Below are 57,671 nucleotides of genomic sequence, written 5' to 3'. Positions count from 1 at the left end.
AGGAAACCCTGGTCAACTGCGTGGCCCGTAAACCTGTGGAGAATGCGGCCCCATGATGCGCCTGCTGTTGATAAGTTGCCTGTTGCTGCTCAGCGCCTGTGCCAGCCAGGCGCCGCTGCCGGAAAAAATGCCGGCCCTGGCCTTGCCGATGCAATTGCATGTGCAGCGCCTGGCGGACAGCCAGAGCCAGGACTGGCTGCTGGTGATCCAGCGCGAAGGCCGCGCGATTCGCTGGTCGATGATGGACCCGCTGGGCATTCCGCTGGCCCGGCAAAAACTGCTTGATGGGCAGTGGCAGGCAGACGGCTTGCTGCCGCCCAACCCCCAGGCGCGCACGCTATTTGCCGCGCTGCTGTTTGCCCTGACCGCGCCTGGTGACGTACCAGCGTTGTATCCCACTGCCCAGGCCATGGACCTGACGCGCACGCTGCCGGGCCACTGGCAGATCGTCTACCAGTCTTCGGAGGTGTTCAGCGTGAACATGGCCGACCCGCCGCTGAGTTACCGCATCAGCCCGCTGGGTGTGAGCCGATGACCGCCTACCTCAACGCCCTTGGCGTGATCTGCGCCCTTGGCCGTGGCCAGGCGCAAGTCAGCCGCAAGCTGTTTGCCGGCGACTGTTCGGGCATGCGTGCCGAAAGCGGCTGGGTGCCGGAACGCGTAGTGCCGGTGGCCGCCGTATACGGCGAACTGGCGAGCCTGCCCCCGGAACTGGCCCAGCAAAGCAGTCGCAATAACCAGTTGCTGTTGGAAGCGGCGCTGCAGATCGAAGATCAGATTCGTCAGGCCATCCAAACCTACGGCGCTGACCGGGTCGGGGTTGTGCTGGGCACCAGCACCTCGGGCATTGACGAAGCCAGCCGTGGCATTGCCCATTACCTGCAGAACACGCAGTTCCCCGCTGACTACGATTACCAGCAACAGGAACTCAGCGCCCCGGCCAACTTCCTCGCCGACTGGTTGAACGTGAGCGGCCCGGCCTATGTGATTTCCACCGCCTGCACCTCCAGCGCCCGAGCATTGATGAGCGCCCAGCGTCTGTTGGACCTGGGGGTGTGCGATGCGGTGATCTGCGGCGGCGTGGACAGCCTGTGCAAGCTGACGCTGAACGGGTTTACCGCGCTGGAAGCAGTGTCTGCCGAGCGCTGTAATCCGTTCTCGGTGAACCGCAACGGCATCAATATCGGTGAAGCGGCGGTGCTGTTCCTGATGAGCCGTGAGCCGGCCCCCATCGCCTTGCTGGGCAGCGGCGCCAGTTGCGACGCGCACCATATCTCTGCGCCCGAGCCCAGTGGCAAGGGCGCGTTGCTGGCCATGCGCAAGGCCTTAGCCTGCGCGAAGCTTTCGCCCGAGCAGATCGGCTACCTGAACCTGCACGGCACCGCGACCCAACACAACGACGCCATGGAAAGCCTGGCGGTCGCCAGCCTGTTTCCCGGCGGCGTCGCCTGCTCATCGACCAAGCCCATGACCGGCCACACCCTCGGCGCTGCCGGGGCCCTGGAAGCCGCGTTCTGCTGGCTGAGCCTGACCCATCGCCTGCTGCCACCCCACGTATGGGACGGCCATCCCGACCCGGCGCTGCCCGCCTTGCAATGGGTGCGCAGCGGCGACAGCTTGAAAAAAACCTGCCTGATGAGCAACTCGTTTGCCTTCGGCGGTAACAATGTCAGCCTGATAATCGCAGAGGCCCCATGATCGATTGGCCACTTGCCGAACTGCTGCCCCATGCGGGCGACATGATCCTGATCGACCAGGTGCTGTCGTTCGATGAAGAGCAGATCCACACCCGCGTCACCGTCAAGCCCGGCGGCCTGTTCAACCGTGCTGACGGTAGCCTGCCCGCCTGGGTCGGTATCGAGCTGATGGCGCAAAGCGTCGCCGCCTATGCCGGTTGCCATGCACGCCAGCAAGGCAAGGCCGTGGAACTCGGTTTCCTGTTGGGCACACGTAAGTTCGAGTGCAACGTGGAGCACTTCCCGGCCGGTGCCGAGCTGCATATCCACGGCCTGCGCTCCCTGGAAGACGACAACGGCATGGGCGTGTTCGAATGCCACCTCACCGGCGACGGTATCCAGGCCAGCGCGCGCCTGAACGTATTTCGACCGCCCCAGGCGGCCAACTATTTAGATGAATCGAAGGACGATACGCCATGACTGAATCCGTACTGGTCACCGGCTCCAGCCGTGGTATCGGCCGCGCCATTGCCCTGCGCCTGGCCCAGGCCGGCCATGACATCGTGCTGCATTGCCGCAGCGGTCGTGCCGAAGCCGACGCGGTACAGCTCGAGGTCCAAGCCCTGGGGCGCGAGGCACGCGTGCTGCAGTTCGACGTGGCGGATCGCGCTGCGTGCAAAGAGATCCTTGAGGCCGATGTGGAGCGGCATGGCGCCTATTACGGCGTGGTGCTCAATGCCGGCCTGACCCGCGACGGCGCCTTTCCTGCGCTGTCGGAAGACGATTGGGATGTGGTGATGCGCACCAACCTGGATGGTTTCTACAACGTGCTGCACCCGGTGATGATGCCGATGATTCGGCGCCGCGCCGCCGGGCGTATCGTGTGCATCACCTCGGTGTCCGGGCTGATCGGCAACCGCGGCCAGGTCAACTACAGCGCCTCCAAAGCCGGCTTGATCGGCGCGGCCAAGGCGCTGGCCATCGAATTGGGCAAGCGCAAGATCACCGTCAACTGCGTGGCGCCGGGCCTGATCGACACCGCGATGCTGGATGAAAACGTGCCGGTAGAAGAACTGATGAAAATGATCCCGGCCCAACGCATGGGCACGCCGGAAGAAGTCGCCGGCGCCGTGAACTTCCTGATGTCGGCCGAAGCCGGCTACATCACGCGTCAGGTGCTGGCCGTAAACGGGGGCCTGTGCTGATGAAGCGCGTTGTCGTCACCGGCATGGCCGGCGTGACCTCCCTGGGCAGCGACTGGGACACCATCGCCGCGAACTTTCGCGCCAACCGCAGCGGCATCCGGCGCATGGATGAGTGGGACCGTTTCACCGAATTGAACACGCGCCTGGCCGGCCCTATCGACGATTTCGTCGTGCCTGCTCACTGGACGCGCAAGCAACTGCGCAGCATGGGCCGCGTCTCGCGCCTGGCCGTGTGGGCGGCGGAGCAGGCGTTGCAAGACGCCGGCCTGCTCGGCGACGAGTCGATCAAGGACGGGCGCATGGGCGTGGCCTGTGGCTCGTCCACCGGCAGCACCGATGAGATCAAGGCGTTTGGCAATATGCTGCTCAATTCGGTGGCCGAGGGGCTCAATGCCAATTCCTATGTACGCATGATGCCCCACACCACGGCGGCAAATATCAGTATCTTCTTTGGCCTCACGGGCCGGCTGATTCCTACCTCCAGCGCCTGCACCAGCGGCAGCCAGGGCATCGGCTACGCCTATGAGGCAATCAAGTTCGGGCGCCTGCCGTTGATGCTCGCGGGCGGCGCAGAAGAACTGTGCCCCACCGAAGCCATGGTGTTCGATGCGTTGTACGCCACCAGCCTGAAAAACGATGCGCCGCAAACCAGCCCGCGCCCCTACGACAGCGGCCGCGATGGCCTGGTGATCGGTGAAGGTGGCGGCATGTTGGTGCTCGAAGAGTTGGAACACGCACTCGCGCGAGGCGCGCATATTCATGCGGAGCTGGTCGGCTTCGGCAGCAACGCCGACGGCCAGCACACCACCCGCCCGGAACAGAAAACCATGCGCCGCGCCATGGAGCTGGCCCTGGAAGACGCAGGTCTTGAACCGTCCGCCATTGGCTACGTGAACGGCCACGGCACGGCTACCGATCAGGGCGACATCGCTGAAACCCTGGCCACCAGCAGCCTGTTTGGCAGCCGCATGCCGATCAGTTCACAGAAGAGTTTCCTCGGCCACACCCTGGGTGCCTGCGGCGCGCTGGAATCGTGGTTCAGCATCGAGATGATGAACCGCGACCAGTACGTGCACACCTTCAACCTGGACGCGGTCGACCCGCAATGCGGCGAGCTGGACTACCTGCAAGGTGGCTTTCGCCAGATGCACAACGACTACGTGATGAACAACAACTTTGCCTTCGGCGGCGTCAACACCTCGTTGATCTTCCGCCGCTGGAGCTGACTTTTTAATCGACTGGAGAAAACGGAATGTCTTCCCTGCTACGCGCTACCCTGATCACCCTGGCCCTGCTGACCACGGCTGGCTGCACCAGCAAACCGGTGCTCAACACCCAGCACGAGTTGCCGGCCACGAGCCAGGTCAGCGAGGAAAAAATGAAACAGGTGATCGTCGCCGCCCTGCAAAAACGCGAGTGGACGGTACAACGCCTGAGCCCGCAACTGGTGCAGGCCGAGATCACCGTGCGCGGCCAGTTCTACGCCGCCATAGACATCCGCTACACCCGCAACAGCTACGCCATCACCTACCGCGACAGCCGCGACCTGGGCTACAAGGACGGGAAGATCCATCGCAACTACAACCGTTGGGTGAGCATGCTGGATCGGGATATTCTGGCGGGGTTGCGGACTTACAGCGTGAATGAAGCAAATACTTCGCCCCAAAACTGACCCCCTTGTGGCGAGGGAGCTTGCTCCCGCTGGACTGCGCAGCAGGCCCATTTTTTAGGGCCGCTACGCGACCCAGCGGGAGCAAGCTCCCTCGCCACAGGTTATTGAGCGGCCTTACGCGTCAACAACTCCACAAACCCTTTCGCCATTGGCGTTTGCGCGCCCTTGCGCTGCACCAGCCACACCGCCGTCACTGCCTGCGGGTCGAGCAAGGTGCGATAGACCACGCCATCAATGCGGATGCGCTGGTAAGACGCCGGCAGCACCGACACCCCCAACCCCGCCGCCACAAGGCCGATGATGGTCATTGCTTCCCCTGCTTCCTGAGCAAAGTGCGGGCTGAACCCGGCGTCGCGAGCGAGGTTGAGCAACTGCGCGTACAAGCCGCTGCCGTAACTGCGCGGGAAGAACACGAAAGGCTCCTCGGCCAATTGCTCCAGATGCAAGCCGCGCTCGCTGCCTTGCGCCAACGGGTGGCCGGCGCTCAATACCGCGACCAAGGGTTCGCGCATCAACTCGATCACGTTCAGTGAGTCGGGCAAGGGCAAAGGCCGCATCAACCCAACCTGAATCGACTCGTCCACCAGCGACTCGGCCACTTGGGTGCTGCTCATTTCTTGCAGGTTCAGATGCACCGCCGGGAATGCCTGGCGGAAGGCAAAGATCGCCTGGGGAATGCTGGCGTTGAACGGCGCAGACGAGGTGAAGCCGATCTTCAATTCACCCAGTTCCCCCAACTGCGCACGCCGCGCCACATCTGCCGCCTTGTCGACCTGGGCCAGCACCAGCCGTGCCTCTTGCAAGAACAAGCGCCCGGCCTCGCTCAGCTCGACCCGACGATTGGTACGCTCGAACAAGCGTGCGCCCAGCTCGTGTTCCAGCGCCTGTATCTGCTGGCTCAGGGGCGGCTGCGAGATGCCCAGCACCTGCGCGGCGCGGCCGAAGTGCAGCTCTTCGGCAACGGCGATGAAGTAGCGCAAATGGCGAAATTCCATGCAAGCCTCATTAGGTCGTAAAAGCTATCAAACAGGTCGAACAATATATTGGAAAGAATCATTAGCCAGCTATATTCTTTTTCGTATTGTCAGTCCTGGCAGACTTTCCTCCCCGAGGTCCCCCGTGAATCCTGCTGTTGCCCCACTTGCCCAACACACCTCGCCCTCAGCCCTTGATGACGTAGTGGCGCAGCTCAACGACGCGTACATCGAAAAAGGCACGCCGATGTTCATGCGCACCGTGCTGGCCCTGTTCTCCGGCGGCTTCGCCACGTTCGCCCTGTTGTATTGCGTACAGCCGATGATGCCGGCGCTGTCCCATGAGTTTTCCATCAATGCGGCGCAAAGCAGCCTGATTCTATCCGTCGCCACGGCGATGCTCGCTTGCGGCCTGCTGATCACCGGGCCGATATCCGACAGGCTGGGGCGCAAGCCGGTGATGGTCGCTGCGTTGTTCTGTGCGGCGCTGGCCACCATCGCCAGCGGCTTGATGCCGAGCTGGGAGGGCATCCTGTTGATGCGTGCACTGGTGGGCCTGTCCTTGAGCGGCCTGGCCGCCGTGGCCATGACCTACCTCAGCGAAGAGATCCACCCGCAGCACATCGGCCTGGCCATGGGCCTGTACATCGGCGGCAACGCGATTGGGGGCATGAGCGGGCGCCTGATCATCGGCGTGTTGATCGACTTCGTCAGTTGGCACACTGCAATGCTGATCATCGGCGCCCTGGCGTTGATCGCTGCCACGGTGTTCTGGAAGATCCTCCCCGAATCGCGCAACTTCCGCGCCACCAGCCTCAAGCCACGCAGCCTGGTGGACGGCTTTGTCATGCACTTCAAGGACGCCGGCCTGCCGTGGCTGTTTCTCGAAGCCTTCCTGCTGATGGGCGCCTTCGTGACGATGTTCAACTACATCGGCTATCGCCTGCTGGCCTCCCCCTACGAGCTGAGCCAGGCGGTGGTCGGTTTGCTGTCAGTGGTGTACCTCTCGGGCATCTACAGCTCGGCCAAGATCGGCTCACTGGCCGACCGCCTCGGCCGCCGCCGCGTGCTATGGGGCACCATCGTGCTGATGCTCGCCGGCATGGCCCTGACGCTGTTCACCCCGCTGTGGTTGGTGGTGCCAGGCATGCTGGTGTTCACCTTCGGCTTCTTCGGCGCCCACTCGGTCGCCAGCAGCTGGATCGGCCGCCGCGCAGTGAAAGCCAAGGGGCAGGCGTCGTCGCTGTACCTGTTCTGCTATTACGTGGGGTCGAGCATTGCCGGGACTGCGGGTGGGTTTTTCTGGCACTTTGCCGGGTGGAACGGGATTGGCGGGTTTATCGTCGCGCTGCTGATTGGCGCGTTGCTGGTGGCGTTGAAGCTGGCGAAGTTGCCGCCACTGGGCCATGTGAAAGCCTGAGGCGACTGGCTTTATGTGGGAGCTGGCTTGCCTGCGATAGCGGTGTTGAATTCGCCGCCGCCATCGCAGCGATGCGGCGACCCGACAAGCCAGCTCCCACATTTTGTTTTGCGTTTTACTCGTGGTATTGCGCCGATAGTTCGTGCACTGCGCGCAAGAACGCACCCGCGTGCTCCGGGTTCACTTCCGGTGTGATGCCGTGGCCAAGGTTGAACACGTGGCCACTGCCCTTGCCATAGCTGGCCAGGATGCGTCCGACTTCGGCGCGGATCGCTTCTGGCTTGGCGTACAGCACGGTCGGGTCCATGTTGCCTTGCAGGGCAACCTGGTTGCCGACGCGACGGCGCGCTTCGCCGAGGTCGCAGGTCCAGTCCAGGCCCAATGCATCGGCGCCCGCGTCAGCGATGCTTTCCAGCCACAGGCCGCCGCCTTTGGTGAACATGATCACCGGAACCTTGCGGCCTTCGTGTTCACGGATCAGGCCGCTGACGATCTTGCGCATGTAGGCCAGGGAGAACTCCTGGTACGCCGCCGACGACAGGTTGCCACCCCAGGTGTCGAAAATCTGTACCGCTTGGGCGCCTGCCATGATCTGGCCGTTGAGGTAGGACGTGACCGACTGCGCCAGCTTGTCCAGCAACAGGTGCATGGCTTGCGGGTTGTCGTAGAGCATGGCTTTGGTCTTGCGGAAGTCTTTCGACGAGCCGCCTTCAACCATGTAGGTGGCCAGGGTCCAGGGGCTGCCGGAGAAACCGATCAGCGGCACGCGGCCGTTGAGCTCGCGGCGGATGGTGCTCACAGCATCCATCACGTAGCCCAGGTCTTTGTGTGGGTCAGGGATCGGCAGGGCTTCGATATCGGCCAGGGTGCTGACGACTTTCTTGAAGCGCGGGCCTTCGCCGGTTTCGAAGTACAGGCCTTGGCCCATGGCATCCGGGATGGTGAGGATATCGGAGAAGAGGATGGCCGCATCCAGTTGTGGGTAGCGGTCCAGCGGCTGCATCGTGACTTCGCAGGCGAACTCCGGGTTCATGCACAGGCTCATGAAATCACCGGCGTTGGCGCGACTGGCGCGGTATTCCGGCAGATAGCGACCGGCTTGACGCATCATCCACACCGGGGTGACGTCTACGGGTTGCTTGAGCAGGGCACGAAGGAAACGGTCGTTCTTGAGGGCAGTCATGTCGGCATCCGCAAAAAAAGTGCGGGCATTTTCTCAGAGCGCGACGCAAAAGGCACGGAATGCACCGTGCCTTTTGTCTATCGGGTCAATTTGTCGCGGCAATGCCGCCGCAGGATCGCTCCCACGCTCCGCGTCATGCTGTTCGGGACGCGGAGCGTCCTGGCGGCATTCCCACGCAGAGCGTGGGAACGATCATCAGACTTGCAGGTAGTCCAGGATGCCTTCGGCGGCGTTACGGCCTTCGAAGATCGCGGTGACCACAAGGTCCGACCCACGCACCATGTCGCCACCGGCGAAGATCTTCGGGTTGCTGGTCTGGTGCTTGTACTGGCCTTGTTCCGGGGCCACGACGCGGCCCTGGCTGTCGGTCTGGATTTCGAACTGCTCGAACCACGACGCCGGGCTTGGGCGGAAACCGAAGGCGATGACCACGGCGTCGGCCGGGATGATTTCTTCGGAACCCGGGATCGGCTCGGGGCTGCGACGGCCACGGGCGTCCGGTTCGCCGAGACGGGTCTCGACCACCTTCACACCTTCCACACGGTCTTCACCGACGATGGCGATCGGCTGGCGGTTGTAGAGGAATTTCACGCCTTCTTCCTTGGCGTTCTTCACCTCTTTGCGCGAGCCGGGCATGTTGGCTTCGTCACGGCGATAAGCGCAGGTCACCGACTTGGCGCCCTGGCGGATCGAGGTGCGGTTGCAATCCATCGCGGTGTCGCCACCGCCCAGCACCACGACCTTCTTGCCCTTCATGTCGACGAAATCTTCCGGCGACTTTTCAAAGCCCAGGTTGCGGTTGACGTTGGCGATCAGGAAGTCGAGCGCGTCATACACGCCGGGCAAGTCCTCACCGGCAAAGCCGCCCTTCATGTAGGTGTAGGTGCCCATGCCCATGAACACCGCATCGTATTCGGCGAGCAGTTGCTCCATGGTGATGTCTTTGCCGATTTCGGTATTGAGGCGGAACTCGATACCCATGCCAGTGAACACTTCGCGACGGTGGCTGAGTACGGTTTTTTCCAGCTTGAATTCAGGGATACCGAAGGTCAGCAGGCCACCGATTTCCGGGTTCTTGTCGAACACCACCGGAGTCACGCCGCCACGCACCAGCACGTCGGCACACCCCAGGCCAGCAGGGCCCGCGCCGATGATCGCGACGCGCTTGCCGGTTGGCTTGACCTTGGACATGTCCGGGCGCCAGCCCATGGCGAACGCCGTATCGGTGATGTACTTCTCCACCGAACCGATGGTCACCGCGCCGAAGCCGTCGTTGAGGGTGCAGGCACCTTCACACAGACGGTCTTGCGGGCACACCCGGCCGCAGACTTCCGGCAGGGTGTTGGTCTGGTGCGACAGCTCGGCGGCGGCGAGGATGTTGCCCTCGGCCACCAGTTTGAGCCAGTTGGGAATGAAGTTGTGCACCGGGCACTTCCATTCGCAATACGGGTTACCGCACCCCAGGCAACGGTGGGCCTGGTCGGCCGAGTGCTGGGGTTTGAAGGGTTCGTAGATTTCCACGAACTCTTTCTTGCGTTGACGCAACAGTTTCTTCTTCGGATCTTTGCGCCCGACATCGATGAACTGGAAGTCGTTATTCAGACGTTCAGCCATGTTAAAACCTCATCAAACTGTTCAGGCGCATATCACTGCGGGTTGGCACGGATGCTGGAAAGCAACGATTTCAGGTTGGCAGCCTTGGGCTTGACCAGCCAGAAACGACGCAGGTAATCATCGAGGTTTTCGGCGAGGTTACGACCCCATTCGCTGCCGGTTTCCTCGACGTACTCGTCCAGCACGTGCTGCAAGTGGTTCCGGTAGGACTCCATGGCTTCGCCGCTGATGCGCTGGATCTCGACCAGCTCGTGGTTGACCTTGTCGACGAAGGTGTTGTCCTGGTCGAGCACGTAGGCGAAACCGCCGGTCATGCCCGAACCGAAGTTGTAACCGGTCTTGCCCAGTACCGCGACAAAGCCTCCGGTCATGTACTCGCAGCAGTGATCGCCAGTGCCTTCCACCACGGTGTGAGCACCGGAGTTACGCACGGCGAAACGCTCACCGGCAGTACCTGCGGCAAACAGCTTGCCACCGGTGGCGCCGTACAGGCAGGTGTTGCCGATGATGGCACTGTCCTGGGTCTTGTACACGCTGCCAGCCGGCGGAACGATGACCAGTTTGCCGCCAGTCATGCCCTTGCCCACGTAGTCGTTGGCGTCGCCTTCCAGGTACATGTGCAGGCCGCCGGCGTTCCACACGCCGAAGCTCTGGCCCGCAGTGCCCTTGAAGCGGAAGGTGATCGGCGCTTTCGCCATGCCCTGGTTGCCGTGCTTGCGTGCGATTTCGCCGGAGATGCGTGCGCCGATGGAACGGTCGCAGTTGCAGATATCCAGGGCGAACTCGCCACCACTGGCGTCGTTGATCGAGGAGCCGGCCATTTCGACCATTTTCTCGGCCAGCAGGCCTTTGTCGAACGGTGGGTTGCGGTCCACCTGGCAGAATTGTGGCTTGTCTGCCGGGATGTGATCGCTGCCCAACAGCGGGGTGAGGTCCAGATGTTGTTGCTTGGCGGTCTGGCCTTCGAGGATGTCCAACAGGTCGGTGCGACCGATCAGCTCTTCCAGCGAACGCACGCCCAATTTGGCCAGCCACTCACGGGTTTCTTCGGCGACGTAGGTGAAGAAATTCACCACCATGTCGACGGTGCCGATGTAGTGATCCTTGCGCAGTTTTTCGTTCTGAGTCGCTACGCCGGTGGCGCAGTTGTTCAGGTGGCAGATGCGCAGGTATTTGCAGCCCAGGGCGATCATGGGCGCAGTACCGAAGCCAAAACTTTCGGCGCCGAGGATCGCGGCCTTGATCACATCGAGGCCGGTTTTCAGGCCGCCGTCGGTCTGTACTCGCACCTTGCCGCGCAGGTCGTTGCCGCGCAGGGTCTGGTGGGTTTCGGCCAGGCCGAGTTCCCACGGTGCACCGGCGTACTTGATCGAGGTCAGCGGCGAAGCGCCGGTGCCGCCGTCGTAGCCGGAGATGGTGATCAGGTCGGCATAGGCCTTGGCCACACCGGCGGCGATGGTGCCGACGCCGGCTTCTGCCACCAGTTTCACCGAGACCAGGGCCTGGGGGTTGACTTGTTTCAAGTCGAAAATCAGCTGCGACAAGTCTTCAATCGAGTAAATGTCGTGGTGCGGCGGTGGCGAGATCAACGTCACGCCCGGCACCGCATAGCGCAGCTTGGCGATCAAACCGTTTACCTTACCGCCTGGCAATTGACCACCCTCACCCGGCTTGGCGCCTTGGGCCACCTTGATCTGCAGCACCTCGGCATTCACCAGGTACTCCGGGGTCACCCCGAAACGGCCGGTGGCCACCTGCTTGATCTTCGAGCTTTTGAGCGTGCCGTAGCGCGCCGGGTCTTCACCGCCTTCGCCGGAGTTGGAACGCGCACCCAGGCGGTTCATGGCTTCGGCCAGGGCTTCGTGAGCCTCGGGCGACAGGGCGCCCAGGGAAATACCGGCGGAGTCGAAGCGCTTGAGGATCGAATCCAGCGGCTCGACCTGGCTGATGTCCATCGGCGTGTCCAGGGTCTTCACCTTGAACAGGTCGCGGATCATCGACACCGGGCGGTTGTCCACCAGGCTCGTGTATTCCTTGAACTTGGCGTAGTCGCCCTGCTGCACAGCGGCTTGCAGGGTGTTGACCACGTCCGGGTTGTAAGCATGGTATTCGCCACCGTGCACGAACTTGAGCAGGCCACCTTGCTGGATCGGCTTGCGCGCGCTCCAGGCCTCCAAGGCCAGGGCTTTTTGCTCGGCTTCGATGTCGACGAAACGCGCACCCTTGATGCGGCTCGGTACGCCACGGAAACTCAGCTCGCAGACTTCTTCGGACAGACCGATGGCTTCGAACAACTGAGCACCACGGTACGAGGTGACCGTGGAGATACCCATCTTCGACAGAATCTTCAGCAAGCCCTTGGTGATGCCCTTGCGGTAGTTCTTGAACACCTCATAGAGGTCTCCCAGCACTTCACCGGTACGGATCAGGTCACCCAGCACTTCGTACGCGAGGAACGGGTACACCGCCGAAGCGCCGAAACCGATCAGCACCGCAAAGTGATGCGGGTCGCGGGCAGTGGCGGTTTCCACGAGGATGTTGGAGTCGCAGCGCAGGCCTTTTTCGGTCAGGCGGTGGTGCACCGCACCGGTCGCCAGGGACGCGTGGATCGGCAACTTGCCAGGCGCAATGTGGCGATCGGTCAGTACGATCTGGGTACGACCGGCACGCACGGCTTCTTCAGCCTGGTCAGCAACGTTACGCACTGCGGCTTCCAGGCCCAGGCTCTCGTCGTAGTTCAGGTCGATGATCTGACGATCGAAGCCCGGACGCTCCAGGGTCATCAGCGAGCGCCATTTGGCCGGGGAAATGACCGGCGAGCTGAGGATCACGCGGGAGGCATGCTCAGGCGATTCCTGGAAGATGTTGCGCTCGGCGCCGAGGCACACTTCCAAGGACATCACGATGGCTTCACGCAGCGGGTCGATCGGCGGGTTGGTCACCTGGGCGAACTGCTGGCGGAAGTAGTCGTACGGCGTGCGTACGCGCTGGGACAGCACGGCCATTGGCGTGTCATCGCCCATGGAGCCGACGGCCTCGTAGCCTTGCTCACCGAGCGGACGCAGCACCTGGTCGCGCTCTTCGAACGTAACCTGGTACATCTTCATGTACTGCTTGAGCTGGTCCACGTCATAGAAAGCCGAACCGTGGTCGTTGTCTTCCATGGTCGCCTGGATGCGCAGGGCGTTCTTGCGCAGCCATTGCTTGTACGGGTGACGGGACTTCAAGCGGTTGTCGATGGCGTCGGTGTCGAGGATCTGCCCGGTCTCGGTGTCCACGGCCAGGATCTGGCCAGGGCCCACACGGCCTTTGGCGATCACGTCTTCAGGCTTGTAGTCCCACACGCCGATTTCCGAGGCGAGGGTGATGAAACCGTTGGTGGTGGTCACCCAACGCGCCGGGCGCAGGCCGTTACGGTCGAGCAGGCACACCGCATAGCGGCCGTCGGTCATGACCACGCCGGCCGGGCCGTCCCACGGTTCCATGTGCATCGAGTTGTACTCGTAGAACGCACGCAGGTCCGGGTCCATCGTCTCGACGTTCTGCCACGCTGGCGGAATGATCATGCGCACGCCACGGAACAGGTCGATGCCGCCGGTGACCATCAGTTCGAGCATGTTGTCCATGCTGGAGGAGTCGGAACCCACGCGATTGACCAGCGGGCCGAGCTCTTCGAGGTCCATCAAATCGTTGGCGAACTTGGTGCGACGGGCCTGGGCCCAGTTGCGGTTGCCAGTGATGGTATTGATCTCGCCGTTGTGGGCGAGGAAGCGGAATGGCTGGGCCAGCGGCCATTTCGGCAGGGTATTGGTGGAAAAGCGCTGGTGGAACACGCAGATTGCGGTTTGCAGGCGCTCATCGCTCAGGTCTGGATAGAAGGCGGTGAGGTCCGCCGGCATCATCAGGCCTTTATAAATGATGGTCTTGTGGGAAAAGCTGCAGATGTAATGGTCGGTGTCGGCGGCGTTGAGCACCGACGAACGACGACGGGACGTGAACAGCTTGATCGCCATGTCCTGGTCGCTCAGGCCATCGCCTGCGATGAATACTTGTTCGATCTGCGGCAGGCGCTCCAGGGCCAGGCGGCCGAGTACGCTGGTGTCGATGGGCACTTTGCGCCATCCGACAATTTGCAGGCCGGCGGCGGCGATCTCGCGGTTCATGTTCTCGCGAGCGGCTTCGGCTTTTACCGGGTCCTGGTTGAAAAACACCATGCCCACGGCGTACTGCTTGGGCAGTTCGACCGCGAATTGCTCTTTGGCGACAGCGCGCAGGAACTGGTCGGGCTTTTGAATCAGCAAGCCACAGCCGTCACCGGTCTTGCCGTCGGCGTTGATCCCACCGCGGTGGGTCATGCAGGTCAGGGCCTCGATGGCCGTTTGCAAAAGGGTATGACTGGGTTCGCCCTGCATGTGGGCTATCAGGCCGAAACCGCAGTTATCCTTGAATTCATCGGGTTGGTACAGACCTGCTTTCATAGACACTTTCTCACCAGGCTGCCTCTTTTACCGAGGCAAATTTCTTTTCAATTCAACCAGTTACCTTCCACGCCGAACGTACGCCGGCTTAGCGGGGGCAAAAGGGAGGTCATTGTACACACCGACACAGACGCTCACAAATTTAGCGACGAAATGTCGCAAATCTATGTCGCATTTATGAAAGGTTTAAAGCGATATGCTGTGCTAGTCAAAACTTTTTTAATTCTGACCGCTACGACTCAAAAGCCACTGTGACGCAGACACCACAAAGCGCGCGGTCTCGGGAGACTGCACGCACTTGCGGATTTTTTTGAGGTGCCGGGAGGGCGGCCTGGGTAAGGCCGCCGGATCTTCAGCGAGTTGCTGCCAGTTCTTGTTGAACGCTGGCAACAGTGCGAGGCCAAGGTTTACCAGCCTGAACCTTCGCTGGCAAGGCCTTGATGGCAGAATCGGCTGCGGCGCGGCTTGGGAAGCTACCGTAGGTGATCACGTAGAGAGGCTTGCCGTTGAGCACTTTCTTGAAATAACGGTACTGGCCGCCCTGCTCTTTGACGAATGCCTGGGCATTGGCTTCGGAGCTGGTGCCGAGGATCTGCACCACAAAGTTACCGGTAGGCTGGCTGCTGTACCAGCTGCTGCCAGCAGCGCCGGCCTTGGCAACGGTGGCGGCTGGTTTTTCCGCTGGCTTGGCGGCAGGGGCTGGTTTGGCGGCTGGCGCTGGTGCGACAGGCTTGGTCACCGGAGCAGGCTTGGCGGTAGCAACGGTGGGCGCCGGCGTCGGAGTCGGCTTGGCGACCGGAGCAACCGGCGTCGCTGGCACACCGGCCGGTACGCCTGCAGGTGGCGCGGTGGTGGTCACGGTCGGCGGCGTGGCGCTGGAGCCTTCCACCGGCACACCGTCGTCGCCTTCGGAGATGCCACCGGCTTCTTCTGCCAGAGGGCCGCGCATCACAGGTTGGCCGACCATCGGCAGGTTGGTCGGTTGGCCGGAGTTGGCAAATTCGACGTTTGGCGTGGGCTTGCCCAGTGGCAACTGCGCCTGTTCGGTTGGCGCGCCAGTGGTTGTCGGTGCTTTGTTGCGGCCCGGGATCAACCAGGCGGCGGCAACAGCGACCACGACAACGGCGGAAATAGCCAATACGTGCTTCTTAGGCATAGTGAACCCCATCTTTGGACGCTTGACCGCAGAGCGGCTGGCAATCATGGCTTCGATCATGGCATCGCGGGCAACCTGGTTGATGTTTCCAGGCCAGCCATCGGAGCTTTCGTGAATATCAGAGATCTGCGCAGCGGTGAAAAGTTCGATACCCGCCCCTGCGCCTTCAAGACGTTGTGCAAGGTATTCGCGGGTTTCTTCCTCTTCGTACGGCTGCAACTCGATGACGTGAAACAGCTCCTGCTCACCGCTGATCTGCTCCAGATCGGCGATCAACGACGACTCACCGAACAGGAACACATGCGGGCGACCTTCCGGCGTACCCGCTGCCAGCGCCAGCAAGGCTTCCAGGGCCGATTCGTCGAGCTGCTCGGCGTCGTCTACCAGCAGGTAGACTTCCTGGCCGGTCAGGCCCAATTGCACCACCTGCTTGAGAATCGCGTTCGGCTCGGCGTTGGAGACGTTCAACGCTTGCGCCACCTCGCGCAGTACGCCAGCCGCATCACCGGCACCGCGGGCAGATACCACCACGCTCTGCACCGATTGTTTGTTGGTGCTGGCCACCAGCGCCTGGCGCAGCAAGGTCTTGCCGCTGCCCAGAGGGCCGGTCACCACCAGCAGCAACTGGCTGTAGCGCGCAAGGTGATGCAACTGCCCAAGTACCGGCTTGCGCTGGGCGGGGAAGAACTTGAAACCCGGCACCCGTGGTGCGAAGGGGTCGTGGCTCAAGTGATAATGGCCGAGGAACGCCTCGTCGGCATGCAAACTAGTCATCGGGTCTTATTAACCTTTGAGCTGGGCCAGGGCGCGGTAATCCGCTCCCAGCGTGGCCTGTAGAATCTCTTTTGGATAATCGTCGGTCACCACGGCATCGCCGATGTGGCGCAGCAGTACCAGTCGAAGTCGACCGTCGATCACTTTCTTGTCTATCGCCATATGTTCAAGGAAATCCGCCTCGGTCATCTCCGTGGGCGGAACAACCGGCAAACCGGCACGCTGGAACAGGCGGATACCGCGATCGCGCTCTTGGGCGCTGATCCAGCCCAGGCGCTGCGACATATCCAATGCCATCACGGTGCCAGCCGCTACGGCTTCCCCATGCAACCACACACCATAGCCCATGTGAGTTTCGATCGCATGGCCGAAGGTGTGGCCCAGGTTCAGCGTGGCCCGCACGCCGGACTCACGCTCGTCGGCGTTGACCACCAGCGCCTTGGCCGCGCAGGAGCGGGAAATCGCTTCGGTCAGGGCTACCTGATCGAGGCCGCGCAAGGCGTCCATGTGCTCTTCCAGCCAGGTCAGGAACGGCTCATCGCAGATCAGCCCGTACTTGATGACTTCCGCCAGGCCCGCCGACAACTCGCGCGGCGGCAAGGTGTTGAGGGTAGCGGTGTCGATCAGCACAGCCTGAGGCTGGTAGAACGCGCCGACCATGTTCTTGCCCAGCGGGTGGTTGATACCGGTCTTGCCGCCCACCGACGAATCGACCTGGGACAGCAAGGTGGTCGGCACCTGGATGAAATCCACGCCGCGCTGGTAGCAGGCCGCGGCAAACCCGGCCATGTCGCCAATCACACCGCCGCCCAGGGCGACCACAGTGGTTCGACGGTCATGGCGCGCAGTCAGCAGGCCATCAAAGATCAGTTGCAGGGTTTCCCAGTTTTTGTGGGCTTCGCCGTCAGGCAACACCACGGAGATCACCGAGTACGCCGCCAGGCTGCGGCTCAGACGCTCAAGATACAGCGGCGCGACCGTTTCGTTGGAGATGATCGCCACCTGTCGGCCGGCAATATGCGGCGCAAGCAGTTCGGGCTGGTCCAACAGACCTGCGCCAATGTGGATCGGGTAGCTGCGCTCGCCTAGATCGACCTTAAGTGTCTGCATGTGTCCCCGCGTTGAAGATGTATTAACGACCGGCACTGTCGACCTCTCGACACCGCCTGGTGGCTCTACGCCATACCTTATAAGGTCATGGCGCGCCGCCGAGAATAGCGCATTTCGGGCCAGGCTTTAACGGGGTGGCAACCGTTGCAGGCGCTCAAGGATGTCAAGTACGACCATCCGAGGTGGCCGCTCATCGGTTTCCACCACCAGATCGGCGATTTCCCGATACAGCGGATCGCGCAGCGCCAGCAGGTCCCGCAGGGTTTTCGCCGGGTCGGCGGTGCGCAGCAACGGGCGATTGCGATCACGGGCGGTACGGCCCACCTGCTGTTCGACCGACGCGTGCAAATACACCACCCGACCACCGGCATGCAGCGCTCGACGGTTTTCATCGCGCATGACGGCGCCACCGCCGGTCGCCAATACCACGCCATCGCAGCCGCACAGCTCGGCAATCATCGCCTGCTCGCGGTCACGAAAGCCCAGCTCGCCTTCTTTATCGAAGATCCATGGGATATTGGCACCCGTGCGCAATTCAATTTCCTTGTCGGAATCTTTGAACGGCAGGCGCAGCTCTTTGGCCAGCAAACGGCCGATGGTGCTTTTTCCAGCCCCCATCGGCCCTACAAGAATCAAATTTCGCACAGAATCAACGACTCACAGCAATCGCCTGGTTATTCATGATACGCGGAGTCAGGAATACCAGCAGCTCGGATTTTTTCTCCGCCAGCACATCGCGCCGGAAAAGGCGGCCAAGATACGGCACATCGCCCAAAAATGGCACTTTATCTACCACTTTGCTCTGGGTGTTGGAGAAAACCCCGCCAATGACGATGGTCTCGCCATCCCTGACCAGAACCTTGGCGTTGACCTCGTTTTTCTTGATCGGCGGCACGTCATTGAGCCGGTTCAGGTAGTCGGGCTCATCCTTGGTGACCTTGACCGCCATGATCACATGGTCGTCGGGGGTGATTTGCGGCGTGACTTCAAGCGACAGCGAAGCCTCTTTGAACGACACCGAGGTGGCGCCCTGGGAGGTGGATTCCTGATAAGGAATCTCGGTGCCTTTGAGGATGCGTGCAGTCTCTTTGTCGGAGGTGACGACCTTGGGCTGCGAGACGATCTCACCGTTGCCGGTTTTTTCCATGGCGGTCAGCTCCAGGTCCAGCAACAGGTTGTCGGTGATATAGGCGATCCCCAGGCCCGAGGTTCCGGCCAGCGACCCCAAGTCGACAAAGGGTGAACTGGGTGGGTTTTGCGGCGGCTCGGCACCCTCCGCCGGCGGCTTGGCAATACCGCCAACGCCGCCGTTGCCGCGGGTGAGCCGCCCACCCCAGCGCACACCCAGGCTTTTGTCGTAGTCGACATTGGCCTCCACAATCCGCGCCTCGATCATGACCTGGCGTACCGGGATATCCAGTTGCGCCACGATGCGCCGCAGCTCTTCGAGCCGCTCGCCAGTCTGGTAGGCGATGATGTTGTTGGTGCGGTCATCCACCGCCACCGAACCGCGCTCATCGGTGGCGCCCTCAAAGCCGGTCACCGACTGAAACAGCTTGGCCAGGTCGGCGGCCTTGGCGTAATTGACCTGCAGCAGCTCCCGACGCAAGGGCGCCAGCTCGGCCATCTGCTTGCGCGACTCCAGCATCAACAGCTCGCGAGCAGCCAATTCATCGGCGGGCGCCACCAGCAACACGCCCGCCTTGACTCGCTTGTCCAAGCCCTTGGTTTGCAGTACCAGGTCCAGAGCCTGGTCCCAGGGCACATCCTTGAGCCGCAGGGTGATCGAGCCCTGCACCTCATCGCTGGTCACCAGGTTGAGCCCGGCGACATCGGCAATTTGCTGCAAGACCGCGCGCAGGTCGATGTCCTGGAAATTCAGGGTCAGCTTGGCGCCTGTATAGCTGACCGGCTGGGCACTGTCGGGCGGCGGCAGTTGGATAAGGTCCAGGCGATTGGGCACAGCAGCAGCCATCGGTGCCGTGAACGCTATCCATAGCGCCACACCGAAGGACGAGAAGGTCCTTTTCATTGTTTGATTCCGTTATGAGTTGACGTTCAGCACAAGGGTTCGCGGGCGTTCCAGCCAGGCGCCCTGTCCATCGGGAAACAGCTCCACCAGCTCGACAGCAGCGTCTTGAATGGCCGTGACCTGGCCATGGTCCGGCCCCAGGTAATCACCCACCGCCAGCCGATACACCCTGGCCCCAGCCCGCAACAAGGCAAAGGCCTGCGCACCACGGGACAACGTACCGACCATTTCGAACTGATCGAGGCGCATACCCTCCAACAGTCCCCGTCGCCGGGTGAAATCCGGGGCAAAGGCCGGGCGGCCCGGAACGTGCGGCGCCTGCAAGGCGGGCGGCGTGAACGGGTCGCGCAAGGACGAGGGTTCGTAGACAAATTGCGGCCCTGGGTCGAGCACCTGACGGGCCTTGCCGTTTTGCAGGGTGCTGCGATAGGTCTTGGCGAGCATGTTCAGACGCAACAAGGCGCCCTGATGCCCGAGCGCAATATCCTGCACGGTAACGACCCGTGGCAACCCACCCAAGGCACTGACAAACGTCGCCAGGTCGTGGTAAACCCCGGACGCGCTTATCTGCATGGGTTGTTCGATATAAAGCTGCCGAGGCGCTTCATCCAGCACGGTGATGCCTTCGACCCACACCCCATGGGCAGACGCCAGCCGGGCGATGTCTTCCAGCACGGCAGGCAGCTCGGACTCGCCGGGCAATTGCCCTAGAAGGCTGGCGAGATTGTCTTCCATGCTCCGGACTTGCCGGGTGCGCACCTCAAGGCTCGCGGCCAGGCCGGTCTTTTCTGTGAGTTGCTGCTGCAGCGCCTGCTCCCGCGCCTCAAGCCCGTGCAATCGCTCCCGCTGCGGCCCCCCATGCGAAACCTCGCCCAGCACCAGCACCAGGCCGGCCAGCACACAGCCAAGCAGCACCTTGCCCGGCAGGGACCATTTGACAGCGTTGTAAGAGAGCGTGGAAAAATCGAGCCTGGGCAGGCTCATGGTTGCGCCTCGCTGGACTCTCCCTGGCGCACCATCAGCTGGAATTCACTTTCGCCGCGTGCACCTTCGGTTTGCACGCGCTGCAGACGGGTCGAACTGGAGCCGTGGATTGGCTTGAGTTGCTGCATCAAACGGGCGATATCCTGGTTGCTTTCTGCCGTGCCGCGAATGCTGATGGTGTCGCCGTTCGCAACCACCTCATGCAGATGGACACCTTCAGGCACCGAGCGAGCCAATTGCTCGAACAATCGGGCACCGGAAGAGCGGGCATCGTGCAGGTCCTGAACCACCTTCATGCGTTCGGCCAGTTGCTGGCTTCGCGCCTGCAAGTCGTCGATAGTCCTGATCCGCGAGTCCTGGGTAGCGATGTGCTCTTCCAGGCGGCTGTTGCGGCTTACCTGCCGGTCTATCGCCTGGTCGATCACTTGATCAGCCAACCACAGTGCCGCGAGCGCCACGCAGGCAAACGCCAGCAATAGCACCAACAGGTATTTGCGCCTGCGCTCCGCGAGGGCCTGGCGCCAAGGCAAAAGATTGATTCGTGTCATCCAGCGAAACTCCTAAGGGCCAGCCCGCAAGCCACTCCCATCCCTTGGGCATCCAAGGCCCATTGTGCACCATCGACTCTATGACCCGGCGTGAAGCTGGCAAAATCCTGAAGGCAAGCGCGCTCCAATGCAAACCCTTCTACATCGACCACCCGCGGCACCAGCCCCGCCAGGGCCAAAACCGCCTCGCGCGCTTCGACCTGCTCACGCAGGCACGCCGCCAGCATCACCTCTACCCACTGCGGGCCTTGAGCCGATGGCCCTTGAACCTGAAAGTCGATGGCCACCTCGTCCAATGGATAGGGGATGAACTGGTCGGCTTCCATCTGGATCTTCCAGGCCATTTCCTCATCACTGAGGCCGGCGTCCATGTCAATCAGCCGGGTAATTACCGACGGGCCCGCAACCGCCACGGCGGCGTACCGGGCCGAGGTACCCAGGCGCGACAGTGCCTGTTGCAGCATACGGCCCACACCCTCAAGATCCAGCAAGGTACCGTCCACCACCGCCTGGGGCGGCAGCATTTGCATAACGTAGCCCTGGACGCTGAAACCGCCTGATGAACGGCCCAGTTCGATCAGCTTGATGCCGCTGTCATTGATATCGACCCCCAACACCGTGTCGACTTTTCGCCTGAAAAATCCCTTTCCCATAAAACTCCCCAAAACTTTCCCTGTCATACCGGCTGTCATCTCGCCTGATTGCTGCCAGGCACCTTGCATTCGGTCGGCTTGTTCAAGGCTCGCGAATGACGCCCCAAGCCGAAAAATGCTTTAATGCCCAGCGTTTTTTCCCGCTTTTTATCTGCTGCCCGGGTCGATCCATCGTTTGCCATGCATGCCCCGACGCGTAACTCTTTCTTTTCTCTGGAAATCCAAAAGCCTTGATTCGTCTGCTGAAGTTTTTCGGGTACTCCATTGTCGCCATCGTCTGCGGGCTGCTGCTCGTATTCAGCGGGGCCTACCTCTACCTTAGTCCGGGTTTGCCCTCCGTAGAGGCCCTCAGAAGTATCCAGTTGCAGATTCCTTTGCGGGTCTACAGCAGCGATGAAAAACTGATCGCGGAGTTCGGCGAAATGCGCCGCACACCGATCCGTTTCGCCGACATTCCACCCAATTTCATCAGCGCTTTGCTGTCTGCCGAAGACGATAATTTCGCCAACCACTACGGCGTAGACCCCAGCAGCCTGGTGCGTGCAGCCACGCAATTGGTAAAAAGCGGACACATTCAATCGGGCGGCAGCACCATCACCATGCAGGTGGCGAAGAACTTCTTCCTCACCAGCGAGCGCAGCTTTTCCCGCAAGGCCACCGAAATCCTGCTGGCGCTGCAGATCGAACGCCAGCTGACCAAGGATGAAATCCTCGAGCTGTACGTCAACAAGATCTACCTGGGCAACCGCGCCTACGGCATCGAGGCCGCGTCCCAGGTCTACTATGGCAAGTCGATTCGTGACGCCAGCCTGGCGCAAATGGCCATGATTGCCGGCCTGCCCAAGGCACCGTCGCGCTTCAACCCGCTGGCCAACCCGGCGCGCAGTAAAGAACGCCGTGACTGGATCCTGGGCCGCATGTACAAACTGGGCAAGATCGACCAGGCCGCTTATGAAAGTGCCGTAGCCGAGCCGCTGAACGCCAGCTATCACGTGCCGACCCCAGAAGTGAATGCACCCTATATCGCTGAAATGGCCCGCGCCGAGATGGTTGGCCGTTATGGCAGCGAGGCCTACACCGAAGGTTTCCGCGTCACCACGACGGTGCCGAGCAACTTGCAGGAAATCGCCAACCATTCGGTACATGAAGGCCTGATCACTTATGACCAGCGTCACGGCTACCGCGGTCCCGAGTCGCGCCTGCCGGGCAAGACCCTGAGTGCCTGGACCACCGAATTGGGCAAACAGCGTTCGATCAGCGGCCTGGACCCGGCCATCGTCACCCAGGTAACCAAGGACGGCATCCAAGTGCTGACCCGCTCTGGCGAAGCCCATGTAGCCTGGGACAGCATGAAGTGGGCACGCCCGTTCCTGAACACCAACAGCATGGGCCCGATGCCCAAGCAGCCATCCGACGTGGCCCAGGTGGGTGATTTGATCCGCGTGCAACGCCAAAAGGATGACAGCCTCAAATTCAGCCAGGTGCCGCTCGCCCAGGGCGCTCTGGTGTCCCTGGACCCGCAGAACGGTGCGATCCGCGCACTGGTCGGCGGCTTTGCCTTCGAGCAGAGCAACTACAACCGCGCTACCCAGGCCAAGCGCCAGCCGGGCTCCAGTTTCAAGCCGTTTGTCTACAGTGCCGCGCTGGACAACGGCTACACCGCCGCCAGCCTGGTCAACGACGCGCCAATCGTGTTTGTCGATGAATATCTGGACAAGGTCTGGCGTCCGAAGAATGACACCAACACGTTCCTCGGCCCGATCCGTATCCGCGAGGCGCTGTACAAGTCACGCAACCTGGTGTCGATCCGCCTGTTGCAGGCGATGGGCGTAGGCAAGACCATCGACTATATGACGCGCTTTGGCTTCGCCAAGTCGGACCTGCCGCCAAACCTGTCCCTGGCCCTGGGTACCGCGACCCTCACGCCGATGGAAATCGCCACCGGCTGGAGCACCTTTGCCAACGGCGGCTACAAGATCGCGCCGTACCTGATCGACAAGATCGAAAGCCGCAATGGCGACACCCTGTTCACCGCCAACCCGCCACGGGTACCCGGCGATGTGGTCAATGGTGTGGCCGCGACCGACGGGCTTGCGGTACCGAGCAACGGCGGTATCACCATCGAGGCGACGCCAGGCACACCGTCGGCCGCAAACGCCGGCGCACCGGCCGAACCGCAAGCGCCAGCGGTTGCCGAGCGCATCGTGGACGGCCGCACTACCTACATCCTCAACAGCATCCTGCAAGACGTGATCAAGAAGGGCACCGGCCGCCGCGCACTGGCTCTGGGCCGTGCGGATATCGCTGGCAAGACCGGTACCACCAACGAGTCCAAGGACGCGTGGTTCTCCGGCTACAACGGCGACTACGTGACCACCGTGTGGACCGGCTATGACCAGCCTGAAAGCCTGGGCCGCCGCGAGTTTGGTGGCACCGTCGCCCTGCCGATCTGGATGAGCTACATGGGCGCAGCGCTCAAGGACAAGCCGCTGCACACCCAGCCAGAGCCAGAAGGCATCCTCAGCCTGCGCATTGACCCGATCAGTGGCCGCGCAGCTTCACCGAGCACGCCGAATGCGTACTTCGAGCTGTTCAAGAGCGAAGACACACCGCCATCGGTCAACGAACTGGGCAACGGCGCAGTGCCGGGCAGCCCGCTGCCGGCGGATGAAGGCGCGCCGATCGATTTGTTCTGACCTGATCACGCTGATCGGCCGATCGTTCCCACGCTCCGCGTGGGAATGCATCCTGTGACGCTCTGCGTCACGATCTTAAAAGCAGACGCGGAGCGTCCAGGTGGGCATTCCCACGCAGAGCGTGGGAAAGATCAGCCACGGGACATCAGCCACAAAAAAGCCCCGACTGATCACTCAGGCGGGGCTTTTTTTGCGGGTGTGTCTACAACGGCTTAGCCGTTGAACACATCATCCACGCTTTGCAGCGGGTAGTTCTTTGGATACGGCAGGGTAGCCACACCAGTCTCGATAGCGGCCTTGGCCACGGCATCGGAGATCAGGGTGATCAGGCGCTTGTCCATTGGTTTCGGAATGATGTACTCACGACCGAATTCCAGCTTGGCGCCACCGTAGGCGTCGCACACGTCCTGAGGTACCGGCAGCTTGGTCAGTTCACGCAGGGCGTTGGCAGCGGCCACTTTCATTTCTTCGTTGATGCGCTTGGCGCGAACGTCCAGGGCACCACGGAAGATGAACGGGAAGCCCAATACGTTGTTGACCTGGTTCGGGTAGTCCGAACGGCCGGTGGCCATGATCACGTCGCTGCGAGTGGCGTGGGCCAGTTCTGGAGAGATTTCCGGATCCGGGTTGGAGCAGGCGAACACGATAGGGTTCGGCGCCATGGATTTGAGGCCTTCAGCGCTCAGCAGGTTCGGGCCGGACAGGCCAACGAACACGTCGGCACCGTCGAGGGCGTCAGCCAGGGTGCGCTTGGAGGACGGATGGGCAAACATCGCCTTGTACTGGTTCAGGTCGGTGCGCTCGGACTGAATCACGCCCTTGCTGTCGACCATGTAGATGTTTTCCAGCTTGGCGCCCATGCTGATGATCAGCTTCATGCAGGAAATGGCCGCGGCACCGGCGCCCAGGCAGACGATTTTCGCCTCGCCCAGGGTTTTGCCAGCAATTTCCAGGGCGTTGATCATGCCGGCTGCGGTAACGATCGCGGTGCCGTGTTGGTCATCGTGGAATACCGGAATGTCGCACTGCTCGATCAGGGCCTTTTCGATCTCGAAGCACTCAGGTGCCTTGATGTCTTCCAGGTTGATGCCACCGAACGTGATGGAAATGCGCTTGACGGTGTCGATGAACGCCTGCGGGCTTTCGGAATCGACTTCGATGTCGAAAACGTCGATGCCGGCAAAGCGCTTGAACAGCACGCCCTTGCCTTCCATGACTGGCTTGGAAGCCAATGGGCCGAGGTTACCCAGGCCCAGAATCGCGGTGCCATCGGAAATCACTGCAACCAGGTTGCCTTTGCCGGTGTACTTGTACGCCAGCTCTGGGTCACGGGCGATTTCACGTACGGGTTCGGCAACACCAGGGCTGTAGGCCAGCGACAGGTCGCGGGCAGTGGCAGTGGCTTTGGTGAGCTCTACACTCAGCTTTCCTGGACGAGGATGGGCATGGTATTCGAGAGCGGCAGTTTTCAAATCAGACATATCGGCATTCCGCTTTTACTGTTGGTCGACGGACCGCCGAGGATACGCGTGTCGTAAAGTCCCTACAAGACTGGGCAGTCACAGGTGTCAAGGGCCCTGCGCTACGACTTTTGGCCAAGAGCCACGGGATATAAGGGCTCAACTGTTCACAATCGAAATAAAAAATGTCTACAATTTTTTATTCAAAGCGCCGATTTCAGCATGCCGGGGTCGGTTATTGGCAACAGCCAGCGCGCTTGGCCTTTTTTCAGGCCGCCACGGCGGGCTCGATCCTGCACCCAACCGCGCGCCTCAATGGTGCGGCCTTGCAGACCATCGAGCATGGCCGTATCGAACTGGCTGATCAGCTCGGGCGCAATACGCAATACCAGTGAACCCTGCAGTTCAATCCAGATTCCACCGCGATTGCGCTCGATCTTGCTGACCCGACCGGCCACCAGGGCAAACCCGGAGCGCTTGAGATTCGCCACGCTGTGCACTGGCGATTGGCGCCACAGGCCGAGCCGTGCCTGGCGGGCGCTGTTTTCGGCCGCCTGCTGGCAGGCCATCAGGTCGACATTCGGCGCGACGCCCACTTGGTACCCCAAACCCTCGGCCAGCAGTTGCGCCTCCAGATTCTCGCCATTGGCGCCGTAGAGGTGAGCCAGGGTGCGCCCGTAATGATCTTTGCCTTCGCGCCCCGCCACCAGGCCGACACGCCCATCGCTGGCCTTGACCAACGCCTGCAGGCGCTGACGGGCGGCGACAGCGAATGGCTCGTCAGGGCGACCCTTCTTGCCGGTTTCCGGCGCGTTGAGGCCGATCATGCGCACGCTGCGACCGTCCTTGAGGCGCACCGTGTCGCCATCCACCACACGCTGTACCTCCACACGCACGATGGCCGCCGGGGCGGGGCAGAAGGGGTTGGCCTGAGCGGTCGCCAGCCAAATCCCAGGCACAAAAAAGGCGCCCACAAGGGACGCCTTTTTCAACAGCGGGTAAAAGCCCATAAGGCTCTTGAACCTTACTCTGCTGGAGTAGCAGCAGGCTTCTTGCCGAAAGCACCAAAGCGATCTGCGAAGCGCTGTACGCGGCCGCCGGTGTCCAGAGTTTTCTGCTTACCGGTGTAGAACGGGTGGCACTCGTTGCATACGTCAGTACCCAGTGGCTTGCACAGGTTCGAACGAGTTTCGAACTTGTTGCCGCAGCTGCAGGTGACTTCGATGGTTTCGTACGCTGGATGGATATCGGCTTTCATGGCACTTCCTCGGGCTAGCGTGCCGCCACTCGACACTATTGTCGAATACCGCACGTAATTAGGCCGCGGATTCTACCAGACCTTTTTAATCACGCAAGCGGCGGGAATGGTCGAAAACTTCCTTTCATCAGATATTCCTCACACACCGCCGTCAATGTGGGAGCCGGGCTTGCCCGCGAAGGCGGTGTGTCAGTCACTGCATCTGTTACTGCACTAGCGCTTTCGCAGGCAAGCCAGCTCCCACAAGATCCGGTTCCAGTACTGGAGACGTGACAACCCCGGTCTGCTAGGCTCCCGCCCCTGCGCCACCGCTTGCCTTAATAGATGAGACTCCTCGCGTGCCCGACGCCATTTTGCGCCTAGCCCTGCCCTCGCCTCTGCGCCGCCTGTTCGATTACCGGGCCCCGCCCGGCGTGTCGCGTGCGCAGTTGCAGCCGGGCATGCGCGTGCGCGTGCCGTTCGGACGCCGGGAAATGATCGGCATTCTGGTGGAAGTCACCGACCACAGCGAAGTGCCTGCCGAAAAGCTCAAGCCGGCAATTGCCCTGCTCGACGCCACACCACCGCTGCCGCCCGCGCTGTTCAAGCTGTGCCTGTGGACCGCGCAGTATTACCAACACAGCCTGGGCGATACCTTGAGCTGGGCGCTGCCGGTGCTGCTGCGCCAGGGCGAACTGGCCGAAGCGCGCCAGGAGCGTTTCTGGTCGATGGTGCCGGGCGCACGCCTCGACGACCCGCGCATCGCCCGCGCCCCGCGCCAGCGTGAGGCCCTGGCCACCTTGGCACAGCACCCACACGGCGTGGCCCATCAGCTATTAAGCAAGCTGATGCTGAGCAAAGACAGCCTCGACCTGCTGCTGGCCAAGGGCCTGGTGCAGGTGGAAATCCGCAAGCACGCCCCGGACCCGCGCCACGAACACTGGCTGGCCCAGCCGGAGTTGCCGCTGAACCCCGAGCAACGCGCCGCGTATGAGGCGATTCGCGCCGGTTTCGACAGTTTCCATGCATTCCTGCTGGCCGGCGTCACCGGCAGCGGCAAGACCGAAGTCTATTTGCAACTGATCCGCGAAACCCTGCAGGCGGGCAAGCAGGCACTGGTGCTGATCCCCGAGATCAACCTGGGCCCGCAGACCGTGGCGCGTTTCGAACAACGCTTCAATGCCCGGATCGCCTTGGTGCACTCGGCAGTCAATGACCGTGAACGCCTGGAGTCGTGGCTGGCGGCGCGGGATGGCGAGGCCGACATTATTATCGGCACGCGCTCAGCACTGTTCACGCCGATGAAAAACCCCGGGCTGATCATCGTCGACGAGGAGCACGATGGCTCCTATAAACAGCAGGAAGGTTTGCGCTACCACGCCCGCGACCTCGCGCTGGTACGCGCCCGCCAGGAAGACATCCCGATTGTGCTGGGCTCGGCCACGCCGTCCCTGGAAAGCCTGCACAACGCCTACACCGGCCGTTACGGGCTGCTGCGCCTGAACGAGCGTGCTGGCGGCGCCAAACAACCGCGCTTCCTGCGCCTGGACGTGAAAAGCCGCCCGCTGGACAGCGGTATTTCCGGCCCGATGCAACAGGCCATTGGCCAGACCCTGGCCGCCGGCCAGCAAGTATTGGTATTTCTCAACCGCCGCGGCTTTGCCCCGACGTTGCTGTGCCATGACTGCGGCTGGATGTCCGGGTGCGAGCGCTGCGATGCGCGCATGACGGTGCATCAGCGCCACGGCGAGTTACGCTGCCATCACTGCGGCCATGTGGAACGGGTACCGCGCCATTGCCCGCAGTGCGGCAAGGTGGACCAGCGGCCCGTGGGCGCCGGCACCGAGCGCGCCGAAGAACGCCTCGGCATTCTGTTCCCGGACTACCCGGTGCTACGGGTGGACCGCGACAGCACGTCGCGCAAAGACGCCATGAACCAACTGTTCGCCACCATACACAAAGGCCAACCGTGCATCCTGGTGGGCACGCAGATGCTTGCCAAAGGGCATCACTTCCCACGGGTCACCCTGGTGTCGATCCTGGATGCCGACGGTGGGTTGTTCTCCGGGGATTTTCGCGCCAGCGAACGCATGGCGCAGTTGATCGTGCAGGTGGCAGGACGCGCCGGGCGGGCCGAAGAGCCAGGCAGGGTGATTATCCAGACGCACCTGGCCGACCACCCGCTGCTGATTCAACTGACGGAACAAGGCTACTTTGCCTTCGCCGAACAGGCCTTGAGCGAACGCCGCGCCGCCGGCCTCCCGCCCTTTGCGCACCTGGCGCTGCTGCGTGCCGAAGCCCACAAACCCGGGCAGGCCGAAGGCTTTCTTGATGAGGCCTGCAGCGCCGCTGAGCGTTTATTGGGCGAACTGGCCCTCAGTGGCATCGAACTACTCGGCCCGGTGCCAGCGCCCATGGAGCGGCGCGCCGGACGTTATCGCGCTCAGCTACTCTTGCAGGCAACCTCCCGCGCCCCGCTGCATCGGCTATTAAGTCGCTGGATGCTTGAGCTGGAGCAACTGCCCAGCGGTCGGCAAGTGCGATGGTCGTTGGATGTAGACCCGGTAGATTTGTATTGAGGGTAATTACGTCATCGCAGGCAAGCCAGCTCGCACATTATGAAATGTGAATACCCTTAAATGTGGGAGCGGGCTTGCCCGCGAAGAGGCCCGCAGGTCCGCCATATAGTCTGAACGGTTGGCAAGCCCGCCCTCGCCACGGATAATGCCCAGTTTTTCCACCTGCGCATCGCGCGCCGCCGCTTGCGGTCGAAAGAGAACACCATGAAAGACACCATTCGCCAGCTGATCCAACAAGCCCTCACCCAACTCGTCAACGAAGGTGTGTTGCCTGAAGGCCTGTCGCCGGCGATCCAGGTGGAGAACACCCGCGACAAGACCCATGGCGACTTCGCCAGCAACATCGCGATGATGCTGTCCAAGCCGGCCGGCATGAAGCCGCGTGACCTGGCAGAAAAAATCATCGCAGCCCTGCCGGCTGACGCCAGTGTCACCAAGGCCGAAATTGCCGGCCCAGGCTTTATCAACTTCTTCCAGAACACCCAGGCCCTGGCGTCGCGCCTGGATGCCGCCCTGGCAGATGCGCGCATCGGTGCACGCAAGGCCGGCGACAGCCAGCGCGTGGTCATCGACCTGTCGGCACCGAACCTGGCCAAGGAAATGCACGTGGGCCACCTGCGCTCCACCATCATTGGCGATGGCGTGGCACGGGTGCTGGAATTCCTCGGCGACACCGTGATCCGCCAGAACCACGTGGGCGACTGGGGTACCCAGTTCGGCATGCTGATGGCCTACCTGCAGGAAAACCCGATCACGAGCAACGAGCTGGCCGACCTGGAAAACTTCTACCGCGCCGCCAAAAAGCGGTTTGACGAGTCTGAAGAGTTCGCCGACCGCGCACGGGGCCTGGTGGTCAAGCTGCAAGCCGGCGACGAAGAGTGCCTGGCGCTGTGGAACCGCTTCCGTGAAATTTCCCTGTCCCATTGCCAGGAAATCTACGAACTGCTCAACGTGAAACTGACCATGGCCGACGTGATGGGCGAAAGCGCCTACAACGACGACCTGATCAACGTGGTCAACGATCTCAAGGCCAAGGGCCTGCTGGTCGAAAGCAACGGCGCCCAGTGCGTGTTCCTCGAAGAATTCAAGACCGCCGACGGCGAGCCGCTGCCGGTGATCATCGTCAAGGCCGATGGCGGCTACCTCTACGCCACCACCGACCTGGCCGCCGTGCGTTACCGCAGTGGCGTGCTCAAGGCTGACCGTGCGCTGTACTTCGTCGACCAGCGCCAGGCCCTGCACTTCCAGCAGGTGTTCGAAGTGGCGCGTCGCGCCGGTTTCGTCACCCACCCGATGCACATGGAGCACATGGGCTTTGGCACCATGAACGGCGCCGATGGCCGCCCCTTCAAGACCCGCGACGGCGGCACCGTGAAGCTGATCGACCTGCTGACCGAAGCCCAGGAACGTGCCTACAACCTGGTGAAGGAAAAGAACCCGGAGCTGGCCGAGGCCGACCTGCGCAACATCGCCCGTGTGGTGGGCATTGGCGCGGTGAAATACGCCGATCTGTCCAAGCACCGCACCAGCGACTACAGCTTCAACTTCGACCTGATGCTCAACTTCGAAGGCAACACCGCGCCGTACCTGCTGTACGCCTACACTCGCGTGGCCGGGGTATTCCGCAAGCTGGGCAAGGACTTCAGCGAAGTCGAAGGCCAGATCGCGCTGGACGCCGTCCACGAACAGGAACTGGCGGCCAAGCTCGCGCAATTTGGCGAAGTGCTCAACAGCGTTGGCGAAAAAGGCACGCCGCACATCCTGTGCACCTATTTGTACGAAGTGGCCGGCCTGTTCTCCAGTTTCTACGAGAACTGCCCGATCCTGACCGCCGACGACGAAGCCCAGAAACAAAGTCGCCTGCGCCTTGCCGCCTTGGCTGGACGCACCCTCAAGCAAGGCCTGGAACTCTTGGGCCTGGAAACTCTGGAGCGTATGTAAGTTGGCTGCCAAGAAAAAACCTGCACCCAAGCGCGGCGCCAGCCGCTACCAGGCCCCGGCGAAGCAACCGATTCCGGGTTGGCTGTGGATGGCCATCGGCCTGACGGTCGGCGCATTTATCGTGTTTCTGATGAAGCTGGAGCCCGGTCAGGGCGATGACGTCAAGCGCGTCAAACAGGAGCAGCAAAAGGCCACGAAAATCGCCGAAGCCAACAAGACCGCGCCGAGCCCGACCGCACCGGTAAAGCCCAAGTACGACTTCTACACGCTGCTGCCGGAATCGGAAGTGATCGTGCCGCCTGACGCCGTGCCGGAAAAAACCCTGCCGACGCCACAAGTGCCGACCACGCCGGTAACCCCAGCGGAAGCGGCAAAAATCGACACGGCGCGCGCCCAGGCCGCGCTGGCCGGTATCACGCCGCCGCCAGCACCGCCAGTGGCAGCCACCAAGGCTGCGCCGGTGACCAAGTTCTTCCTGCAAGCGGGCTCGTTCCCGAAACAGGCGGATGCGGACCGTGTACGCGCACAGATCATTCTGTTGGGCCAATCGGTATCGGTTGAGTCCGGCACGGTGAAGGACGCGACCTGGTATCGCGTATTGGTGGGGCCGTTCAGCAACCGCGAACAGCTGACCGTGGCGCAAAAGCAATTGGCCGGCGCCGGGTTTAGCAACCTGTTGTTACAACAACGCCAGAGCCGCTGACTCATACTCACTGATCGTTCCCACGCTCCGCGTGGGAACGTGTCCCTTGACGCTCTGCGTCACAGAGCAGGCGCAGAGCGTCAAGGCGGCATTACCACGCGGAGCGTGGGAACGATCACCACTCGTCTGCCCTGCCTTCCTACGGTTGAAATCCCCCTCGCCACCCCCATATGAGTTTCCATCAGGGCATTTTCGCCCCGCTGCGTGGAGACTCTCCCCTTGACCACCATCGTTTCAGTACGTCGCCACGGCAAAGTTGTCATGGGCGGCGACGGCCAGGTTTCCCTGGGCAACACCGTGATGAAAGGCAACGCCAAGAAAGTGCGCCGCCTGTACCACGGCCAGGTGCTTGCCGGCTTCGCAGGCGCAACCGCCGACGCCTTTACCCTGTTCGAGCGTTTCGAAGGCCAGCTTGAGAAACACCAGGGCCACCTGGTGCGCGCCGCTGTGGAACTTGCCAAAGAATGGCGCACCGACCGCTCCCTAAGCCGCCTGGAGGCCATGCTCGCGGTTGCGAACAAAGACGCTTCCCTGATCATCACCGGCAACGGCGACGTGGTTGAACCCGAGCATGGCCTGATCGCCATGGGTTCAGGTGGCGGCTACGCCCAGGCTGCGGCCAGCGCGCTGCTGAAGAAAACCGACCTGTCGGCCCGTGAAATCGTCGAGACCGCCCTGGGTATCGCTGGCGATATCTGCGTGTTCACCAACCACAATCAGACCATTGAGGAGCAGGACCTCGCCGAATAAGCCCTGGGCTTATTCAGGCTTGAGGCCGCCAAACACTATGTCCATGACTCCCCGCGAAATCGTCCATGAACTCAACCGCCATATCATCGGCCAGGACGATGCCAAGCGCGCCGTTGCCATTGCGCTGCGTAACCGCTGGCGCCGGATGCAACTGCCGGAAGAACTGCGCGTTGAAGTAACGCCCAAGAACATCCTGATGATCGGCCCTACCGGCGTCGGCAAAACCGAGATCGCCCGACGCCTGGCCAAATTGGCCAATGCACCGTTCATCAAGGTCGAAGCGACCAAATTCACCGAAGTCGGTTATGTGGGCCGCGATGTCGAGTCGATCATTCGCGACCTGGCTGACGCCGCCCTGAAGATGCTGCGCGAACAGGAAGTGACCAAGGTCAGCCATCGCGCCGAAGACGCCGCTGAAGAGCGCATCCTCGACGCCCTGCTGCCACCGGCACGCATGGGTTTCAACGAAGACGCCGCACCTTCGTCGGATTCCAACACCCGTCAGCTGTTCCGCAAGCGCCTGCGTGAAGGCCAGTTGGATGACAAGGAAATCGAGATCGAAGTGGCCGAAGTGTCCGGCGTGGATATCTCTGCCCCGCCTGGCATGGAAGAAATGACCAGCCAGTTGCAAAACCTGTTCGCCAACATGGGCAAGGGCAAGAAGAAAAGCCGCAAGCTCAAGGTCAAGGATGCGCTCAAGCTGGTGCGCGACGAAGAAGCCGGGCGCCTGGTCAATGAGGAAGAACTCAAGGCCAAGACCCTGGAAGCGGTCGAGCAACATGGCATTGTGTTTATCGATGAGATCGACAAGGTGGCCAAGCGTGGCAACTCCGGCGGCGTGGATGTCTCCCGCGAAGGCGTGCAGCGCGATCTGCTGCCGCTGATCGAAGGGTGCACGGTCAACACCAAGCTGGGCATGGTCAAGACTGACCACATCCTGTTTATCGCCTCCGGTGCCTTCCACCTGAGCAAGCCGAGCGACCTGGTGCCCGAGCTGCAAGGCCGCCTGCCGATTCGGGTGGAGCTCAAGGCACTGACGCCGGGCGACTTCGAGCGCATCCTCAGCGAACCGCATGCCTCGCTCACCGAGCAGTACCGCGAGCTGCTGAAAACCGAAGGGCTGGGTATCGAATTCCAGGCTGACGGTATCAAGCGCCTGGCGGAGATCGCCTGGCAGGTCAACGAGAAGACCGAGAACATCGGTGCCCGTCGCCTGCATACCTTGCTTGAGCGCCTGCTTGAGGAAGTGTCTTTCAGCGCCGGCGACATGGCCGGTGCGCAGAATGGCGAAGCGATCAAGATCGATGCTGACTACGTCAACAGCCACTTGGGCGAATTGGCGCAGAACGAAGACTTGTCTCGTTATATCCTGTAAGCCTCACTCAATATGGGAGTGGCTTGTGTGGGAGCTGGCTTGCCTGCGATAGCATCACTTCAGTGTTCCTGAAACACCGAGGTGCCTGCATCGCGGGCAAGCCCGGCTCCCACATTGGTCCCTCCCACATTTTGAGCCGGTTCCTACAGGGTTTTCTCCAATGTCGAAATTTCCTACTGCTGTAAACCTGCATAAAACCTCCAATACCCTCGGCCTGACCTACGGGCCAGACGAAACCTACCAGTTGCCCGCCGAATTCCTGCGGGTGCACTCCCCTTCCGCCGAGGTCCAGGGCCACGGCAAACCCATCCTGCAATTCGGCAAGCTCAACGTCCGGTTGATCAAGCTGGAACCCGCCGGCCAGTACGCACTGAAATTGACCTTCGACGACGGTCATGACAGCGGACTGTTCACCTGGGACTATCTCTATCAGCTGGCCGTACGTCAGGACGCTCTATGGGCCGACTACCTGGACGAGCTCAAAGCCGCTGGAAAAACCCGCGATCCGAGTGAGTCGGTCGTGCGGCTGATGCTCTAGCACAGGGGTCTTGCTGTTTAGAGCGCATTTTCTAATTTCATCTGCTTGAATGCCCTGTCGCGTGGCCAACGATTGGCCTGCTTGCGAAAAAAAATAAACTCGGGTAACCAATGGAGCTGGCAAGTTCCCTGCATTTGACGATGCGGTATCAACGGTCACCCGAGTCGCAGTACCAGGCTGGTGTCGTGTATCGAAATAGGGTGCGCAGCAATCGCCGGTACTCGTCTTTCGGACAATGGAGCGTCGTAGATGAGTAACAAGAATAACGATGACTTGAAACGCCAGGCCTCGGAAAACACCCTGGGGTTGAACCCGATCATCGCGTTACGCAAAAAGGATTTATTGGCCTCGGCCAAGATGGTGCTGACCCAAGCCATCAAGCAACCGTTGCACAGCGTCAAGCACGTCGCCCACTTTGGCGTTGAATTGAAGAATGTGATGTTCGGCAAATCCGCGCTGGTGCCCGAGGGCGACGACCGTCGCTTCAGCGACCCAGCCTGGAGCCAGAACCCGCTCTACAAACGTTATTTGCAGACTTACCTGGCGTGGCGCAAGGAGCTTCACGACTGGATCGACGACAGCAACCTGTCGGCACAAGACATCAGCCGCGGCCACTTCGTGATCAACCTGATGACCGAAGCCATGGCCCCCACCAACAGCGCGGCCAACCCGGCGGCGGTCAAACGCTTCTTTGAAACCGGCGGCAAAAGCCTGCTCGACGGCCTTTCCCACCTGGCCAAGGACATGGTGCACAACGGCGGTATGCCCAGCCAGGTCAACATGGGCGCCTTTGAAGTCGGCAAGACCCTGGGCACCAGCGAAGGCGCGGTGGTGTTTCGCAACGATGTGCTGGAGTTGATCCAATACAAGCCCATCACCGAACAGGTACACGAACGCCCGCTGCTGGTGGTACCGCCGCAGATCAACAAATTCTATGTCTTCGACCTGTGTCCGGATAAGAGCCTGGCGCGCTTCTGCCTGCGCAATGGCCAGCAGACCTTTATCGTCAGTTGGCGCAACCCCACCAAGGCCCAACGCGAATGGGGCCTGTCGACTTATATCGAGGCGCTCAAGGAAGCAGTGGATGTGGTCACGGCGATTACGGGCAGCAAGGATGTGAATATGCTCGGTGCCTGCTCCGGCGGTATCACCTGCACCGCACTGTTGGGCCACTACGCGGCGCTGGGCGAGAAGAAGGTCAACGCCCTGACGCTGCTAGTGAGCGTGCTGGACACCACCCTGGACACCCAGGTGGCGCTGTTTGTGGATGAACAGACCCTGGAAGCGGCCAAGCGCCATTCTTACCAGGCCGGCGTGCTGGAAGGCCGCGACATGGCCAAGGTATTTGCCTGGATGCGCCCCAACGATCTGATCTGGAACTATTGGGTCAACAACTACCTGCTGGGCAACGAGCCGCCGGTGTTCGACATCCTGTTCTGGAACAACGACACCACACGCTTGCCGGCCGCGTTCCATGGCGACCTGATCGAACTGTTCAAGAACAACCCACTGGTACGCGCCAACGCCCTGGAAGTGTGCGGCACGCCCATCGACCTCAAGCAGGTCACCGCCGATATCTACTCCCTGGCCGGCACCAACGACCACATCACGCCGTGGCAGTCCTGCTACAAGTCAGCGCAGTTGTTCGGCGGCAAGGTCGAGTTTGTGCTGTCCAGCAGCGGGCATATCCAGAGCATCCTCAACCCGCCGGGCAACCCCAAGGCACGCTACCAGACCAGTGAGGGCCTGGCCGGAAGTGCGTTGGAGTGGCAGGAGAATGCGACCAAGCACACCGATTCGTGGTGGCTGCACTGGCAGGTGTGGCAGGCGGAGCGGGCGGGAAAACTGAAAAAAGCCCCGACGACATTAGGCAATAAAACCTATGCAGCCGCTGAAGCGGCGCCGGGTACCTATGTACATGAACGCTAGGCATTCTTGTGATTGAAATGAGATCAGATGTGGGAGCTGGCTTGCCTGCGATAGCGATGGGCCTGCTCACTAATCGCGGCCTGAAAGAATGCCATCGCAGGCAAGCCAGCTCTCACACTGACCGAGTTCCTACAGACCAATAGCACCACTTCACAGGGCTTGAGCATGGCGCAACCGTTCATCTTCCGTACCATCGACCTGGATGGCCAGACCATCCGCACGGCGGTACGCCCGGGCAAGCCGCACTTGACCCCGCTGCTGATCTTCAACGGCATCGGCGCCAACCTTGAGCTGGTGTTTCCGTTCGTCCAGGCCCTGGACCCGGACCTGGAAGTGATCGCCTTCGACGTGCCCGGCGTGGGCGGCTCCTCGACGCCGAACCGACCCTATCGCTTCCCCGGTCTGGCCAAACTCACCGCGCGTATGCTCGATTACCTCGACTATGGCCAAGTGAACGCCGTGGGCGTGTCCTGGGGCGGAGCGCTGGCCCAGCAATTTGCGTATGACTACCCCGAGCGCTGCAAGAAATTGATCCTCGCGGCCACCGCGGCCGGGGCCTTCATGGTGCCGGGCAAACCGAAGGTCTTGTGGCTGATGGCAAGCCCCAGGCGTTATATCCAGCCGTCCCACGTGGTGCGCATTGCACCGATGATTTATGGCGGTTCGTTCCGCCGTGATTCCAAACTGGCCGCCGAGCACGCCAGCAAAGTGCGCTCGGCCGGCAAGCTGGGCTACTACTGGCAACTGTTTGCCGGGCTGGGCTGGACCAGCATTCATTGGCTGCACAAGATCCGCCAGCCCACCCTGGTGCTGGCCGGGGACGATGACCCGCTGATCCCGCTGGTCAACATGCGCATGCTCGCCTGGCGCATCCCCAATGCACAGTTGCACATCATCGATGACGGCCACCTGTTCCTGATCACCCGGGCCGAAGCCGTGGCGCCGATCATCATGAAGTTTCTGGAGGAGGAGCGCCTGCGCGCCGTGATACATCCGCGACCGGCGGTGTGAAGGAACACACCACCGCGCAACTTGCCAGGAACCTACTATGGTTCTGGATTGGCGTGCCTGCTTGATGACTTGACGAAGGAGTGTTGGCTCATGCGAGAAAGACCCGTGACGAACCCGGCGCCCACCCCCGCTGCGTTCATCAACGCGCAAAATGCGATCACCGGCCTGCGCGGCCGGGACTTGCTGTCGACCCTGCGTACCGTCGCCGCGCACGGCCTGCGCAACCCGGTGCACACCGCCCGCCACGCCCTGGCCCTGGGCGGCCAGCTGGGCCGCGTGCTGCTGGGTGAGACCGTGCACGAACCCAACCCCAGGGACCATCGCTTCAGCGACCCCACCTGGAAGCTCAACCCACTGTACCGGCGCAGCTTGCAAGCCTATCTGAGCTGGCAAAAACAGACACGGCAGTGGATCGACGACAGCACCCTCAGTGACGATGATCGCGCCCGCGCGCAGTTCGCCTTCGCCCTACTCAACGATGCTGTCTCCCCTTCCAACACCCTGCTCAACCCGCTGGCGATCAAGGAGCTGCTCAACTCTGGCGGCAACAGCGTGGTGCGCGGCGTGAGCAACTTGTTCGAAGACCTGCTGCACAACAACGGTTTGCCGCGCCAGGTCAGCAATCACGCCTTTGAAGTGGGCAAGACCGTGGCGACCACGCCCGGTTCGGTGGTGTTTCGCAACGAACTGCTGGAGCTGATCCAGTACAAGCCCATGAGCGAAAAACAATACGCCAAGCCGCTGCTGGTAGTGCCGCCGCAAATCAACAAGTACTACATCTTCGACCTGAGCCCGGCCAACAGCTTTGTGCAATACGCACTGAAAAACGGCCTGCAGACCTTTATGGTCAGCTGGCGCAACCCGGACGTGCGGCATCGCGAATGGGGCCTGTCCACCTACGTCGCGGCGCTGGAAGAAGCGCTCAACGTATGCCGGGCCATCACTGGCGCCCGCGAGGTCAACCTGATGGGCGCCTGCGCCGGCGGCCTGACCATCGCCGCGCTGCAAGGCCACCTGCAAGCCAAGCGCCAGTTGCGGCGCATCTCCAGCGCCAGTTACCTGGTAAGCCTGCTGGACAGCCAGATCGACAGCCCCGCAACATTGTTCGCTGATGAACAAACCCTGGAAGCCGCCAAGCGCCGCTCCTACCAGCAAGGCGTGCTGGATGGCCGCGACATGGCCAAGATATTTGCCTGGATGCGCCCCAACGACCTGATCTGGAATTACTGGATCAATAATTACCTGCTGGGCAAGGAACCGCCGGCGTTCGACATCCTGTACTGGAACAACGACAACACGCGTCTGCCCGCCGCCCTGCACGGCGACCTGCTGGACTTCTTCAAGCACAACCCCCTGAGCCATCCCGGTGGCCTGGAGGTATGCGGCACGCCCATCGACTTGCGCAAGGTCTCGGTGGACAGCTTCAGCGTGGCCGGCATCAATGACCACATCACGCCGTGGGACGCGGTGTACCGCTCCACGCAACTGCTGGGTGGCGAGCGGCGCTTTGTGCTCTCCAACAGCGGGCATATCCAGAGCATCCTCAACCCACCGGGCAACCCCAAGGCCAACTACGTCGAGAACCTCAAGCTGAGCAGCGACCCGCGCGCCTGGTATTACGACGCCCAGCACGTCGAAGGCAGTTGGTGGCCACAATGGCTGGAGTGGGTACAAAAACGCTCCGGCGTACAACGCGAAACCCTCACCGCCCTGGGCAACCAGAATTACCCACCGATGGAAGCGGCGCCGGGTACTTACGTGCGCGTGCGCTGAGCTCAGCAATCAACTTTAAGAAGACTGGATGAAGACCCGCGACCGTATCCTTGAATGCGCCCTGCAGTTGTTCAACCACAAGGGCGAACCGAACGTATCGACCATGGAGGTGGCCAATGAGATGGGGATCAGCCCCGGCAACCTCTACTACCACTTCCATGGCAAGGAGCCGTTGGTGCTGGGGCTGTTCGAGCGCTTTCAGTGTGAGCTGGCGCCACTGCTGGACCCTCCTGCGGATGCGCAACTGGAAGCTGAGGACTACTGGCTGTTTTTGCACCTGATTGTCGAGCGCATGGCCCACTATCGGTTCCTGTTCCAGGACTTGTCGAACCTGGCGGGGCGCTTGCCCAAGCTGGCCAAGGGGATCCGTCACCTGCTCACGGCGCTCAAGCGCACCTTGGCGTCATTGCTTGCGCGGCTGAAGGCGGCAGGGCAACTGGTTAGCGATACCCAGGCGTTGGGGCAACTGGTGGAGCAGATCACCCTGACATTGCTGTTTTCGTTGGATTATCAACGGATTCTGGACCGTGAAGGTGAGGTACGGGTGGTGGTGTACCAGATCATGATGCTGGTGGCGCCGCATCTGCTGCCAACGGCGCGGCAGGCGACCGAGCGGTTCGCCTTGAAGTACCTGGATGACACCGATTAAACATGTAGGAGCGAGCTTGCTCGCGAAAAACGTCAACGATAACGAGTGCCTCCTGAATAAACGCGGCGTCTTTGAGTTTTTCGCGAGCAAGCTCGCTCCTACAAAATGGGGAATGCGGCGTTTTTGAGGCTTGCATAAAAAACGCCCAATCTTCGCAGACCGGGCGTTTTATGTGTCCCGTAAAAATCAGGACTGACTGGATGGCGTCGGGGTAACCGGCGTTGCAGTCGGGGTAGCAGCCGCATGCGTCGGCGCGGACACCGAATTGGCGGTAGAAGCAGCCGGTGCTGGTGCCGTGGCTGGCTTGGCCGCCGCGGCTGGCTTTGCGGCTGCCGGTTTTTTCGCTACCGCAGGCTTTTTGGCCGCTGCAGGCTTGGCAGCTGGTTTCGCAGCGGCGGGCTTGGCAGCAGGTTTAGCGGCAGCGGTTTTAGCCGCAGGTTTGGCAGCCGGTTTAGCCGCAGGTTTCGCGGCGGCTTTAGCGGCCACTGGCTTAGCGGCAGGCTTGGTAGCCGGTTTGGCGGCAGCAGTTTTAGCCGCTGGCTTGGCCGCAGGTTTCGCCGCGGCTTTGGCCGGCGCTTTGGCAGCGGGTTTGGCAGCTGGCTTAGCGGCGGCTTTAACCAGAGGCTTGGCGGCAGTTTTGGCGGTGGGTTTTGCAGCGGCGGTTTTAGCCGCAGGTTTGGCCGCCGGTTTTGCTGCAGGCTTGGCCGCGGCGGTCTTGGCGGGAGCCGCTTTGGCGCCGGTGAGCTTTTCGATTTGCTTGGTCAAGGTATCAACCTTGCTATGCAGCGCCTTCAACTCAGCCTTGCTCGGTACGCCCAGTCGCGAAATAGCACTGTTGAGGCGCTTGTCGAACGTTTCTTCCAACTTGCCCCAGGTATCCGAAATACTCGATTTGGCGGAACCCGCACTCGCCTTGGCAGCGTCGACTTTTTTACCGACCGTGCTCTTGGTCAACTTCTCGGCCTTCTCGCCGTCTTTGACCAAGGTCTCGAAGAGTTTGCTGCCGTCACTGTCGATCTTCGAGTACACGCCTAAACCAGCGAGCCAGATTTTGCGGGAATATTCTTCAACTTTCCCGACCCACGAGCTGCCTTCTTTCTGAGTAGTCTTTTTAACAGCCATCCCGATGTCTCCTTAGTGTTTACGCGCGACACGTTCGAGCAATGCCGTCAGCTCTTCGAGCTTAGCAGAGAGTGTCTCCACGTCATGTTTAGACGCAATGCCGATCCGATTCAAGGCACTGCCGACACGAGTATCAAAAGCTTTTTCAACTTTATCCAGTTGAACTTCGACCAGGCCTTTGACGCCGGAGACGTTACTCTTTACTTGGTCAATCTGACTGTTGGCGGCATCAAGTTGTTCAACTACAACTTTTTTACCTTTACTTTCAACACGTTGACCGCTTCTAACGAGTTCCTTGAAGTACTCGCCGCCTTCGCTGCCGACCTTGGCATAGGCGCCAAGACCCGCCAGCCAGATCTTGCGGGCGTAGCTTTTAACCTCACTCAGGGGGGTGGTCTGAACGTCGATTTTTTTCTTCAAAATAACTTTGGCCATGGTGCACCTCACACAGAATTGGGTGGCGGACGGCCCGCAAGAGTTGAGGGCTTGGGCACAAAGTAAGGTTTAAAATTAGAATCGGCACCCTAAGCACAGCCGTATCAAGCCAGGGCCTTATCCAGGGCCTTTTCGATTTCGGACTTGATCGTGCCACTCATGGCCGACATCAGCAGGCCAAGTTCCACATCAATGCGCAGCGAATCATCGGCCACCAATACCGTGCCTTTTACCCCGGAGCGCTTGAGCTTCAGGGTGTCGCCAGCCCACGAAGACTCCACCCCATATTTATCCTCGAGTTTGCGCGCCAATTGCTCCGCCTTGGCCCGCGCCTGTTCTTTTCCCAGGGTATGTTCACGCTCAACGGTAATACGGGCCATTGCAATGACTCCTCTTTATAACGACTCAGAACACCCGCCATGCGGCAAAAGGTCTCGATGAGCGTCTATCTTACCTGCAGCCTTGCCAAGACAAAGCAGGCCTTGGGGATTATCATGTCCCGCATTCTCTTTTGGTGACAGCGATATGACTGATCAGCGCAAAGGCAGCGATGCCGAACCCACCACTCACTTCGGCTTCAAGAACGTCCCGGAAAGCCAAAAGGCGGAAAAAGTCGCTGAGGTGTTCCACTCCGTGGCAGCCAAGTACGACCTGATGAACGACGTGCTCTCCGGCGGCATGCACCGCCTGTGGAAGCGCTTCACCATCGAGTTGTCGGGCGTACGCACCGGCAACCGGGTGCTGGACATCGCCGGTGGCACAGGCGACCTGGCGGCCAAGTTCTCCAAGCTGGTTGGCCCCACCGGCCAGGTGGTATTGGCCGATATCAACGGCTCGATGCTCAAGGTTGGCCGCGACCGACTGCTCGACAAAGGCGTGGCCGGCAATATCGAGTTCGTCCAGGCCGATGCCGAGAAGCTGCCGTTCCCCGACAACCATTTCGACTGCGTGACCATCGCGTTCGGCCTGCGTAACGTGACTCACAAGGAAGACGCGATCCGCTCGATGCTGCGCGTACTCAAGCCGGGTGGCCGCCTGCTGGTGCTGGAATTCTCCAAGCCGACCAACGCGCTGATGTCCAAGGTCTACGACACCTATTCGTTCGCCTTCATGCCACTGATGGGCAAGCTGATCACCAACGACGCCGAGAGCTACCGCTACCTGGCCGAGTCGATCCGCATGCACCCGGACCAGGAAACCCTGAAGTCGATGATGGTGGAGGCCGGTTTCGACCGCGTGACCTACCACAACATGACGTCCGGCATCGTTGCCCTACACCGCGGCATCAAGCCCTGATGCTGCTGCAAGGTCTTCTCGCCAGCGTTGAGCACGGTATCAACCGTGTACTGCGCCTGGACAGCACCGCCCTGGCGCGGCTCGCGCACCTGACCGGCAAAGTCATTGCCGTTGATTGCCGCAGCCCCGCCGTGCAGCTGTTTATCCTGCCCAGCGATGAAGGCCTGCTGCTCGCCACCCAATGGGCCGCTGAAGCCGACTGCACCCTGCGTGCACCAGCCTCAAGCCTGTTGCACCTGGCACTGAGCCGCAACAAGACCGCCATCCTCCACAGCCCCGAGGTGGAGCTGGAAGGCGACAGTGCGGTGCTGATGGACTTGGCCGCCGTGCTGCAAGACCTGGAGCTGGACTGGGAATATGAACTGTCGCGCTGGATCGGCCCCGTCGCCACCCAGTTGATCAGCGGGCACCTGCGCAGCCGCTCGCGCTGGTACCAGCAAGGGTTCGCCAGCCTCAACCAGAACCTTGCCGAATACCTGAGCGAAGAATCGCGCACCCTGGTCGGGCAACGGGAAGCGCAAGCGCGCTTTCGCGAGCTCGACAAGGCCAAAATCGACCTGGAACGCCTCGAGGCCCGCTTCGAGCGCTTGAGCCGTTCCCTTGATCCAAGCGATAACGCATGAAGCTGCTCGCCGTCCGCCGTTTGTTTCGTATCCAGCGCGTCGTAATCCGCTACCGTCTCGATGACCTGCTGTTTGCCCTGCCCTTGCCGTGGTTCCTGCTGGCGGTGCGTTATGTGCTGCCGTGGCGCTGGTTGCCCCGCAAGCCGTCGCCGTTGAGCCGTGGCGCCAGCCTGCGCTTGGCGTTGCAGGATTTGGGGCCTATCTTCATCAAGTTCGGGCAGATCCTCTCCACCCGCCGCGACCTGTTGCCCGAAGACATCGCCGACGAGCTGATGCTGCTGCAGGACCGCGTGCCGCCGTTCGATTCGCAGCAGTCGATGGCGCTGATCGAAGAACAGCTGGGCCAGAAGATCAGCGAGGTGTTCAGCCGCTTCGACGTCGAGCCCCTGGCCTCGGCCTCGGTCGCGCAGGTTCACGCCGCGCAGCTCAAGACCGGCGAAGAAGTGGTGGTGAAAGTCATTCGCCCAGGCCTCAAGCCGATCATCGGCCAGGACCTGGCATGGCTGTTTATCCTCGCCCGCGCCGCCGAACGCTTCTCCGCCGATGCGCGCCTGCTGCACCCGGTGGACGTGGTCGCCGACTACGAAAAAACCATCTACGACGAACTCGACCTGCTGCGCGAAGCGGCCAATGCCAGCCAATTGCGACGCAACTTCGAAGGCTCGCAACTGCTGTATGTGCCGCAGGTGTATTGGGACTGGTGCCGGCCAAAAGTGCTGGTGATGGAGCGCATCTACGGCGTGCAGGTTACCGACCTCGCGACCCTGGCCGACCAGCGCACCGACATGAAGATGTTGGCAGAACGCGGTGTGGAGATTTTCTTCACCCAAGTGTTCCGCGACAGTTTCTTCCACGCCGACATGCACCCGGGCAACATCTTCGTCAGCACCGTCAACCCGTGGAGCCCGCAGTACATCGCCATCGACTGCGGTATCGTCGGCAGCCTCACCCCGGAAGACCAGGATTACCTGGCGCGCAACCTGTTTGCCTTCTTCAAGCGCGACTATCGCCGTGTGGCGCAGTTGCACATTGATTCGGGTTGGGTGCCAGCGGAAACCAAACTCAACGAATTCGAAGCGGCGATCCGCACCGTGTGCGAGCCGATCTTCGAAAAACCGTTAAAGGATATTTCGTTCGGCCAAGTGCTGATGCGCCTGTTCCAGACCGCGCGGCGCTTCAATATGGAAGTGCAGCCGCAACTGGTGCTGTTGCAGAAGACCCTGCTGAACATCGAAGGCCTGGGCCGCCAGCTCTACCCGGACCTCGACTTGTGGAACACTGCGCAACCCTTCCTGGAACGCTGGATGCGCGAGCGCATGAGCCCGAAAACCATGCTGGGCAACCTGCACAGCCAGTTCGAGCAACTGCCGCACCTGGCCAACATGACCCGCGACCTGCTGGAGCGCATGTCCCAGCCCCATGCCAAGGACCCTGAGCCACCGTGGCGCAAGCGCAAGGACGACTGGTTCCTGCGCCTACTCGGCGCCGCGCACCTGGTGGGCGGCGTGATGCTGGCGATTGGTGGGCCATTGAACCCACTAGGCCACTGGCCAGCGGGCATCATGGTCGCCGTGGGCGTTTATCTGATCGTGCGTCGATAGCCCATCCGGTTATACACTGTCGCAAATTGCCGGAGCCGAACATGAAAGACTGGCTGGATGAGATCAAATGGGACAGTGACGGCCTGGTGCCGGCCATTGCCCAGGACTACAAGACCGGGCGCGTGCTGATGATGGCCTGGATGAACCGCGAGGCCCTGAGCCTCACCGCCGCCGAGCAGCGCGCCATCTACTGGTCACGTTCACGTGGCAAACTGTGGCGCAAGGGCGAAGAGTCCGGGCACGTGCAGACCCTGCACGAGCTGCGCCTGGACTGCGATGCCGACGTGGTAATCCTCAAGGTCGAGCAGATCGGCGGCATTGCCTGCCACACTGGCCGCCACAGTTGCTTCTATCGCGTGTTCGAGAATGGCGAATGGAAGGTTGTGGAGCCGGTGCTCAAAGACCCGCACGCCATCTACCCAGCAGGACACTGAACATGAGCGATACCCTGAACCGTGTGGCCCAGGTGCTGGAAGACCGCAAAGGCGCGGATGCCGACAGCTCCTACGTCGCCAGCCTGTACCACAAGGGCCTGAACAAGATTCTGGAAAAACTCGGCGAAGAATCCGTCGAGACCATCATTGCGGCCAAGGACGCGCAAATCAGCGGTGATTACAGCGATGTAATCTATGAGACCGCAGACTTGTGGTTCCATAGCCTGGTGATGCTCGCCCAACTGGGGCAGCACCCACAGGCCGTGCTGGATGAACTGGACCGTCGCTTCGGCTTGTCCGGGCACGCCGAGAAGGCCTCGCGCCCGTCCGCCTGAATAACTGAGACTTGAGGATTTGAAGCATGGGCATTTTTGACTGGAAACACTGGATCGTCATTCTGGTGGTAGTGGTATTGGTGTTCGGCACCAAGAAGCTCAAGAACCTGGGCACCGATGTGGGCGAGTCGATCAAGGGCTTTCGCAAAGCCATGAACGATGATGAAAAGCCGGCCGAGCCAAGCGCCAATCCGGTGCCACCGGCCCAGCCTGTTCACCCGCAGGCCACCCAGCCGATCACCGAGCGCCGTACCTTCGACGTGCAGGCTGAAAAGGTCCAAGAGCCGACCCGCAAAGACTCGTGAGCACTGACTAATGTTTGGTATCAGCTTCTCTGAACTGCTGCTCGTCGGCCTGGTGGCCCTGCTGGTACTGGGGCCGGAACGCCTGCCCGGTGCCGCACGCACCGCCGGCTTGTGGATCGGGCGCCTCAAGCGCAGTTTCAACGCGATCAAACAGGAAGTTGAACGGGAAATCGGTGCCGACGAAATCCGTCGGCAATTGCACAACGAGCACATCCTCTCGTTGGAGCAGGAAGCCCGCAAGATTCTTTCCCCGGTGCAAGAGCCGGCCAAGCCGGTAACGCCGGTGGCCGAGCACAGCATCGCGCCAGCCCCTGTGGCCGACGCCACACCGGCAGCGCCCGCCCCACCGACGCCTGCGCCGACGCCCGTCGCGTCGCCCGCGCCCCATGACCCTACATTGCCGCCGCGAGCCCCATGAGCGCTGATAAACCGGAAAACGACCAGCACATGCCGCTGGTCTCGCACCTCACCGAGTTGCGAACCCGCCTGCTGCGTTGCGTGGCGGCGATCTTCATCATCTTTGCCGGGCTGTTCGCCTTTACCCAGCAGATCTACACCTTCGTCTCGACGCCCCTGCGCCAGTACCTGCCGGCCGGCGCGACGATGATCGCCACCGATGTGTCGTCGCCGTTCCTGACCCCCTTGAAGCTGACCATGATGGTCTCACTGTTCCTGGCGATCCCGGTGATCCTGCATCAGATCTGGGGCTTTATCGCGCCGGGCCTGTACAAGCACGAGAAGCGCATCGCTGTGCCATTGCTGGTGTCGAGCATCTTGCTCTTCTACACCGGCATGGCCTTCGCCTACTTCCTGGTGTTCCCGCTGATCTTCAAGTTCTTCGCTGCCGCCACCCCGGCCGGCGTGGAGATGATGACCGATATCACCAGCTACCTCGATTTCGTGATGACGCTGTTCTTCGCCTTTGGCGTGGCATTCGAAATTCCGGTAGCGGTAGTGTTGCTGGTGTGGATCGGCGTGGTCGACGTCAAGTACCTGAAAAAGATCCGCCCGTACGTGATCATCGGCTGCTTCGTGGTCGGCATGATCCTCACGCCACCGGACATCTTCTCCCAGACCTTGCTGGCCGTGCCGATGTGGATGCTGTTCGAAGTGGGCATCCTGTTCAGCGGCCTGATCAGCAAGCGTGGCGAACACCCGGATGACGCGCCTGCCGACGACGACCAACCGCCAGCGACCCAGCCGTGAACCTGCTGCTGCTCGAAGAGGCCGACTTTATCGCGGCCGACCGCGTAGTGCTGCGTGATCGTCGCCTGGTGCATATGCAGGAGGTTCACCGCGCCGCCGTCGGTGACACCCTGCGTGTGGGCCGCATTGGCGGGCTGATGGGCAATGCCCAACTGCTGCGCCTGGAAGCCACTGAAGCCGAACTGCAAGTGAGCTTCGACCAACCGCCACCGAGCAAACTACCCCTGACCTTGCTGCTGGCCCTGCCCCGCCCGAAGATGCTGCGCCGGGTGCTGCAAACCGTGGCGGCCATGGGCGTGCCCAAGGTGGTACTGGTCAACAGCTACCGCGTGGAAAAAAGCTTCTGGCAAACCCCGTTCCTGGAGCCGGAAGCGGTGCGCGAGCAACTGATTCTCGGCCTGGAACAAGCGCGGGACACGGTGCTGCCCGAGATCATTATCGAGAAACGCTTCAAGCCGTTTGTGGAAGATCGTCTGCCGGCCATGGCGGCTGGCACCTTGGGCCTGATCGGCCATCCGGGCGATTACCCGGCCTGCCCCCGAGCCCTCGAGGAACCGGTGACCCTCGCGATCGGCCCGGAAGGCGGCTGGATTCCCTATGAAGTGGACCTGCTGGCCAAGGCTGGTTTACAGCCGGTGCAACTGGGTGCACGTATTTTACGCGTCGAAACCGCCGTAACGGCCCTGCTCGCCCGTCTGTTCTAACCCCCGACTGATCGTTCCCATGCTCTGCGTGGGAATGCCGCTCAGGACGCTCTGCGTCCGCCCTTGTGACGCAGAGCGTCACGCCATTCATTCCCACGCAGAGCGTGGGAACGATCAAGTATCCCCGTGCGTTGCCGATAGCCTTTGAATAAGTCCAAGCCTTGTTCCAGGGGAGTTCGCAGCATGTATCGTTGGTTAGCCGAGAAGTTGGGGAATGTAAGCGTCAACCGCAAGCTGAGCGTGGGCTTTGGCCTGGTGTTGCTCCTGACGCTGTTGATCACCTTTACCGGCTGGACCGGCCTGGGGGATGTGATCAGTCGCGGCGACAAGCTGGGCTTCATTTCCAGCCTCAATGGCCTGACCAAAGACCTGCGCCTGGCACGCCTGGACTTCGATATGCGCCGTGGCGAGCAAGGCACGGACAAGGTCGACGGCCTGCTCGCCCACCTCGACAGCGGCCTGAAGACCGCCGCCGAGCTGATCGAGCAACCTGACGACAAAGCCCTGGTCGAGCAACAGCAGGAAGCCTTGAACCAATACAAAAAGGCCTTCGCCGCCATGGTCCAGGCGGGCCTCAAACGTGAGGGCGCCCGCAGCAAGCTCGGAGACACCGCCGACAATGCCGTCGCCAAGATCAACGAAATCGAAAAAGCCCTGCTGCAAGGTGACAGCGTCGCCCAGTTCAACAGCGTGGTCGAGCAGAGCAAGCTGATCCAGCAATCGCGCTTCCAGGTACGCGGCTACACCTACAGCGGCAAGGTCGAAGCCGAGCAACCGGCCCTGGATGCCATCGACAACGCCCTGAAAAAAATCACCGAACTGCAAGGCCAGTTGCCTGCGCAATACCAGGCCAACCTGCAAGAAGCCGGGGCTTCACTGCAAGCCTACCGCGCCGCCGTCAGCCAGTATCGCGATTCCCAGGTCGCCAGCGCAGCAGCGCTGAAAACCATGATCGCCCAGGGCGACATCCTGCTGGGCCACAGTGAAAAACTCACCGTCTCCCAGACCGCCGTGCGTGACGCAGATGCCGCGCAGGCCAAATACCTGTTGCTGCTTGCCACCGTACTGGCCCTGATCGTCGGCGTCTTCGCGGCCTGGGCCATCACCCGCCAGATCGTCATCCCGCTGAACCAGACCCTCGAAGTCGCCGAGCGTGTGGCCTCCGGCGATCTGAGCCACAACCTGGAATCGGGCCGCCAGGACGAACTGGGTCAATTACAGCGTGCCATGCAAAGCATGACCGTGGGCCTGCGCGAGTTGATCGGCGGGATCAGCGACGGGGTCACCCAGATCGCCAGCGCCGCTGAGCAGTTGTCAGCCGTGACCGAACAAACCAGCGCCGGGGTCAACAGCCAGAAGGTCGAGACCGACCAGGTGGCCACCGCCATGAACGAAATGGCGGCCACCGTGCAGGAAGTGGCGCGCAATGCCGAAGAGGCCTCGGAAGCCGCCGTGGCTGCCGACCAGCAAGCCCGTGAAGGCGACCAGGTGGTGGGTGAAGCCATCGCCCAGATCGAGCGCCTGGCCACCGAAGTGGGTAATTCCACGGTGGCCATGGGTGAACTCAAGCGCGAAAGCGACAAGATCGGCAGTGTGCTCGACGTGATCAAATCCGTGGCCCAGCAAACCAACCTGCTGGCCCTTAACGCCGCCATTGAGGCGGCGCGTGCCGGTGAGGCCGGGCGCGGCTTTGCCGTGGTGGCCGACGAGGTGCGCAGCCTGGCCCAGCGCACGCAGAAGTCCACTGAAGAGATCGAAGAGCTGATCGTCGGCCTGCAAAGTGGTACCCAGCAGGTGGCAACCATCATGGACAACAGCCGCGGGCTGACCGAGAGCAGTGTTGAGCTGACGCGCCGGGCCGGCCACGCGCTGGGCAATATCACCCGTACCGTCTCGACCATCCAGGCCATGAACTCACAGATCGCCACCGCCGCCGAGCAGCAAAGCGCCGTGGCTGAAGAGATCAACCGCAGCGTGCTGAATGTGCGCGACATCTCCGAGCAAACCTCGTCGGCCAGCGAAGAAACTGCGTCCTCCAGTGCCGAACTGGCGCGCCTGGGGATCTACCTGCAGACCCTCGTCGGGCGCTTCCGAGTCTGAATTACCCTACACGGCGGCTTACCAAAGCCGCCGCAACTTGTGAAATCTCCTACACAGTTATCAGCCCTCCACGGTCCCGAATCGAATTAGCGTTTCATGTGTCGCGAAACGCTTTCTCTGATTCGGAGGTTCACCATGTTTCTTCGGCTGACCCGCATGCTGGTCAATGCCAGCGTCCGCCTCAAGCTAGCCCTGGGTTTTGGCCAAGTGCTGATCCTCAGTTTCCTGATCGCAGCCACCGGCTGGCAAGCCTTGAGCGCCGTGCTTTACCGATCCGACAGCCTGACGGTCCTGGGCCATCTGGCTGTCGAAGCCGAGGCCATGCGCGCCGACCGCATCGTGTACCGCACGCTGATGGACAGCAACAGCCTGGACAAGATGAACCAAAGGATTGAACAGATCGACCAGTATCTGACCGGCCTTTCGAGCCGCTTGCGAGCCGCCACCGACCGACAATGGCTGGAAGAAGCGGCTCTGTTGGTGTCGGGCTCGAAAGCCGCGCTCGTACAGTTGCCACCGTTGCTGGCCGCGCGCGAGCAGATCCGTCCAGCGCTCAAGAAGTCCGCCCTGCAGGCCAGTGACACCCTCGCTCAACTGGCCAGTGACTTGCCCGATCAAAATGACGAGAAGGCCCTCGACGCCATCGAGAACCTGCGCCAGGCCATGGAGCAAGCCGAAGATCGAGCGCAGAGCCCCGCCTGGGCGGCCGTTACCTTAAAGGCCTACGCCAATGCGTTCGACCAGTCGCTTGATGAACTGCAGGCCGCGCTGGCTTCCGTCACCGCGCTCCCGGTGGACTCGACGCTGCTCAAGACCGATTTGGCCAACTACCGTGAACAACTGCTAAAGCTCGAGCAAGCCCAGCTCGATACCGAAACCGTGCAAAACAGCCTCGAACAGCGACTCAACGAGCTGCGGGACAAGAGCAATCTGCTGAGCCAGAGCCAGAACGCCAGGCGCAACAACGAGGCGGACCAAACCCGTACGTTGCTGATCAGCGTGACAGTGGCCGCCCTGGCACTGGGCACGCTGGCCGCCTGGTGGATCGCCCGGCAGATTGCGGCGCCACTGCGAGAAATTCTCGGCGCCGCCCACCGTGTTGCCAAGGGCGACCTCAGCCATGACATGGCGGTCGACCGTCGCGACGAACTCGGCCAGTTGCAGCAAAGCATCGGGCAAATGACCGGCAGCCTGCGTAGCCTGATCAGTAGTATCGGTGACAGCGCCCGGCAGATCGCCGGAGCGGCCACGCAGTTATCCACCGTCACCGAGCAGACCCGCAGCGGGCTCAACGAGCAGAAAGATGAAACCGACCAGGTGGCGACGGCAATGAATGAAATGCTCGCCACTGCCCAGGAAGTGGCGCGCCACGCCGAACGCGCCTCGGTGGCGGCCCAAGAAGCCGACCATCAGGCCGGCGCCGGTGAGCAGGTGGTCACCCAGGCCGTGGAGCAGATTGGCAACCTGGCCAGTGAAATGGCGCTGTCAGGCCGTGCGATGCTCGCGCTGCAACAGGAGAGCCAGAAGATCGCCAGTGTGCTGGACGTGATCAAGTCTGTTTCTCAGCAGACCAACCTGCTGGCCCTGAACGCCGCCATTGAAGCGGCACGTGCGGGCACTGCCGGCCAAGGCTTTGCGGTGGTCGCCGACGAAGTGCGCAGCCTGGCCCAACGCACTCAGGAATCGGCCGAGGAGATCGAAGGGCTGATCCTCGGCCTGCACAATGGCACTCAGCAGGTGGCAGACATCATGGACAGCAGCCGCAACCTGACCGACAACAGCGTCGCCCTGACCCGCGACGCCGGCGACGCTCTGAGCGCCATTGCCCGCACGGTGTCGATCATCCAGGAAATGAACCCGCAGATCGCCGCCGCAGCGGAACAGCAAAGCGCTGTGGCCGAGGAGATCAACCGCAGTGTGTTGAAGGTGCGGGACGTGTCGGAACAAACCGCCGCCGCCAGCGAGGAAACGGCGGCCGCGAGTGTTCAGTTGACAAGGTTGAGCCTGGACTTGCAGACGCTGGTCGACAAATTCAAGCTTTGACCTGTGGCGAGGGAGCTTGCTCCCGCTGGGCTGCACAGCGGCCCCAAAATCTTGGGAGCGCTTCGCACTCCAGCGCGAGCAAGCTCGCTCGCCACAGAGGCAAATATTTCTACAGGACTTGGCGCAGGAAGGCCTGGGCACGCGGGTCTTTTGGCGCATTGAAGAACTCGGCCGGGGCGGCGTCTTCCAGCAGTTTGCCGTGATCGAAAAACAACACCCGGTCTGCCACTTCCCGGGCAAAGCCCATCTCGTGGGTGACGCACACCATGGTCATGCCTTCCAGGGCCAGGGTCTTCATCACGTCGAGCACTTCACCGACCATTTCCGGGTCGAGGGCCGAGGTGGGCTCGTCAAACAGCATCACCTTGGGCTCCATGGCCAGGGCTCGGGCAATGGCGACTCGCTGCTGCTGGCCGCCAGACAGGCGCGATGGAAACTCGTGGGCCTTCTGCGCAATACCGACCTTTTCCAACAGCGCCAGGGCCTTGGCCTCGCGCTCTTGCTTGCCGCGCTTGCGCACGACCTTTTGCGCCAGGCACAGGTTTTCCAGCACGGTCATGTGGGGGAACAGGTTGAAGTGCTGGAACACCATGCCGACTTCACGGCGGTAGGCATTCACGTCGGTCTTAGGGTCGGCCAGTTGCAGGCCGTCGATGCTCACCGAACCCGAATCGAACGCCTCCAACCCATTCAGGCAGCGCAAGAAGGTGGACTTGCCGGACCCCGAAGGACCGATCACCACCAGCACCTCGCCCTTGGCCACTTGGGTGGTGACGTGATCCACCGCGCGCACCAGTTGCCCACGGGTATCGAAGACTTTTACCAGATCGCGTACTTCAATCACTTTGGGCAAGCCTCCGCTCAAGCCGGCTGGCCATCTTCGACAGCGGCAGGTTGATCAGCAGGTACAAGCCCGCCACACAAAACAGGATTTCAAACGGCGAGAAGGAGGTGGTGATCACTTCGCGGCCGCTCTTGAGCAACTCGGTAATCGCGATCACCGACACCAGGGACGTGTCCTTGACCAGGCTGATAAATTGCCCGGCCAGGGGCGGCAGCACACGCTTGAAGGCCTGCGGCAGTACCACGTGGCGCATCGACTGGCTGGCGCTCAAGCCCAGGGAACGCGCCGCTTCATCCTGGCCACGGGTGATGGACTGCACGCCGGCGCGCACGATTTCGGCCACGTAGGCACCCGTGAACAACGACAGCGCGGCAATCCCGGCAAACTCCCGGGACAGGTTGAGCACCGTGCCGATAAAGAAATAGAAAATGAAGATCTGCACCAGCAGCGGCGTGCCCCGCACCAGCTCGACATAGATTGTCGACAGATCGCGCAAGGTGGGATTTTTCGACAGCCTGCACAGCCCGGTCGCCAAGCCAATCGCCAAACCCAGGATGCCGGACACCACCGACAGCCACAGCGTGGTCCACAAGCCCCACATCAATGGTCCCAATGCCCATTGCCGGGTCACGCCGACCACATCGCCTTCAGCCACATCGTCGCCGCGCGCCACTTGCAGACTGTTATCGGCGACTGTGAGCTTTTGCTCGACTCCGGCGTCGTTGCGCAGGGTGACTTCGGCCGTATCGCCTTTGCGCACCAACTCGACCACGGTGGAAATATCCGCGGCGCGCTGGGAGGTCTCGGCTTGATAGGCGAAGTATTGGGGGACGCGGTTCCAGCGCCATTCGTAGGACATCAACGACGTGGCGTAGTACAAGGCACCCGCCAGGCCGACCAGCACCACCACCGTCAGCAGGTGCCAGGGCCATTGGGCTTTTTTATGTTTCATTTCACTTTCCGCATAGGTGTCGCCTGATAGGCCGCCATCGCGGGCAAGCCCGCTCCCACAGATTGATGTGTGAATACAGTCAAATGTGGGAGCTGGCTTGCCTGCGATGCAGGCAACTCGGTGTCAGGCCTTATTCCATGTCCTTGAGCCACTCGGAGCTCTTGAACCACTTGTCATGGATGCGATCGTAGGTGCCGTCGTTACGGATCTGGTGCAGGAAGTTGTTGATGAAGTTGATGCTGTCGTAATCGCCTTTCTTCAAACCGAACGCCAGGGGTTCAAAGGTGAAGGGTTCTTCCAGGAACACCAGCTTGCCGTTACCGACCTTCTTTTCGGCCACCACGTTGTACGGTGCGTCGTAGACGAACGCATCAGCCTTGCCGTTGACCACGTCGAGCACGCCTTCCTGCTCGTTGTCGTAGCCGTGGTACTTGGCCTTGGAGATCAGCTTCTTGGCAACCATCTCACCGGTGGTGCCGAGCTTGGAGGTCAGGCGGTATTTCTCGTCGTTCAGGTCTTTGTAGGACTTGATGGTGCCTTCCAGTTCCTTGCGGATCAGCAACGTCTGGCCGACCACGATGAAGGGTTCGCTGAAATTCAGGCGCAGGTTGCGTTCCTGGGTCAGGGTCATGCCGCTGCCGATCATATCGAACTTGCCGGTCAGGAAGGCCGGGATGATGCCGTCGTAACCGGTGGACACCAGCTCCAGCTTGACGCCCATGGACTTGGCCATAGCCTTGAGGATGTCGACTTCGAAACCGATGATTTCACCGCGCTTGTCGGTCATTTCGAACGGCATGTAGGTGGGGTCCATGCCAACTTTCAACGTGCCGCGCTTGACAGCCTCATCAATGGCGCCGGCCTGGGCCGCAGTGGCAGCGACCAGCGCAGTGACGCCGAGCATCAGCATCGAAAGATACTTTTTCATCATCAAGACCCCTGAACGATTCTTATAAGGTTGGCGCACAAGAGGGCTGCGCCATTTCGGGGTGCGATCCTAACCCACTCGTTGTCCGCCACAAAGGTTTCACCGGTAAATGTTATCGGCGTGTGTCGGAAAACCCTGACAGCGACCCGGCCAAACACAGGCGCAGACGCTTCAGAGCGGCCTCTCGATCAGGGATTGATGTGTAAGCAGTTATGACGATCAGTCGATCTCGGCTATCCAGGCCGTATCCCTGAACCACTTGTCATGCAGGCGATCGTAGGTGCCGTCCTGGGCGATCTGGTTGAGAAAATGGTTGATCCAATTCAGGCTGTCGTAATCGCCTTTTTTCAGGCCAAACGCCAAGGGCTCAAAGGTGAAGGGTTGCTCAAGTGCCAACAATGCACTGTTCTGTGGCCGACTCATCGCGATCAGGTTGTAGGGCGCATCATGGATAAAAGCATCGGCCTTGCCTTCAACGACCTGCCGCACGCCTTCTTCCGGGTTGGGCACACTGCTGAGCCGCGCTGATACGAGAAAGCGCTGTGCTGCGGCTTCACCGGTGGTGCCTTGGGTGGTAACCACGTGGTAACTGGCGTCGTCCAGTTCTTCAATACTGGAGACTTTCCCGGCCATGCGTGGGTGCAGCAGCACCGTCTGGCCCACCACGACAAACGAGTCACTGAAGTTGAGTTTGAGGTTGCGCTCTTGAGTGACCGTCATGCCGCTGCCAATCAGATCAAACTTGTTCGTCATCAGCCCCGGCAACAGATCCGTGTAAGGCACTGCCACCAATTCAAGCTCTACGCCAAGTGCGCGGCTCATGGTATGGAGCAAGTCAATTTCAAAGCCGACGATGCGTCCCTGCTTATCGAGCATTTCGAAAGGGACGTTATTGGGGGTTGTGCCGACCTTAAGCACGCCTCGGCGCACAGCGTTGTCCAGCGCGCCCGCGTAAAGCAAACCTGCGTGCCCCCCCAGGAAAAAGCCCATCAGCAATGCCAAACAATACCTTTTGATCATGAATGCCCCGTGGCGAGTCCAATTTGGGGGGCGATCCTAACCCAGCCGCGGGCACGGCAATACGCTTCGAACAAAGGTCTTTTGTTTCGAAATAACAAGGAGTTAGCGATAAAAAGGAAGAAGCGAAAAACGCTGTAGGACCAACGTTTGAAACACCCCCGAAGTGAGCCTTCGGGGGTGCCTGAATCAGGCCGGTTGGGCCTGGGGCGACTGTGGTTGCAGAGGCAGCAACGGCGCGTGCGGATCAGCCTTGATCGAAGCACGCCAGGCACCGAGCCACTCGGCATGACCTTCGCTCCACACCTGCTCATGCAGGCGAGCCAGGGCCACCGGGTCACTGAGCAGGGCCAGGCGTTCGCTGTTGTTGAGGCCAGCCGGGCCGACTTTCAACGCGTGGCGAACACGCTCCATGCGCAGGTATTCGATGGGCTCGGCCTCACGGTGCCGCGAGGTCGCCAAGGCGCAGGCCAGGGCGTTCTGCTGCGGGTCTACCACCGAACGCACAAAGCCGTCGTTGAGGGCGTGCCAACGGTTTTCGTGGGTGTACTTCTCGGTCGAGAGCAAGGCTTGCGGCGGGTTGTATTCCTCAGGGATCAGGAACAGGCTCTCGTCGCGGGACTTGAGGCCCAGCTTGACCCGGCTGGAAATCACCGACACCGGGATCGACAGCATCAGCGAACCGACGATCGGCACCAACCACCACAGGAAGCTCGGGTTCAGCCACACCACCAGCAGGGCCCACAGGAAGCCCAGCAGGGTTTGCGGACCATGACGCTTGACCGCTTCGCTCCATGGCGTGGAGTCATCGTCACGTTGCGGCGAGTTCCAGGTTGCGGCCCAACCGAGGAACGCGGCGAGGACGAAACGGGTGTGGAAGATCATCCGCACCGGCGCCAGCAGCATGGAGAACAACATCTCCAGCAGCATCGACAGGGTCACCTTGAACTTGCCACCGAACTCTTTGGCGCCCTTGGCCCAGATCAAGATGATGCTGAGCAGTTTAGGCAGGAACAACAGCACGATGGTGGTGGAGAACAGCGCCACCGCCTTGTCCGGGTGCCATTGTGGCCACAGCGGGTACAACTGGCGCGGCGCCATGAAGTATTGCGGTTCCATCAGGGTGTTCACCGCCAGCAAGGCCGTGGACAACACCAGGAAGAAGAACCACAACGGCGCCGACAGGTAGGACATCACGCCGGTGAGGAACACCGCACGGTGCACCGGGTGCATGCCTTTGACCAGGAACAGGCGGAAGTTCATCAGGTTACCGTGGCACCAGCGACGGTCACGCTTGAGTTCGTCCAGCAGGTTCGGCGGCAGTTCTTCGTAGCTGCCCGGCAGGTCGTAGGCAATCCACACGCCCCAGCCGGCACGGCGCATCAGCGCGGCTTCAACGAAGTCGTGGGAGAGGATCGCACCGGCAAACGCGCCTTTACCGGGCAGCGGCGCCAGGGCGCAGTGCTCGATAAACGGCTTCATACGGATAATGGCGTTGTGGCCCCAGTAGTGGGATTCACCCAACTGCCAGAAGTGCAGGCCGGCGGTAAACAACGGGCCATAGACGCGAGTGGCGAACTGCTGCATACGCGCATACAGGGTGTCC

Annotated in this window: 50 protein-coding genes and 3 pseudogenes (2 of these 53 cut by a window edge); 31 read left to right on the top strand and 22 right to left on the bottom strand. The window is 61.4% G+C overall.

Going from position 1 to position 57,671, the window contains the following annotated elements:
- The 7 genes in view from OC445_RS07730 to OC445_RS07700 are tightly spaced (at most 26 nt apart) and all read left to right on the top strand, a layout consistent with a single transcriptional unit that may run on beyond the window.
- Positions 1-56 carry the end of a class I SAM-dependent methyltransferase gene (locus OC445_RS07730; protein ID WP_014716593.1) on the top strand. The gene continues 694 nt to the left of window position 1, outside the view, so only the last 56 of its 750 coding nucleotides appear in the window; the start codon falls outside the window, past its left edge; it ends in the stop codon at positions 54-56.
- A complete protein-coding gene (locus tag OC445_RS07725) occupies positions 53-535 on the top strand; it encodes a hypothetical protein (protein WP_034125586.1) in 483 nt (160 codons plus the stop codon). The genes OC445_RS07730 and OC445_RS07725 overlap by 4 nt, the downstream gene beginning before the upstream one ends.
- Positions 532-1,698: a beta-ketoacyl-[acyl-carrier-protein] synthase family protein gene (locus OC445_RS07720; RefSeq protein WP_054896212.1), complete on the top strand. Its 1,167-nt coding sequence runs from the start codon at positions 532-534 to the stop codon at positions 1,696-1,698. Before OC445_RS07725 ends, OC445_RS07720 begins: the two co-directional genes overlap by 4 nt.
- Entirely contained in the window at positions 1,695-2,156 is a 462-nt protein-coding gene (locus OC445_RS07715) for a hotdog family protein (RefSeq protein ID WP_262020044.1), read from the top strand. Before OC445_RS07720 ends, OC445_RS07715 begins: the two co-directional genes overlap by 4 nt.
- Entirely contained in the window at positions 2,153-2,881 is a 729-nt protein-coding gene (fabG, locus tag OC445_RS07710; protein WP_057975401.1) for a 3-oxoacyl-ACP reductase FabG, read from the top strand. Before OC445_RS07715 ends, fabG begins: the two co-directional genes overlap by 4 nt.
- Complete coding sequence (locus tag OC445_RS07705) at positions 2,881-4,107, top strand: beta-ketoacyl-ACP synthase (protein ID WP_032893933.1); 1,227 nt, start codon at positions 2,881-2,883, stop codon at positions 4,105-4,107. Before fabG ends, OC445_RS07705 begins: the two co-directional genes overlap by 1 nt.
- Before the next feature lie 26 nt (positions 4,108-4,133).
- Positions 4,134-4,553, top strand: a complete 420-nt coding sequence (locus OC445_RS07700) for a hypothetical protein (protein ID WP_003187927.1) — start codon at positions 4,134-4,136, stop codon at positions 4,551-4,553.
- A gap of 101 nt (positions 4,554-4,654) precedes the next feature.
- Here OC445_RS07700 and OC445_RS07695 read toward each other — a convergent pair whose 3' ends face one another.
- Complete coding sequence (locus tag OC445_RS07695; protein ID WP_034125583.1) at positions 4,655-5,548, bottom strand: LysR family transcriptional regulator; 894 nt, start codon at positions 5,546-5,548, stop codon at positions 4,655-4,657.
- A gap of 184 nt (positions 5,549-5,732) precedes the next feature.
- On the opposite strand from OC445_RS07695, the gene OC445_RS07690 reads away from it, so the two are divergent.
- Positions 5,733-6,947, top strand: a complete 1,215-nt coding sequence (locus OC445_RS07690; protein WP_405647538.1) for an MFS transporter — start codon at positions 5,733-5,735, stop codon at positions 6,945-6,947.
- Positions 6,948-7,062: 115 nt separating this feature from the next.
- Here OC445_RS07690 and hemE read toward each other — a convergent pair whose 3' ends face one another.
- The 10 genes and pseudogenes from hemE to pilM form a co-directional block, all read right to left on the bottom strand.
- Entirely contained in the window at positions 7,063-8,130 is a 1,068-nt protein-coding gene (hemE, locus tag OC445_RS07685; RefSeq protein WP_034125581.1) for a uroporphyrinogen decarboxylase, read from the bottom strand.
- A gap of 195 nt (positions 8,131-8,325) precedes the next feature.
- Positions 8,326-9,744, bottom strand: a complete 1,419-nt coding sequence (locus tag OC445_RS07680) for an FAD-dependent oxidoreductase (protein ID WP_046070563.1) — start codon at positions 9,742-9,744, stop codon at positions 8,326-8,328.
- A 32-nt stretch (positions 9,745-9,776) separates the two neighbouring features.
- Positions 9,777-14,222 carry a glutamate synthase large subunit gene (gene gltB, locus OC445_RS07675; protein WP_198790482.1) on the bottom strand — a complete coding sequence of 1,482 codons (4,446 nt, stop codon included), beginning with the start codon at positions 14,220-14,222 and terminating at the stop codon, positions 9,777-9,779.
- Positions 14,223-14,574: 352 nt separating this feature from the next.
- Positions 14,575-16,152 (bottom strand): SPOR domain-containing protein, encoded by a 1,578-nt coding sequence (locus tag OC445_RS07670; protein ID WP_054896205.1) that lies wholly within the window; start codon positions 16,150-16,152, stop codon positions 14,575-14,577.
- A 9-nt stretch (positions 16,153-16,161) separates the two neighbouring features.
- The gene (gene aroB / locus OC445_RS07665; protein ID WP_197900277.1) at positions 16,162-17,262 is read right to left on the bottom strand and encodes a 3-dehydroquinate synthase; all 1,101 of its coding nucleotides are present in this window, start codon (positions 17,260-17,262) and stop codon (positions 16,162-16,164) included.
- Between the two features lie 126 nt (positions 17,263-17,388).
- Positions 17,389-17,907: a shikimate kinase AroK gene (gene aroK, locus OC445_RS07660; protein ID WP_003187914.1), complete on the bottom strand. Its 519-nt coding sequence runs from the start codon at positions 17,905-17,907 to the stop codon at positions 17,389-17,391.
- 4 nt (positions 17,908-17,911) lie between these two features.
- Positions 17,912-19,168 (bottom strand): annotated as a pseudogene (locus OC445_RS07655) (type IV pilus secretin PilQ); the annotation flags it as partial.
- A 138-nt stretch (positions 19,169-19,306) separates the two neighbouring features.
- A complete protein-coding gene (locus OC445_RS07650; protein ID WP_262020042.1) occupies positions 19,307-20,278 on the bottom strand; it encodes a pilus assembly protein PilP in 972 nt (323 codons plus the stop codon).
- Positions 20,275-20,826: a PilN domain-containing protein gene (locus tag OC445_RS07645; protein ID WP_127880489.1), complete on the bottom strand. Its 552-nt coding sequence runs from the start codon at positions 20,824-20,826 to the stop codon at positions 20,275-20,277. Before OC445_RS07645 ends, OC445_RS07650 begins: the two co-directional genes overlap by 4 nt.
- Positions 20,823-21,479, bottom strand: coding sequence for a type IV pilus biogenesis protein PilM (gene pilM / locus OC445_RS07640; protein WP_034125864.1), 657 nt, complete (start codon positions 21,477-21,479; stop codon positions 20,823-20,825). The genes OC445_RS07645 and pilM overlap by 4 nt, the downstream gene beginning before the upstream one ends.
- 233 nt (positions 21,480-21,712) lie before the next feature.
- On the opposite strand from pilM, the gene OC445_RS07635 reads away from it, so the two are divergent.
- Positions 21,713-24,175 carry a penicillin-binding protein 1A gene (locus OC445_RS07635; RefSeq protein ID WP_405647541.1) on the top strand — a complete coding sequence of 821 codons (2,463 nt, stop codon included), beginning with the start codon at positions 21,713-21,715 and terminating at the stop codon, positions 24,173-24,175.
- Between the two features lie 212 nt (positions 24,176-24,387).
- On the opposite strand, the gene OC445_RS07630 is transcribed toward OC445_RS07635, so the two are convergent.
- The 3 genes from OC445_RS07630 to rpmE all read right to left on the bottom strand — a co-directional run bounded on the left by OC445_RS07630 (position 24,388) and on the right by rpmE (position 26,893).
- On the bottom strand, positions 24,388-25,656 hold the full coding sequence (locus OC445_RS07630; RefSeq protein WP_262020040.1) for a malic enzyme-like NAD(P)-binding protein: 1,269 nt from the start codon (positions 25,654-25,656) through the stop codon (positions 24,388-24,390).
- Between the two features lie 182 nt (positions 25,657-25,838).
- Entirely contained in the window at positions 25,839-26,645 is an 807-nt protein-coding gene (locus OC445_RS07625) for a thermonuclease family protein (RefSeq protein WP_181124062.1), read from the bottom strand.
- Positions 26,646-26,659: 14 nt separating this feature from the next.
- Positions 26,660-26,893: a 50S ribosomal protein L31 gene (gene rpmE, locus OC445_RS07620; protein WP_005784030.1), complete on the bottom strand. Its 234-nt coding sequence runs from the start codon at positions 26,891-26,893 to the stop codon at positions 26,660-26,662.
- Positions 26,894-27,231: 338 nt separating this feature from the next.
- Between rpmE and OC445_RS07615 the strand changes: the two genes are divergently transcribed.
- The 10 genes from OC445_RS07615 (at position 27,232) to OC445_RS07570 (ending at position 40,120) form a co-directional block, all read left to right on the top strand.
- Entirely contained in the window at positions 27,232-29,451 is a 2,220-nt protein-coding gene (locus OC445_RS07615; protein ID WP_262020039.1) for a primosomal protein N', read from the top strand.
- Positions 29,452-29,655: 204 nt separating this feature from the next.
- A complete protein-coding gene (gene argS / locus OC445_RS07610) occupies positions 29,656-31,392 on the top strand; it encodes an arginine--tRNA ligase (RefSeq protein ID WP_034125570.1) in 1,737 nt (578 codons plus the stop codon).
- Between the two features lies 1 nt (position 31,393).
- Positions 31,394-32,095 (top strand): SPOR domain-containing protein, encoded by a 702-nt coding sequence (locus OC445_RS07605; protein ID WP_003187899.1) that lies wholly within the window; start codon positions 31,394-31,396, stop codon positions 32,093-32,095.
- Between the two features lie 219 nt (positions 32,096-32,314).
- Positions 32,315-32,845, top strand: coding sequence for an ATP-dependent protease subunit HslV (gene hslV / locus OC445_RS07600; protein WP_003171209.1), 531 nt, complete (start codon positions 32,315-32,317; stop codon positions 32,843-32,845).
- A 37-nt stretch (positions 32,846-32,882) separates the two neighbouring features.
- Positions 32,883-34,220 (top strand): ATP-dependent protease ATPase subunit HslU, encoded by a 1,338-nt coding sequence (gene hslU, locus OC445_RS07595; protein ID WP_262020038.1) that lies wholly within the window; start codon positions 32,883-32,885, stop codon positions 34,218-34,220.
- Positions 34,221-34,380: 160 nt separating this feature from the next.
- On the top strand, positions 34,381-34,758 hold the full coding sequence (locus OC445_RS07590; protein ID WP_054919456.1) for a gamma-butyrobetaine hydroxylase-like domain-containing protein: 378 nt from the start codon (positions 34,381-34,383) through the stop codon (positions 34,756-34,758).
- Between the two features lie 249 nt (positions 34,759-35,007).
- A complete protein-coding gene (phaC, locus tag OC445_RS07585; protein ID WP_262020037.1) occupies positions 35,008-36,687 on the top strand; it encodes a class II poly(R)-hydroxyalkanoic acid synthase in 1,680 nt (559 codons plus the stop codon).
- Positions 36,688-36,852: 165 nt separating this feature from the next.
- Entirely contained in the window at positions 36,853-37,698 is an 846-nt protein-coding gene (gene phaZ, locus OC445_RS07580; protein WP_019820034.1) for a poly(3-hydroxyalkanoate) depolymerase, read from the top strand.
- Between the two features lie 90 nt (positions 37,699-37,788).
- On the top strand, positions 37,789-39,471 hold the full coding sequence (gene phaC, locus OC445_RS07575; RefSeq protein WP_198798951.1) for a class II poly(R)-hydroxyalkanoic acid synthase: 1,683 nt from the start codon (positions 37,789-37,791) through the stop codon (positions 39,469-39,471).
- A 28-nt stretch (positions 39,472-39,499) separates the two neighbouring features.
- On the top strand, positions 39,500-40,120 hold the full coding sequence (locus tag OC445_RS07570) for a TetR/AcrR family transcriptional regulator (protein ID WP_054919462.1): 621 nt from the start codon (positions 39,500-39,502) through the stop codon (positions 40,118-40,120).
- A gap of 186 nt (positions 40,121-40,306) precedes the next feature.
- On the opposite strand, the gene OC445_RS07565 is transcribed toward OC445_RS07570, so the two are convergent.
- The 3 genes from OC445_RS07565 to OC445_RS07555 form a co-directional block, all read right to left on the bottom strand.
- Positions 40,307-41,242, bottom strand: a complete 936-nt coding sequence (locus OC445_RS07565; protein WP_236477358.1) for a phasin family protein — start codon at positions 41,240-41,242, stop codon at positions 40,307-40,309.
- A 12-nt stretch (positions 41,243-41,254) separates the two neighbouring features.
- Entirely contained in the window at positions 41,255-41,677 is a 423-nt protein-coding gene (locus OC445_RS07560) for a phasin family protein (RefSeq protein ID WP_034125563.1), read from the bottom strand.
- 104 nt (positions 41,678-41,781) lie between these two features.
- The gene (locus tag OC445_RS07555; RefSeq protein WP_034125562.1) at positions 41,782-42,057 is read right to left on the bottom strand and encodes a polyhydroxyalkanoic acid system family protein; all 276 of its coding nucleotides are present in this window, start codon (positions 42,055-42,057) and stop codon (positions 41,782-41,784) included.
- A gap of 145 nt (positions 42,058-42,202) precedes the next feature.
- Between OC445_RS07555 and ubiE the strand changes: the two genes are divergently transcribed.
- From ubiE to OC445_RS07500, 12 genes and pseudogenes are all read left to right on the top strand, one after another.
- The gene (gene ubiE / locus OC445_RS07550; protein ID WP_003171186.1) at positions 42,203-42,973 is read left to right on the top strand and encodes a bifunctional demethylmenaquinone methyltransferase/2-methoxy-6-polyprenyl-1,4-benzoquinol methylase UbiE; all 771 of its coding nucleotides are present in this window, start codon (positions 42,203-42,205) and stop codon (positions 42,971-42,973) included.
- A complete protein-coding gene (locus tag OC445_RS07545) occupies positions 42,973-43,596 on the top strand; it encodes an SCP2 domain-containing protein (protein WP_054919467.1) in 624 nt (207 codons plus the stop codon). Before ubiE ends, OC445_RS07545 begins: the two co-directional genes overlap by 1 nt.
- Positions 43,593-45,197: a ubiquinone biosynthesis regulatory protein kinase UbiB gene (ubiB, locus tag OC445_RS07540; RefSeq protein ID WP_236456423.1), complete on the top strand. Its 1,605-nt coding sequence runs from the start codon at positions 43,593-43,595 to the stop codon at positions 45,195-45,197. Before OC445_RS07545 ends, ubiB begins: the two co-directional genes overlap by 4 nt.
- Positions 45,198-45,238: 41 nt before the next feature.
- Positions 45,239-45,631 carry a phosphoribosyl-AMP cyclohydrolase gene (gene hisI / locus OC445_RS07535; protein WP_003187884.1) on the top strand — a complete coding sequence of 131 codons (393 nt, stop codon included), beginning with the start codon at positions 45,239-45,241 and terminating at the stop codon, positions 45,629-45,631.
- A gap of 2 nt (positions 45,632-45,633) precedes the next feature.
- Positions 45,634-45,966, top strand: coding sequence for a phosphoribosyl-ATP diphosphatase (locus OC445_RS07530; protein ID WP_003187881.1), 333 nt, complete (start codon positions 45,634-45,636; stop codon positions 45,964-45,966).
- 26 nt (positions 45,967-45,992) lie between these two features.
- Positions 45,993-46,271 (top strand): twin-arginine translocase TatA/TatE family subunit, encoded by a 279-nt coding sequence (locus OC445_RS07525; RefSeq protein WP_003187877.1) that lies wholly within the window; start codon positions 45,993-45,995, stop codon positions 46,269-46,271.
- A gap of 10 nt (positions 46,272-46,281) precedes the next feature.
- Entirely contained in the window at positions 46,282-46,689 is a 408-nt protein-coding gene (gene tatB / locus OC445_RS07520; RefSeq protein ID WP_054897529.1) for a Sec-independent protein translocase protein TatB, read from the top strand.
- Positions 46,686-47,477, top strand: a complete 792-nt coding sequence (tatC, locus tag OC445_RS07515) for a twin-arginine translocase subunit TatC (protein ID WP_034125559.1) — start codon at positions 46,686-46,688, stop codon at positions 47,475-47,477. The genes tatB and tatC overlap by 4 nt, the downstream gene beginning before the upstream one ends.
- Entirely contained in the window at positions 47,474-48,181 is a 708-nt protein-coding gene (locus OC445_RS07510; RefSeq protein ID WP_054897530.1) for a 16S rRNA (uracil(1498)-N(3))-methyltransferase, read from the top strand. Before tatC ends, OC445_RS07510 begins: the two co-directional genes overlap by 4 nt.
- Positions 48,182-48,364: 183 nt before the next feature.
- Positions 48,365-49,423: pseudogene (locus OC445_RS27085) on the top strand (methyl-accepting chemotaxis protein); the annotation flags it as partial.
- Positions 49,409-50,281, top strand: coding sequence for a methyl-accepting chemotaxis protein (locus OC445_RS27080; protein ID WP_370694792.1), 873 nt, complete (start codon positions 49,409-49,411; stop codon positions 50,279-50,281). The pseudogene OC445_RS27085 and the gene OC445_RS27080, both read left to right, overlap by 15 nt.
- Positions 50,282-50,416: 135 nt before the next feature.
- Positions 50,417-52,324 (top strand): methyl-accepting chemotaxis protein, encoded by a 1,908-nt coding sequence (locus tag OC445_RS07500; protein WP_198790474.1) that lies wholly within the window; start codon positions 50,417-50,419, stop codon positions 52,322-52,324.
- A 109-nt stretch (positions 52,325-52,433) separates the two neighbouring features.
- Here the strand turns inward: OC445_RS07500 and OC445_RS07495 are convergent, their stop codons facing one another.
- The 5 genes and pseudogenes from OC445_RS07495 to mdoH form a co-directional block, all read right to left on the bottom strand.
- Positions 52,434-53,168 (bottom strand): amino acid ABC transporter ATP-binding protein, encoded by a 735-nt coding sequence (locus OC445_RS07495; RefSeq protein ID WP_034125863.1) that lies wholly within the window; start codon positions 53,166-53,168, stop codon positions 52,434-52,436.
- A complete protein-coding gene (locus OC445_RS07490; protein WP_054897532.1) occupies positions 53,161-54,120 on the bottom strand; it encodes an amino acid ABC transporter permease in 960 nt (319 codons plus the stop codon). The genes OC445_RS07495 and OC445_RS07490 overlap by 8 nt, the downstream gene beginning before the upstream one ends.
- A 130-nt stretch (positions 54,121-54,250) precedes the next feature.
- The gene (locus tag OC445_RS07485; RefSeq protein ID WP_032901820.1) at positions 54,251-55,048 is read right to left on the bottom strand and encodes a transporter substrate-binding domain-containing protein; all 798 of its coding nucleotides are present in this window, start codon (positions 55,046-55,048) and stop codon (positions 54,251-54,253) included.
- 219 nt (positions 55,049-55,267) lie between these two features.
- A complete protein-coding gene (locus tag OC445_RS07480; RefSeq protein WP_198790473.1) occupies positions 55,268-56,068 on the bottom strand; it encodes a transporter substrate-binding domain-containing protein in 801 nt (266 codons plus the stop codon).
- 178 nt (positions 56,069-56,246) lie between these two features.
- A pseudogene (mdoH, locus tag OC445_RS07475) lies at positions 56,247-57,671 on the bottom strand (glucans biosynthesis glucosyltransferase MdoH) (its annotated part continues 1,154 nt past the right edge of the window); the annotation flags it as partial.

Source organism: Pseudomonas sp. Pse35, from assembly GCF_024519715.1.
Lineage (GTDB): Bacteria > Pseudomonadota > Gammaproteobacteria > Pseudomonadales > Pseudomonadaceae > Aquipseudomonas > Aquipseudomonas paracarnis.
Note: the sequence above shows the minus strand (reverse complement) of the source record. Positions and strands in the feature narration are given on the sequence as shown.

Coding starts and splice junctions, on each gene's coding strand:
- OC445_RS07725 (WP_034125586.1), top strand. CDS start 53: ATGATGCGCCTGCTGTTGATAAGTTGCCTGTTGCTGCTCAGCGCCTGT.
- OC445_RS07720 (WP_054896212.1), top strand. CDS start 532: ATGACCGCCTACCTCAACGCCCTTGGCGTGATCTGCGCCCTTGGCCGT.
- OC445_RS07715 (WP_262020044.1), top strand. CDS start 1,695: ATGATCGATTGGCCACTTGCCGAACTGCTGCCCCATGCGGGCGACATG.
- fabG (WP_057975401.1), top strand. CDS start 2,153: ATGACTGAATCCGTACTGGTCACCGGCTCCAGCCGTGGTATCGGCCGC.
- OC445_RS07705 (WP_032893933.1), top strand. CDS start 2,881: ATGAAGCGCGTTGTCGTCACCGGCATGGCCGGCGTGACCTCCCTGGGC.
- OC445_RS07700 (WP_003187927.1), top strand. CDS start 4,134: ATGTCTTCCCTGCTACGCGCTACCCTGATCACCCTGGCCCTGCTGACC.
- OC445_RS07695 (WP_034125583.1), bottom strand. CDS start 5,548: ATGGAATTTCGCCATTTGCGCTACTTCATCGCCGTTGCCGAAGAGCTG.
- hemE (WP_034125581.1), bottom strand. CDS start 8,130: ATGACTGCCCTCAAGAACGACCGTTTCCTTCGTGCCCTGCTCAAGCAA.
- OC445_RS07680 (WP_046070563.1), bottom strand. CDS start 9,744: ATGGCTGAACGTCTGAATAACGACTTCCAGTTCATCGATGTCGGGCGC.
- gltB (WP_198790482.1), bottom strand. CDS start 14,222: ATGAAAGCAGGTCTGTACCAACCCGATGAATTCAAGGATAACTGCGGT.
- OC445_RS07670 (WP_054896205.1), bottom strand. CDS start 16,152: ATGACTAGTTTGCATGCCGACGAGGCGTTCCTCGGCCATTATCACTTG.
- aroB (WP_197900277.1), bottom strand. CDS start 17,262: ATGCAGACACTTAAGGTCGATCTAGGCGAGCGCAGCTACCCGATCCAC.
- OC445_RS07650 (WP_262020042.1), bottom strand. CDS start 20,278: ATGAGCCTGCCCAGGCTCGATTTTTCCACGCTCTCTTACAACGCTGTC.
- OC445_RS07645 (WP_127880489.1), bottom strand. CDS start 20,826: ATGACACGAATCAATCTTTTGCCTTGGCGCCAGGCCCTCGCGGAGCGC.
- pilM (WP_034125864.1), bottom strand. CDS start 21,479: ATGGGAAAGGGATTTTTCAGGCGAAAAGTCGACACGGTGTTGGGGGTC.
- OC445_RS07630 (WP_262020040.1), bottom strand. CDS start 25,656: ATGTCTGATTTGAAAACTGCCGCTCTCGAATACCATGCCCATCCTCGT.
- OC445_RS07625 (WP_181124062.1), bottom strand. CDS start 26,645: ATGGGCTTTTACCCGCTGTTGAAAAAGGCGTCCCTTGTGGGCGCCTTT.
- rpmE (WP_005784030.1), bottom strand. CDS start 26,893: ATGAAAGCCGATATCCATCCAGCGTACGAAACCATCGAAGTCACCTGC.
- argS (WP_034125570.1), top strand. CDS start 29,656: ATGAAAGACACCATTCGCCAGCTGATCCAACAAGCCCTCACCCAACTC.
- hslU (WP_262020038.1), top strand. CDS start 32,883: ATGTCCATGACTCCCCGCGAAATCGTCCATGAACTCAACCGCCATATC.
- OC445_RS07590 (WP_054919456.1), top strand. CDS start 34,381: ATGTCGAAATTTCCTACTGCTGTAAACCTGCATAAAACCTCCAATACC.
- phaC (WP_262020037.1), top strand. CDS start 35,008: ATGAGTAACAAGAATAACGATGACTTGAAACGCCAGGCCTCGGAAAAC.
- phaZ (WP_019820034.1), top strand. CDS start 36,853: ATGGCGCAACCGTTCATCTTCCGTACCATCGACCTGGATGGCCAGACC.
- phaC (WP_198798951.1), top strand. CDS start 37,789: ATGCGAGAAAGACCCGTGACGAACCCGGCGCCCACCCCCGCTGCGTTC.
- OC445_RS07570 (WP_054919462.1), top strand. CDS start 39,500: ATGAAGACCCGCGACCGTATCCTTGAATGCGCCCTGCAGTTGTTCAAC.
- OC445_RS07565 (WP_236477358.1), bottom strand. CDS start 41,242: ATGGCTGTTAAAAAGACTACTCAGAAAGAAGGCAGCTCGTGGGTCGGG.
- OC445_RS07560 (WP_034125563.1), bottom strand. CDS start 41,677: ATGGCCAAAGTTATTTTGAAGAAAAAAATCGACGTTCAGACCACCCCC.
- OC445_RS07555 (WP_034125562.1), bottom strand. CDS start 42,057: ATGGCCCGTATTACCGTTGAGCGTGAACATACCCTGGGAAAAGAACAG.
- ubiE (WP_003171186.1), top strand. CDS start 42,203: ATGACTGATCAGCGCAAAGGCAGCGATGCCGAACCCACCACTCACTTC.
- OC445_RS07545 (WP_054919467.1), top strand. CDS start 42,973: ATGCTGCTGCAAGGTCTTCTCGCCAGCGTTGAGCACGGTATCAACCGT.
- ubiB (WP_236456423.1), top strand. CDS start 43,593: ATGAAGCTGCTCGCCGTCCGCCGTTTGTTTCGTATCCAGCGCGTCGTA.
- hisI (WP_003187884.1), top strand. CDS start 45,239: ATGAAAGACTGGCTGGATGAGATCAAATGGGACAGTGACGGCCTGGTG.
- OC445_RS07530 (WP_003187881.1), top strand. CDS start 45,634: ATGAGCGATACCCTGAACCGTGTGGCCCAGGTGCTGGAAGACCGCAAA.
- OC445_RS07525 (WP_003187877.1), top strand. CDS start 45,993: ATGGGCATTTTTGACTGGAAACACTGGATCGTCATTCTGGTGGTAGTG.
- tatB (WP_054897529.1), top strand. CDS start 46,282: ATGTTTGGTATCAGCTTCTCTGAACTGCTGCTCGTCGGCCTGGTGGCC.
- tatC (WP_034125559.1), top strand. CDS start 46,686: ATGAGCGCTGATAAACCGGAAAACGACCAGCACATGCCGCTGGTCTCG.
- OC445_RS27080 (WP_370694792.1), top strand. CDS start 49,409: ATGCAAAGCATGACCGTGGGCCTGCGCGAGTTGATCGGCGGGATCAGC.
- OC445_RS07500 (WP_198790474.1), top strand. CDS start 50,417: ATGTTTCTTCGGCTGACCCGCATGCTGGTCAATGCCAGCGTCCGCCTC.
- OC445_RS07490 (WP_054897532.1), bottom strand. CDS start 54,120: ATGAAACATAAAAAAGCCCAATGGCCCTGGCACCTGCTGACGGTGGTG.
- OC445_RS07485 (WP_032901820.1), bottom strand. CDS start 55,048: ATGAAAAAGTATCTTTCGATGCTGATGCTCGGCGTCACTGCGCTGGTC.
- OC445_RS07480 (WP_198790473.1), bottom strand. CDS start 56,068: ATGATCAAAAGGTATTGTTTGGCATTGCTGATGGGCTTTTTCCTGGGG.